This is a genomic window from Chloroflexus sp., from assembly GCF_034431535.1.
Taxonomy (GTDB): Bacteria; Chloroflexota; Chloroflexia; order Chloroflexales; family Chloroflexaceae; genus Chloroflexus.
Genome location: NZ_DAOUDC010000065.1, coordinates 56,712 through 114,382 on the forward strand (window position 1 = coordinate 56,712; position 57,671 = coordinate 114,382).

Genomic DNA, 57,671 nt, shown 5'->3' on the forward strand with positions numbered 1-57,671 from the left:
AAGTGCGTTGCTGCCAACGATCAACTCAAGATCGGCGAGATCGATCACGGCACCTTTTTCTTGAATGAGCGTATTTTCGGAAGCTCCGCGCACGATGGTTTGCGTCAGGGCGTACGATTGTTGCAGGGTCGTAGTAATGAGATTGATACTCGCGCGATCATTCAGATATACCTCCTGCATCCGAGCTGAGTTGATGATGTAGAGGGTAGTAACGGCTGGATCGGGCCTGTCGGTGTAAAACTCGACATGCGGGGCCGGGCCGAGCGATTGGAGTGTGCTGCGCTGGAGCGTGATAACCAGTTGGTAGGGGTGCGAACTGGTCTGGCCGGCGCTCGAGGGAGCGACGGCGACGAAGTACAATCCCGGTTGCCACACAATTGTCTCGATCCGTTCGTCGTGGGTGCTGGGGTTGATGCTGATAGAGGTAATCTGGCCGCCGATAGAGGTAATCTGGCCGCCGATGGAGGTGATTTGGCCGCCGATGGAGGTGATTTGGCCGCCGATAGAGGTAATCTGGCCGCCGATCTGGGTTACATCCTCCAAGCCGCGTTCGCCATTGTCAAACTCGAAGGTTTCGGTGGCGCCGCCGACGCCGGTCACTGGGTCAACCCCGCCGCCAAAGACCAGATCGTAGTCGGCGCCGAGGTTGGTGAGGTCAATGGTGATCAATGAACCGGGAGCGTCGATCGTGAATGCGAAGTAATCGATGTCGCTCGATGACGAAACCACGCCACTGATCGGCTGTCGCCAGCTATCGGTGCGGCCTACTGCGATTGGTTGAGCATTTCGCTCAGCGGGGGGGATGATTTTATTATTCGGCTCAATCTCATTGATGGGTGATAATTCGGTAATGCTCGTAGTGCTGGTGACATCGATTGGTTCAGCCTCAGCGGCAGTGGCCGGGGTCGGGCGTGGTGTCAATGCCAGTGGCGTCAATACGAGACTCACCAGCGTCAGCATGAGCAAGAGGCGGCGCATAGCGATACTCCTTCCGAATGAAGAACCACGATGTTCACGCCAGCAACGCCGCTGCAAGCGCCAGATCGCGTTGGGCATCGAGTTCGGTAAAGATGGCGATCGCTTCCGTGCGAGCAACCGCTGCTACGGCAAGGTCGTGGCGGGCCAGAGCTAGCCGGGCCTGTTGGTAGCGGACTTTCCCTAACTCGTAGCGATTGTCGAGTTGGGCCAAGGTGGAGCTACTGCGGGTGAAGAGATCCTCTGCAACATCAAGATCGCCGGATGCCAACGCGATCTCGCCGAGCACCCGATTGGCAATTGCCGAGTCGTCGGCTTGGCCAAGCTCTTCAGCAATAGCTAATGAACGATTGGCATCGGTACGGGCCTGTTCGCGATCGCCTAAGGCCAATGCCGCCAGTGCGGCTAACCGCAATACTTCGGGCAGGAAACTGCGGGCATTGATCGCTTCCAGATCAGCGATAGCAGCCTCAAAGAGGGCGAGCGCCTCAGCGGCGCGCCCTTGATTGAGCAGCACTTCACCGCGGTTGTAGCTGGTCACGGCCACGCCAAGCCGCGAACCAAGCCGGGCAAAGAGTTCACTGGCGCGCTGGTACAACGCGCCAGCCCGGTCGAGCTGGTTCCGTCCCACGAGCACGACGGCCAGATTGTTTGCTGTGCGGGCGGTGGCCAGTACATCGCCGATATTTTCCGAAATCGCCATAGATTGTTCAAAGACGGCGATCGTCTCGGCCCACCTCCCGGCTTGAGTGTAGACCCGGCCAAGGTCGTTGAGCACATCGCATAAGCCGGCCAGCATATTCGCCTGTTCATAGAGGGTGCGCGCTTGGTTGAGCGCCTCGATGGCTTGGGTGCGGTCGCCTTGATAGCCGGCAATGTTGCCGATAATCTTGAGGGCGCGGGCTTGATCGGTAGCATTATCAGTTTGCGCCGCCAAGGCATACCCGATCCGCGCCCATTCCATTGCGTGAGCGTAATCGCCGGTGCGGTACGCGATACCGGCGCCCAAAATGTAGCAGCGCGCAGTTTCCGCCGGTATGCCGCGATGGGTGCGGGCCATACCCTCGGTCAGCCGGTCGAAGGCGGCTTGATAGCGCGAACGCCGCTCTTCAACTGTGGCGAGCATGCGGTGCATGCGCAACCAGCGTTCACTGACCGGTTCGGCTCCTACCGGTAAACTGAGCTGCAGCGCCTCGTGGAAATGGTGTTCCGCTTGATCGTATTCGCCCAAGACCAGATGCAATTCACCGATCGCTTCGTGGATCGCGGCCACTTGATCGATCAACTGCGCTGGCGGTAAGACGGTGCTCAGGCGCGGCGCAATGTTGAGCGCGGTGGTATAGAGGGCGAGCGCGTCGCGGTTGGCGAAGCGCCGGCGAGCTTGCTCGGCGGCCTGCACGTGGTAGCGCAACGCGGGCAGCCACTCTTCGGCTTGCAGAAAGTGCCACGCTAGCACAGCATATTGCTCTTCGATCTGATTGGCGGCAATGGATTCAATCCGGTGAGCGACGCGGGCGTGCAACGCGCGGCGGCGGGCGTAGAGGATGCCTTCGTAGGCCACATCGCGCAGTAGCGCGTGGCGAAAGATGTAGGCCAGAATCCGCTCTTGCTGATCGGCTTGGATGAGTTCGCCTTCGATCAGGCGCTGGATGCTCTCGTCAAGCGCGGGCGGGTTCGAGTAGACGCCTTCCACCACCGGGCGCGGAAAGCGACGCCCAATCACCGAGGCGACTTGCACTAACTCTTGGCGCGGTTCGTCGAGCCGGTCGAGTCGGGCGATCAATAAGCCTTCGATGCTGCGCGGCAGCTCGATCTTTTCGATCGGTTGCGTGAGTTGCCATGCGCCGCTTGCCTCGCTGCGCACCAACAATCGGTCACGCACCAGCGCTCGCACCAATTCCTCGATAAAGAAGGGATTGCCTTGCGTCCGGTCAAGTAACGGTAAGATGTTGTTGGGCGGCGAACCGCCGAGGAGCGCCGTGAGCAAGGCTTGGCTGTCGCTGGGGGGCAATTCGCCTAACTCGATCCGGACAGTGTTGGGGAGTGTTTCCCACGGTGCGGGCGATGCCATTTCGGGCCGGTAGGTTAGCAACAATGCGAGCGCCCGTCTAGCGACGGCTTTGCTTAGGCGTTCGAGCACTTCGAGCGAGGGTGAGTCGGCCCAATGGCAATCTTCAAGTACCAACAAGACCGGCTCGCGGGTGGTGGTGGCGAGAAAGATTTCGACAATCAACTCTTGCAGCCGGTCGTGCCGTTGTTGGGGCGATAAACCGGAGGTGAGCAGCGTGTCGGCCAGCGGCAAACCGAGCGCATCAGCCAGCAGCGGCGTAAAACGGCTGGCATCCGGCACGAGCTGTTCGACGCGGGCAACCGTGTCAGCAGCTAATTGTGCCGGCGCGGCGCGCAGGTCTAGCCCGAGCGCATTCATCAGCGGCGCGCGAATCACGGCGTAGGCGGTGCGTTGCTCGTAACTTTGGCAATCGCCGAAGAGAATCGTAAACGATGGCACATCATTGGTCACATGATCGTGTTCGGTGGAAGCGATGACTAAGCGCTGGATCACCTCCTCGGCTAAACGCGATTTGCCGGCGCCGGCTTCGCCAACGATGGCAATTGTGGCTCCTTGCCCCTGTAATGCGGCCTGCGCCACTGCCAGCACCTGCGCTAATTCGGCATCGCGCCCGATCAGGGGGGCGATGGTCAGATGTTCCGGACTGTGACGAGTGGCGACCGCTGCGATCTGAACAACTTTGGCCGGTGTTACTGCTGCGCTCAATCCCTTGAGGTGGAGCGGCGCTCCCGGTTCAAGCACAAATTGGCCTTCGACCGCGGTCTGGGTGCTGGGCGAGAGGTAGATCGCTTCATCGGGAGCAGCCGCCATCAGGCGCGCCGCTAGATTAACCGCCGGCCCCATAACGGTGTATTCATAGCGGGTTGCGCCACCTACTCGTCCGGCAAAGACAGTGCCGGTATTGATGCCGATCTTCTGCGCCAGCGGCGGGACGGCTGCGTCCAATATAGCTGCGATCTCGGCGTTGGCGTCGTGTAACGCCTCGTGCAACTCGAGCGCGCAGCGCACGGCCCGCGTCGGGTCATCTTCGTGAGCAGTCGGCGCCCCGAACAACGCCATCAACTTGTCGCCATGAGTGTACATATCGACTTTGTTGATGATGCCGTCGTAGCGATGTACGACTGCCTGCGCGCGCCGGTAGTAGGCGTTGAAGACGGCGGCGGCTAGGTTGGGATCAGAATCGAGCACCGCAAGGTAGCGAGAAAAATCGTGGATATTAGCAAATAGCACTGTCACCGGGCGAAACTCTCCCAATTCGCCGGCAGCCGGGTCAAGAAAACGCCGGGGCAGGCGATGTACGAGGTAGGGTTGCAGGGCGGCCAATTGACGGGCCAAGCGGTTAAGGGTCGCCAGATCATCGGGGCCGTCGAGTGGCAGCGGCGGTGGTGGCGCGATAGTCGCCTGCGCTAATGCCAGCCCGATGAGACGGTAAAAGCCGTCGCGGCGCGCCTCAAGCTGCGTCTGTTCAAGGAGTTGGACGGTTTGGCCGGTAATCACCACCTCACCCGGAGCGGCGATCTCTTGCGCGAGTGCCACCCGGTTGACTTCCGGCCCGGTCACCACCAGTTCGATATGGCTCTGATCGCCGACTTCGGCGGCAAACACGCGCCCGGCATGCACCCCAACCCGTAGCCGCAACGTAAAGGTGCCGGCCCGGGTTTCGAGATTGGCGAATTCAGCCATGCGCGTTTGCATCGCCAAGGCCGCCGTACAGGCCGCAGTCGCGTGCTGATCGCCGAGCGTCGCAGCATCGAAAAAGACGGTCAGCGCATCGCCGCCAAACTTGAGCAGCGCCCCGCTCCGCGCTTGGACTTCGTGCAGCAGCGCGGCGAACAGCCGGTTGACGACCGCCGAAACTTCTTCGGCGCCTTGCCGGCCAAGCACCGAGAGTCGTTCGGAGAGGGCCGTGAAGCCGGACAGATCGGCAAAGAGGAGTGATCCATCCCAGAAAGCGCCGGTGGTGCGTCCGGGTTGCGGTTCGGCAAGTTGGCTCTGCACAATGCGGGCTGGAATAAATGCGGCATGGGCTGCTAACCGGGTGCGCAGATCACGCCCAAGGCGCGTGCGCACGGGGGCCGCGAGATCTCCGGTAGTGGTGAGTTCGGCGATCTGCTGATCGTCAAGATGAGTGATCAGATCACGCCATGCTGTCAGCGAACCGGTCATGACTACTTCCATGCTCGATCTCGACGATCGGTAAGGTGTTTGCATCTACATCTGTAAACGAGTCGACGCCAAAGATTGTTTCGCGGTTGCGGTTCCGGTCTTGTTGCGATGGATCGGGTGATGATACCCACAGGCGTCGTCATGCCGTCGTGAGGGTCAGCCAACGCCATGCCACACCTTGCCCTGATGCCCGCAGCTTTCCCCTTGCGTCCGCAGGGTCTCTCATCGTTGGTTCGCAATACCGCTTGGTTTCCGCTGCCGTGAATTGATCGCAGACTGCTTGCATGCTGCTGCGCTCTCATTGTGCAGCGAAAGTCGCAAAAAGAGAAGAGGGTAAACCGGCCTTGTGGATAAAAAATTTTTTAGTGACCTCTTGACAATATCTCGCGGGGGGTGTATACTCATCGTAATTGTTAAAAGTGTAATAATAACACTAATTGGAGAACGCCCCATGGTCGCCCAGCTCTACGAAACGACCGGCGCAACCGCTGCCGAATTGATAGCCGAGATTAACGACTTGCGCCGCCAGCGCAACGCCATCATTTTGGCTCATAACTACGAATACGGCGAGATTCAGGAGATCGCCGATTACGTTGGCGACTCGCTCGGTATGGCGCAGGCTGCGGCGCGCACCGCTGCCGATGTGATCGTGGTTTGCGGCGTCTACTTTATGGCTGAAACGGCGGCCATTCTCAATCCGCAGCGCACGGTGCTCATCCCCGATGCCAATGCCGGTTGTTCACTGGCCGATTCGATTACGGTCGAGCAGTTGCGGGCATGGAAGGCGGCTAATCCCGGCGCGGTCGTGGTGAGCTACGTCAACACCAGCGCTGCGGTCAAGGCCGAGAGCGACTATTGCTGTACGTCGGGCAATGCCGAGCGGGTGATCAATGCGATTCCGGCTGATCAGACGATCTTGTTTCTGCCCGATATGTTCCTCGGCAGTTATTTACGCCAAAAGACGGGTCGTCCGCTCAAGATTTGGGCCGGCGAATGCCATGTCCACGCGGCGATTCGCCCGGCAATGATCGAGCAGAAGCGGGCGGCGATGCCTGATGCCGAGTTTCTGATTCACCCGGAATGCGGCTGTGTGAGTAGCGCGATGGATGACCTAGCCCGCGGTGCGATTGATAGTCGCGGCACCTATATCCTTTCTACCGAGGGCATGATCGCGCATGCCAATCGCTCGCCGGCCAGCCGGTTTGTGGTCGCAACCGAAATTGGCGTCTTGCACCGCATGCGTAAGGCCCATCCGGACAAACAGTTTGTGCCGGTCGATGAGTCGATCAGTTGTCGCTATATGAAGCTGATTACGCTTGAGAAGGTGCGCGATAGTTTGCGCGATCTGCGCGAACCCGTCACCGTGCCGCCGGAGATTGCCGCGCGCGCGCGAGTCGCAATTGACCGGATGTTGGCGTTGTAGTCGTGGCTATGCACCGCATTGCCGCCGGAGGAATCACCATGCAATCTATCTCTGCCCCACGGAGTGCGTTACAATCGCTACCCCCAGCCCGCGAACGGCGCGTTGATGTCTTGGTCATTGGCGCCGGCGCGGCTGGCCTGACTGCCGCGTTGGCCGCCGCAGCGCGCGGCGCGCAGGTCTTGGTGTTGGCTCGTGGTTCGTTGCCGGAAAGCAATTCAGCGTGGGCGCAGGGCGGCATTGCCGCGGCGCTCGATCCGTCCGACTCGCCGGGGATTCACGTCGCCGATACGTTGACCGCCGGCGCCGGTTTGTGTGACGTGGCGGCGGTGTCGGTGCTGGCCCACGAAGCGCCGGCCTTGATGCGGGAATTGGCCGAACTCGGCGTCCCCTTTGAGCGTGATACCGATCGGTTTGCGTTGGGCTTGGAAGGCGGCCATTCGCGCCGGCGCATCGTTCACGTCGGCGATGCCACCGGTTGGGCGGTGACGCAGATGCTGATCGAGCGCGTAGGGGCGATGCCACGCATCACGGTATGCGAGCAGGCGCAGGCGGTTGATCTGCTCACCGCTGGCGAGCGGGTGGTGGGGGCGTTGGTGCGGTTGGCCGGCGGCACGTGGTTGCGGGTGTTGGCGGCGGCGACGGTGTTGGCCAGTGGCGGGGCCGGCGCGTTGTATGGCCTGACCAGTAACCAGCCTGCCGCCTTGGGGGAAGGGATCGCGATGGCGTATCGCGCCGGCGCAGAAGTGGCCGATCTGGAGTTTGTCCAGTTCCATCCAACCGTCTATCGCACCCGTGACGGGCAGGGATTTTTGATCACCGAAGCGGCCCGCGGCGAGGGTGGTTTGCTCTATACGCCAGCGGGCCGCCGCTTTATGCCGGCCTACGATCCGCGGGCTGAATTGGCCCCGCGCGATGTGGTGACGCGCGGGATTGTCGCGGCGATGCAGGCGGAAGGATGCGATCATGTGCTGCTCGATCTGACCCATCTGCCGCCTGACCTGATCGAGCATCACTTCCCCACTATCTGCGCGCGCTTGCGGGCCGATGGAATCGATCCGGTGCATGATCCGATCCCAGTGGCGCCGGTGGCCCACTACCTGATGGGGGGTGTGCGCACTGATCTGAACGGCGCGACCAATCTGCCCGGCCTGTTTGCCGCTGGTGAAGTGGCTTGCACCGGCGTACATGGCGCGAACCGGCTGGCGAGTAATTCACTGCTGGAGTGTATCGTCTTTGGCCGCCGGGCCGGCGAAGCGGCGGCTTCCTATCGTGGTCGCGCCGTGCCGCTGCCCGATCCGTTGCCGATCGTGTCCGTGGCGGCAGTGCCGCCGGCTGATTGGCGCACCGCGCTGGCGACGATCATGCGCGCGGCGGGGCCGCTGCGTCACGGTGATGGCCTGCGTGCTGCCCTGACTGAACTGGCGGCATGGCCGATTAGCGCCGACCCTGCCGATGCTGATGGATTAACAGCGGTCAATGCCGCCCTGACGGCGCGGTTGATCGTCGCGGCGGCCATGCTGCGCACCGAGAGTCGCGGCGGCCATTTTCGCCTCGATTACCCGCAGAGCGATGAGGCGTGGCGCAAGCATACTATCTTGTGCCGCGATACATCGCCGGTGTTTGTGACCGCCATTGCGCCGGCGCCAGCGTTGGCCGTCGACTAAGCGGGGCGTGTTCTCCGCATGACACTGAACGGAGCTTGTATGGAACTCCCGTTGCACGTCATCGATACCATTGTTGCCAATGCCCTTGCCGAAGACATCGGCAGCGGCGATCTGACCACGCTGGCTGCGATTCCGGCGACCGCGCCTATGACCGCTCACGTTGTCACCCGGGAGGCTGGCGTAATCGCCGGCTTGCCGGTGGTCGTCGCCGTTTTCCGCCAGCTCGATCCAACCGTAAAGGTGCTGCTGCACACTACCGATGGCGCCGCAGTCGCTGCCGGCGCCATCCTTGCCACCGTGACCGGCCCGGCCCGCAGCATCCTCAGCGGCGAACGGGTGGCGCTCAATCTGTTGCAACGCCTCAGCGGGATCGCAACGCTGACGGCCCAGTATGTAGCAGCGGTGGCCGGCACGCGGGCCCAGATTCTCGATACCCGCAAGACCACACCCGGTTTGCGCGCGCTCGAAAAGTATGCCGTGCGGATGGGGGGTGGGCGCAATCATCGGTTTGGCCTGTATGACGGTGTGATGCTCAAAGACAACCATCTGGCCATGCTCACCGCACAGGGGATTGATCTGGCCGCGGCGATTGCCCGCGTGCGCGCGCAACTGGGGCCGATGGTGCGGATCGAGATTGAAGTTGAGCGTGTTGCTGATGCGATCACTGCTGCCGAAGCCGGCGCTGATCTGATCTTGCTCGACAACATGCCGCTCGATCAGCTCCGCGCAGCGGTGCAGGCGGTAGCCGGTCGCGCGCAGACCGAAGCCAGCGGCGGTGTGAATCTGCAAACGGTGCGGGCGATTGCCGAAACCGGGGTTGACTACATCTCAGTTGGGGCGTTGACCCATTCGGTGCGCGCGCTCGATATTGGGCTCGATTGCGTAGCGTAATCGCGGCTTACTCGTCATCGGCGAGATGCTCAACCCGCAATTGCCAGAGCAACCCGCCCAACGCCGGGCCAAACCGGTCAATCAAGCGCTGGCGCGTGCGGCCCTCTTTGTAGCGCTGATGGGCAAAGCGCTGGATCTGCTGCTCTTCATCGCCGACGCGCAACGTTTGCATCAGTTTGAAAGAGACATCGTTGAGGCCAAAGGTAGCGGCCACATCCACCAAGCGGGCAATCGACTCGTAAGGTGGTTCGAGCAAGATGGTAGCGTGCGTGTAGATGCCTTGCTCGCGGGCGGACGCAATCAACTTACGGGCCTGTTCACGGCTGCTAGCTGAGTCGAAGACGCTGGTCGCGGCCAGCGCAAACGTGATTGCCTCGCAGCCGGCTTGCACTAACTGCCGGATCCGCTCCTCACGCAGGTGATCAAGGGCGACGGCAGCTTGCCATTTAATATTGCAGTGTGCGCCGATCAACTGATCGAGGAACTCATCGAGCCACTGTTCATCGATAGTGAGCTCTGGTTCACAGAACAGAAGATGGCGAATGCCAACTTCTTCGACCAGAGCGCGAATCTCGTGGCAGATCTGGCGGGGCGGGCGCAGTTGCCATTGGTTATGCATCCGCCAACCAATTACCACCGGCGTCTGCACTTCACCACCCGGCGCGCGCAATGCATAATGTTCGAGCGAGAGCAAGTGACGGGCCGGGTATGGCAGTTCATCGCCGGTCTGTGCAGCCAGTGTGTTGGCGCCATGCAGCCAAGCTAACACGCTGGCGGTGGCTGCTAATGCCTCACTACCGCTGCGATGCACGAAGAGCGGCAAGATGTCGGGATAGGTTTGGTGGATGTGGGAGACTGCCTGCTCAATCGCGTGGCTATCTTCACCGGCGATGATGACACGCTGTGGTTGGAAGGTTTGCAGCCGGCGCTGAATATCTTCCCAACCGCCTAACGGATCGAGCGCGCGATCGTAGATGCGCACAATCGCGCGCCGCTGTTCGAGCACCGCCGCGATATATGCCATCGTGAGCGGCGGGAGATGATTATCATCTTTGCTTGGGAGCGCAATAATTGCGATCTTCACAATGACTCCAGCCGGTGTTGGGCAGTGGTTAGCAAGCTCCTACATCGCGATAAGCTGAGGGATGGCATTGGTTGCGTTATGAACGATGACCCACAATCTCCGTTAGCAAACTCCTACATCACGATAAGCTAAGGGATGGGTCGCTAGCGTACGCCGCAAGGCCTTAACCAATAACCAATGGTGCAGGGAGCCGTCGCAACGTCTCTCTTTTTTCTAGCGCTCTCCTTGCTGAGAAGTGTAGCATAGTTGTGGTCAGATGAATGTGACGACTTTGTCAGAAAGTGTCTTCACTGCGCGATAGCCCGATCACCAGTATTGGCGCCAAACGTGCGTTCGTGCTGTAACGGCAATGAGAACGAAAAGCGCGTTCCTTTGCCAACCTCGCTGTACGCGATCCAAATGTTACCGCCGTGCGCTTCAACAAACTGCTTGCAGATCGCCAATCCAAGGCCTAAATGCGGCCCTCGTGAGCTGCCGTTGCCTCCGCTGTAGAACGATCGGAATACCTTGTCAAATTGTTCGGGCGGGATGCCGATTCCGGTATCAGTGACGTGAATATGGATGTACGGTTGCTGCAATTCGGCGCTGACAGTAATCTTCCCGCCGGCAGAGGTCGCTTTCGCTGCGTTTTCGATCAGATTCACTAAGACTTGGCTAATCCGCTCTTCATCAGCCATGACATCAGGCAACTGATCGGGAACATCCCACCCCAATTCGATGTCAAGCTCTTTGACCTGTTGTTGCTGTTGCATGCACGTGGCAATAATTAGATCAATCACATTGGTGCGCACCAGATTCAGCTTGAGCTGGCCAGTTTCTGATCGGTTAAGGTCGATCAATTCGACGATCCGTTTGGCGAGCCGGCGGGCGCTCCTATCCACTTCTTGCAGAAATTCACGCTGGCGTTCACTGAGTTTCCCGACGCTATCGCTCTCTTTCAACACGATTTTGAGGTAGCCTTGCAGCGTGTTGAGCGGGTTGCGCAATTCGTGGGATACTTTGGCGATAAACTCGCGGCGCTGCTGTTCTTGCGCCTTCTGGCCGGTCACGTCATGCAACACGAGCACAGCAAGGCGCGTATCCGGCGAGGGGCTAACCAGCGTGCCGTGGATCTGATAATACCGTGCCTCATCACCCTCGCCATCATGCACTTCCCGGACGAGCGAATCGCCTGCCTGATGAAGATAGCTAGCGATGTTGGCCAATTGGGTGGCCAGCGTGCCATTGTTGGCCGCGCTTTGCGCTAAGTCCCGGCGCGCGATGGTGTTGTCGAGATAGACTGACCCCTGATCGTCGTAAACAATCAGGCCATCGGCCATGTCGTGCAACACCGTGCTAAGCATCGCCTGCTGCCGGCTCAACTGGACGTGCAGTTCGGCGTTACGGATAGCGATCATCGCCTGAATGCTGAACGACGTGAGATGGCGTTCTTCGGCGAGCGAAAACGCCTCTTCTTGGTGGCTGACCACGCTCAATCCGCCGCGCACTTGGCTAGGTTGTTCAGGATCGAACAGGGGAACGCTGAGCGCAGCGCGAAACCCATAGCGGGCCAGCACGGCCCATTCTGGTCGTTGCTCGATCTCGTGATGGTCGAGCAAGATGGTACGCTGGCTGGTAATGACGGCCTGCGCGAGGATGGCCGCCCAATCGGGGGCATGGCGATCGGCGTGCAGGATACGGTGTTCGAGATCGGTGAGCTGGATCAGGGTCAAGGCCGCATCATCGATCCGCTGTACTCCTAACATGTAGGCCAGCGAGTCAAGAATTTGGCGCAACACATCATCGAGACTTAGTGAGCTGCTGATCGCGCGCAAACTTTCGCCAAGCGCTTCCATCCGGCGCAACCGATCTCGTAAATCATTGTTAGACGCTTCAAGGCTGGCGACCTGTTGCTTCTGCTCACGGCGCAGGTTCTCGTAACGGGTGCGCCATTCGCGCGTAGCTAGGTTACGCTGGTTGCCAAACAAGATCAGCGTCGCGATGGTCACAGCACTGATGAGGAAGCTGCCAAATGCGGCGAGGTTGCTGAACATGCTAGAATCGGGCAGGGCCAGTAATGGGAGATCAAGCGCGAACACCAGCCCAACGAGCCCCGGGATCAGCGCCAACCACAATGAAGAGAAGCGATAGCGCCATGCGCGCAGCGCGCTGATACCCTGAATGAAGGCTAAGGCGGGAGTTAAGCCGGCGGTGGCAATGCACCAGCCAAGCGCAATGGTATCACTGATCCCGGCGACCAGCAACAGCCGCCCGGTCAACAGGGATATGCGACGGATCCAGAACAGCAAACCGATATTTACAACTGCATAGCCGATCAGAACCCAAAGTACCGGTGGCGGTAGGTCGAATTGGGTCAGCGCCCAACTCAACCCTAGTGCCGGCAACGGCAATAGGCGACGAATGATAGTTTGCAGTTTCTCGATATTAGACCGCATGATGGCCGGTGAGATGCTATGGTTCACGGTTCAAACTTGTAGCCAAGGTTGCGTACCGTAATCACATGGCGAGGATGATCCGGATCCTCTTCCACTTTGGTGCGTAAGCGCCGAATGTACACGGCGACGAGGTTGCTCTCGCCTTCGTAGTCGTAGCCCCAGACTTTACTCAAGATTTGGGTCACGTTCAAAATACGGCCAGCATTTTTCATCAAATAGTAAAGCAGGCGAAATTCAAGCGGGGTCAATTCTACGACGCGACCATCAGCAAAGATAACTTTGTGCTCGACCGGGTCAAGGGTAATATTGCCTTGGCTGAGGCGCGTTGACGTATTCAGCATATCGGCGTTGCGCCGGCGTAAGACGGCCTCAACTCGGGCTAATAACTCCGATGGCTCATACGGTTTGACCAAGTAGTCATCGCCACCGATTTGCAGCCCCGTCACCCGATCTTGCAGTTGTGATCGCGCCGACAGAAAGATAATGGGCACATCAGAATTGCGCCTGATCTGCCGGCAGACTTCAAAGCCATCGATCTTGGGCATCATGATGTCGAGCAGGATCAGATCGGGGTTGTGCTGCTCAATGACTTGCATAATACTGGTGGCGTCGTGCGCGCGGAGAACCCGGTAGCCAGCTTCCTCAAGCAGATACGAGGTTAATTTAGCGCTGGGAATATCATCATCAACCACCAAAATATTCATGGAACGCTCCCCGTTTGATTCTGATGCGCACACCAATAGGGCTTGCATATTACAGCTTATTCATTGTACCACTTGCCGATTGCTTTTGGTAGAGTGGTCACATTAAAAACTTGTGTCTGCTCTTGTACTGCCTCGGGGAGTGCGCCGCCTGTGTCTGATGCCCAACATGCTAGCTTGCGATGTGCTAGACCATAGCGCTGTGGAGCGCCTCTCCGTCGTTTGTGATCCCTCCACTTACGCCGTAGATCGATGTGAGCGTGCTCTGCTGAACCTCCGCTTCGTTGCCGCAGCGAGGACGTTTTGAGGACGCTTGATCGTTACCATGCAGATGGTCTCGTTCTGATCGGTAGAGGCGTTGTTGCGCTATCGGGTGCTTAGCTCAGAGGTGATCTCATCCCACAAGCTGATCCCCGGCTGTTGTTTGCTCGCAAGTGCATCGGGCAACACCATCAGCAACGTTGCACCTGTCTGAAAGCGATCCGCGCGCTCGATCCGGCTTGACCGGACTCCTTCCGGTCAACTTTGCGGAGCCGCGGTGAACAGGATGGCCTGCGGCTGCAACGTCCGGCAGCCATTTGCTGGCACCATTACGATAACTGCCCGGCTTTGCTGCCGGAGCGAAACCGCTGTGCTGGGTGCGATTGCGCCGCCAACAATGAATCGATCGGTATGGGTGCTCTGGGTGTAGTTTTGCTGGTGCGTTTCCTAGTCCGGTATGCTGTTCAATCCACACATTCGCGGAGGTCATCATGAATATAGTTGCGTTGGGCCGGTGCGCTCCTGCTGATAGTGATGCTGTTTGCGCGGCAGCACGTTCAACCTGTATACGCGGCAGGATATGTGGTCAATGCGCTGGCCGATACGATTGCCAACGACAGCGCCTGCACGCTGCGCGAAGCGATTCTAGCGGCGAACAATATCCCTGTTAACGCCAACTGCGGCGCCGAGAGCGCCAGTAATGACACTATCACCTTCAGCGTGAGCGGGACGATCACGCTTGGCGCGCCGCTACCGGCTATTGTGGCAGGGCAGGGAACGCTGACGATCGCCGGCGGCGGAAATATCACCATCAGCGGCAATAATGCGGTGCAGGTGATGATTGTGGACAGCGGTGCCGATCTCACTCTGCACAACCTGACCATCGCCAACGGCAAAATCGCCAGTGGAAACGGCGGAGGCGTTGCCAACTCAGGCTCGTTGACCGTGAACAGCGTCACCTTTTCGAATAATAGCGCGTCTATTGGCGGCGGCATCATCAATAATGGCATACTGACTATCAGTAACAGCACCTTCGGTGAATAACAGCACCTTTGTCGGCAATAGCTCCAGCAACGCCGGGTCTGGCGGCGGCATCCGGATCAACGGCGGCAGTGCGACGCTGCGGAATACGATTATTGCCAATAGCACGAGTGGCGGTGATTGCGTGGGCGTGCTGACCGGCGCCAACAACAATCTTATCGAAGCCAATGCCAACGCTTGCGGCCTGACCAACGGCGCGAATGGCAACATCATCCAGGATCCGCAACTTGGTACGCTGACTGGTTCGCCGGCCTACTTCCCGCTCACTGCGGGCAGTCCGGCGTTCAACGCAGGTGATAACGGCACCTGTGCCGCTACCGACCAGCGCGGCTTGTTCCGTCCGCAGAGTGGTCGATGTGATATCGGCGCGTTCGAGCTGAGTGTGATATTGGTGCCGTTGGTAACACGCTAAATGAGCACAACTACCATTGCACCGCCAACACGGTGACGGTGCATCCGGAGATCAGGCGAGGATCGCGGGGCGACGCCTTGCGTCGCCCCGCGCTGATGACTTACACCGACAGCGACCGCTCGCGCATCCGGCGCCGGGCCGGCAATACTGCCGGACGCACCGGTTGGCGGAACGGCAGCGTTAGCGGGAGGGCGGTCGGTTGTGGCCGGTAGCCCAACAAGCGCATAATAGTGGCCTGATCTTGCTGGGGCATGATCCGTGAGCTGAGCCGCCCGTCGCACTCTTCGACGATAAACCGGGCCGCTTCGGGGGTCAGGCAGTGATGCGCGCCGCCACGCCCCGAAATCATCTGCTGGTACGCGCCAATGCCGAAGATGGCTAGCACAAGGCCGCCCTCGGTGGCCGGCAGCCACAACGGCGCCTGTTCGGGCCGCGGATAGATGTCGTCGCTGTCGCAGGTGCGGCGACCGGCTAGCCGCACCGGACGCACCGGCTTGTCCCAATCGGTCAGCGGCAAGATCACAAACTCTTGCCCGCTGACGAACAGGGTGTCGGGCAACATGACCATCATAGAGCCATTGACCAGATACCAATCGGGTTGGCCGGCGTGCCCCGCCTTGACCGAGCCAACCTCGACCAGATAGGCGCTATGGGTGGCGACGGTATAGCGGCCAAACTCGCCGATCAGTTCCGGCGCCGGCACGTCATACTCAGCGCAAAAGTCGCGGATCGTCGCCATTAGCCGGCTGAGGAAACGCTGATAATCAAACGTGAAGGTCAACTGGTAGCCAGAGGTGGGCATGCCGCCGCCGAAGTTGAAGTAGCGCAGGGTCGGCACCCGCTGGCGCAACCGGCAGTAGTTCTCGATCGACGCGCGCAGGGTTGTGAGGAAGTGGGCTTCGTCTTCGATCTGGCTGCCGATCATGGCATGGTACAGCACCAGCGTATGGTGGCTATCGGCAATCAATTCCGCCGCCTGCTCGATCTCGGCGGTGGTCAAGCCAAAGCGGTCGTTGCCGGGATGGCGGCCATCGCGGTTGCCGGCGGCGCGCTCGCGCACACCAAACTGAATTCGCACCGGGGTGTTGATCAGATCGCGCAGCTCATCGAGATCATCGAGCACCGGGATCACCGTCTCGCACCCATCAAGGCGCAGATTGCGGATCGCATCGCGGTAGGCCGGCTCTTTCGAGCCATTGCAGCAGATCAGCCGGTCTGCCGACAGAATGCCTTGCCGCCAGAGACCATGGGCAATGATCAGGTCTGCCGTCGCCGAGGTTTCATAGTGCGCGCCGGCGGCCAGCGCCGTTTGCACCGCTTCGGCGGCGAAATTGGCTTTGGTGGCGTAAGCGTAGTGGAACGCGGCTGGGTATTCGGTCGCGGCGCGCGCTTGCTCGGCCCAGCCGATCATGCGTTGCACTTGGGCGGTAATTTGGGGCGTATAGACCACTTCAAGCGGTGCGCCATGCTGGCGCGCCAGCCGGTTTAAGTTGAGACGATCGCCGAAGTAGAGCTCACCGTCGTAGCGGCTCACGAAATCGGTCAGGCGGCCCTCACCGGCAAAGCCGGTCTGCTGTGCAATCAGGTCGGCAAAGGTTAGCGTCTTCAACTTACCACATTCCTCCGCAATACGAGGCGGGTATGACCCGCAGAGCGAAAACAAGGCAAAACGAGACCTGTCCCGCGTGTAACGGGCTAGATCACAGGCGTGCAATGGCTCGCGCCAACCGATCACGATCGGCGCTGGCGCAGCCATGGGATTCAGCGATTCAGCGTGAGGGAAAGAAAAAAGGCCCTGCACCTGATGCAGTGGCCGGGGAAGCGAGAACGCGCAGCGTCACTCGCGCGGCGAGCAGGCATGGCCTACCGGCGCACGGCTTGCAGGTGTGCAGTTTGGGAAGCGCTGAATCGCGCGTATGTTGTATGCGCCGTCCATACTGCCTCACACTAGCCCACCCGACGCTGTCTTCCACACGAGGCGACGTTCGTCGCCGTGACAGCGATTTCCGCTCGGCGTTCGGTGTTGCGTGTTACGTGTGCCGGGTGCCTTCCCAGAACGCGAAACCCGTAACCCGAACGTAACGGGGGGCGCGAATGACATGGTCGATTGGCTCGACCGGATGCGCATTATACAATCGATGGGGGTAGGAGTCAATAGGTGATCGGGGGAGTTGGGCGCGGAATTTCATGTCATTGCGCGCTGCCATAGATGGCGCAGCAATTTCTGGCTTGAGCGCGTGAGGGACGTGCCCGCTGTCATTGCGAGGGGGCGCAGCCCCGAAGCAATGACAAAGGGGGCAGCGCGCGTCAACGGATGGCGGCAAGGCTGACCCGTGCGCATCCGCACCCTCACCATAACAAGGGGGGTGTGCCACCGATGGCAAGCAAGGCTGACCGCACTTGACCATCTCGCCGCCTTCGGCTATCCTTCCACATGCTATGCGTCGGTTGTTACTGTTGGTGATCGTTATCCTCAGCGCATGCGCGGCCCCGCCCCTGCCGCCGGCCACCCCTATCTCGCTGCCGCCGGCAACACCGGCGGTAAGCGGGCAGATCACCGCTACCGCCACTGTGCAGGCGACGCCGGTGCCGAGCGCAACACCGGTTGTTCCTCCGTCCGCAGTTCCTACTGCAACCCCAACGCTTGCCGTCCATCCCCTCTTTGATCCGCAACGCCTGAGTTACGACCATAACTTCAGCGGCCCCGAAATTCAAGCCTTTCTCGAAGCGCGTAACAGTCCGCTCGCCACGATGCGGGTGGTCATTGGCGGACGCAGCCATTCCTTTACCGATGTGCTGGTCTCGCTCAGCCATCTCTACAGCGTTAGCCCGCGCTTGCTGCTGAGCTTAATGGAGTTGCAAAGTGGGGTGCTGAGTACATCTGCGCCGAGCGGCGAGCAATTGGCTTGGGTGGCTGGGTTTCGCGGCGAGAATGGCAACCGGCGCGGCGTGTTTAACCAGTTGCGCTGGCTGACCCGCGAGTTGCGCGCGGCGTTGCGCGATTACGCTTTGCTAGGCCCTCATGCACTGCCGCCGCTAACCTTCGCCGACGGATCGCAAGCGGCGGCCCCCACCGAACTAAGCCGCTATGTGCTGAGCCGCGCTCTTGCCCGAACGACAACGCCGGGCCGGCTTGACTCGTTGCTCTGGGCCGTTGCCCCTACCTATCAGCGTCTGTTTGATATCGATCCGCGCCTTGAACCGATCGACTGGCCGGCGCTGTCCGAACCGTTCCTCACCCGTCCTACCGAACGGAACATGCCGGTCACGTCGTTTTTCGATCATGACGCGCCATTTTTGCGTGAGAACGGTTCGGTGCATACCTTCTGGGGGCGGGCCGAAACCGATCGCTCGTTCGCTTACGATGGCCATACCGGTTGGGATTATGCTATGGGGCCGCCTGACCAGGTGCTGGCCGCTGCTCCGGGTCGGGTGGTCTTCGCCGGTTTTTCTGACGATGGCTGCCCCACGCCGGCGGGTGCGGTGATTATTGACCATGGCAACGGCTATCGCTCCCTTTATTGGCATCTGGCTCGCGTCAGCGTGACTGCGGGTGAAACGGTGGGGCGTGGTGCGGTGATTGGGATCGCCGGCGATACCGGTTGCGCGCGCGGCGCGCACCTCCATTTGCAGGTGCAATATCTGGGGCGCGATGTCGATCCGTATGGCTGGTGCGGCGCCGATCCCGATCCGTGGGCGGCTAATCCGGTCGGCCAGCGCAGTGTGTGGTTGTGGGCCGATATGCCCTCACCGTGCGCGTCGCCGCCTCCCGATGTGATAGTGGTTGACGATACTGATCCGGGTTTTCGCGTGAGCGGCGAATGGCAATCGCTCGCGATGGGATACGGCGGCGGCTCCCGGTTTGCCCCGTCGCAACTGGCTGCTAGCGTAGCGCGCCCATGGCGCTTTAGTGACTTCGCTGCGCCACGGGTTGCGATCTGGGAGCCGGCATTACCGGCTGCCGGCGCCTATCGGGTGCTGGCGTATGTTCCGTTTGCGCTCAACGGCTATGATGATGCCCGTGAGGCCCGCTTCTTGATCCGCCACCGCGATGGCGAAACAGTCGTGACGGTTGATCTGGAAGCCGAGCGTAACTGGTGGGCCGATCTAGGGGTGTATGTATTCGATCCGGCTACGACGCCGTTAGTGGTAACTGGCACCCTCGCCGGCGATCGGCGGCGGGGTATCTGGGCCGACGCGATCGCCTTCGTGCCGGTCGCCGAGCCTACGACGCGCTAAACAGCAGATCGCGCTGATTGAAGGCGTAGCGGGCCAAGCCAAGAAACGCCAGCAGCAACGAGCACTGGGCAAGCAGATTTGACCACGCCGCCATCTGCGCGAAAGCCCGGCTGATGCTCAACTGATACCCGTAAAAGGCCGGCACTAATGGCCCGCTCAGGATCGTCTGAATGGCGCGCAGCACATCAACCAGCAAGGGGTTGATCTCGGCGATCTGGTTGATGACTGGCCCGCCGATCACATTGCTCGAGAGGGCGATGGCGACCAAAGCGAGCACGAAGAGCCGCCAGCCGGTTCCCAGCACGAGCGGCGAGAGCAAGAGCGTGAGCGCCGCGACCAGTCCAACGTTCAGGATGAGCGGTAATGTTGCCAGCAGCCAGCCGGCCAGATCGAGATCGGTAGCGCGATTGATCACGGCCACAAAGAGGCAGAGCGTCCCATATATCGCCAGCACAACGGTGACGGCGGCGAAGAATAACCCGATCAGATACGCTCCCCGGCTGACGTTATGCGCCAAGACGATGTACCCCTGTGGCCGGTCGCCAAGGCTGATCATATAGCTGGTGGTGATAATCGCCATCGCCGGGCCAAAAAGACCGAGCACCGTAAATAGATAACCGGCGCTCATTGAGGTTCCGGTCGGACGCAACAAGACGACATAGCAGGCGACAGCGGCTGCCACCTCCAGTAACACGCGCCCCGATCGGAGATATTCTAACAATGTAAACCCGGCGAGCCGGATAGCTTGCTCTATCGATCGCATCATTGGTTGCCATCCCTCTGGCTAGGCGGATTGGTACTGCTGCGCTGTAACAGTCGCTTCAACATCGGGTCAATATCGTCAGTCGGCGGCGGGGGCAACGTTTCGCGCAACATCGTGCGGAGGGGCGTCGTGTTGCCACCCAGCAAATTGTCGACCGGCTCGCCGCGCACGGTACGCAGATAGATCTGCGCTAACCGGCTCATTTGCGGCTCGAGGGCGTGGATTGGTACATTGGCTTCGATCAAGGTCTGTAATACTTTGGCCTGCAACTCGGGCGTATGCGGACTGATCAGCACTGCCTGCTCGGTGCATTGCACTTCGCGCCCGATCATTTCCAGCCGCTGGCGCAACGGCAGATCGAGCGGCCCGGTTTGCACGATGATGCTGCCGGCGGATTGTCGCACCTCGGCGACGTTGAGTTCGAGCGCAATCTTGCCATCGGTCAAGATGCCGGCGCGGTCGCAGAGATATTCTACCTCGGCCAGCCGGTGCGTGCAGAGCAAAACGGTGTGGCCGCGCTGGCGCACGCCATTGAGCAAGGTCAGCAACTCTTGCTGGCCGTCGAGATCAAGCCCGCTGGTCGGTTCATCAATCAGCAACAGATCGAGATCGGTCAAGAGCGCTTGGGCAATGCCGAAACGCTGGAGCATGCCCTTGGAAAAGGTGCGCAAGTGGCGATCGGCAACTGCGGCGAGCCCAGTCAGTTCGAGCAGTTCGTCAATGCGTTGGCGCAACTGGGTGGCCGGCATTCCATCGAAGCGACCGAGGAAGGTGAGATATTCGCGCGGTGTGTAGTAGCTGTGATAGCGCTGGCGTTCGGGCACATAGCCGATCAGGCGGCGTTGCGCTTCTAGATTAGCGCTGCCGAGCACGCGGATGCGCCCGCTATCCGGGTGCAAGAAGCCAAGCAGCAGATGGATAAGCGTGGATTTGCCGGCTCCGTTTGGCCCTAACAGACCGTAGACTTCCCCAGCGACGACACGCAGATTGACGCCGCGCAATACCGAGACATGACCGTAACGTTTCGTAAGACCTTCGACGACGATGACATCGGTCATGATGCCGAACTCCGCTGCTGATGGCTGCAATGAACTATGTATCCTACATTATGCGTCAAAGTATGCAATGTTGCTGAACATGACGGCAGTATCAGTCTCTACGCTCGCTCGTCTCGTTGCGAGGATGGCTAGTTTGTTGAGAAGAGCGCCGGTTTCACCGTGCCCTTCCACTACCGCGCTGGGATGGGATCACGCCGCAGATGGCGGAAAACATTCAGGCGCTTTGTCCTAATCCCAGCACTGCCACGGCCAATACCGCCAGACTTCCGGCCCAAATAAGCGTCGTGCGGAGCGCCGCCGGAACGCTTGAGCGCGGTAACCGGCCTTCCAACCATTGGAGCGCAAGGGTTGTGATGGCGCTGCCGCCAATGATGATCAACAGTTCGGCCCACGGTGGCAGCAGTGCGTGCGGTACGCCTGCCATCCAAACGACGGTTATCAGCGCTGCCGCCACCGTATCGCGCGCGAAGGTCAAGGCTGCCGCCGGACGCGCCGGCAATCCTTCGGTGATCCCTTTCGGCCCTAGCGACGGTTCTGGCCCGAATGGCCCCCAGTTAATCGCCGCCGGCAGGCTGAACAGACCGGCCAGCCAGACGAGCAGGTGGCCGCTGATCGTCCAGCCGTTCAAACCGCCTGTGCTGCTCAGGCTGATGGCAGCGACACTCCATACGATGGCCCGTCCCGCCACGCCGATTTGGGCTTCGCGCACGGCGGCGCGCACAAGGTGAGGCGCGCCGGACGACAATGCCGGCCAGAGGGGGAGCCATGCCGCCGCTTCCAGCAATACCCACGCCCCTAACCAACCAAACGGCAGTGGCGCCGGATGCCACGGCCACGGCAAGCTAGCTAGACTACCGGCAACGAATCCCAGTGTGGCCAGCGCCAGCCAGCCAATCCATTCCTTGGTCAGGAGCAAGCTGCCATTGGCCGGCAATTGGCGGGTGGTGAGCAAGCGGTAGCCAATCCCAAGCCCAATAGCCAATACGCCTCCCGGATAGATGATTAGTGCTATCAATCCGGCTATGAGCATGGAAAGTTGTTGCTTCCTTTCTCTACTTAGCTAAACAGCGTACAGCGCGGCCAGACTACGCACTGCCGCTTCGATCGTTGGCAGCAGCACATTCGGGAAGAGGCCGATTGCCACCATGACGGCCAGCAAGATGCTGATGATGGCAACGCTGCTCAACGGTTCGCCGGCTGGCTGGAGCGGCGGCGGGCGATCGAGTTCGGTTTCGCCAAGCAGCGGTGGTTCCTCAGCCAAAGGGATGTCGCGCGAACCAATGAGATACTGCACGGCCAATTGCACTAGGGTCAGCGCCGCTAAGGCCATTGCCGTCAGCACGACCAGCGATTCGCCCCAATGGATCGCTGCGGCTGCTTGTAATACTAAGAGCGAGCTAGTTCCACCCGGAAACGGCAACCAACCGATCAAGGCTAACCCGCCGCCTAATACGCCAGCGCTGGCCACTGGCCGGCGCCAGAAGAGATCGTTCCGGGATTCTGCGGTTAGGCGCTCGTTGGGATGTTCGAGCAAGGCCAGACTGATCAGAACGGTGGTCACGGCTAACGCCAGATTGATCACGCCCACCAGCGCGCCGCTCAGACCGGCTAATGACAGCGAGGCGAATCCATAGAATATGATACCGCAATTGCTTGCGATCAGATAGGCAATGCGCTGGCGCAGCGTAATCGCGGTCAATGCCAGTGCGCCGGCCAAGACAGCGCTGACCGCCGCCCCGATGCGCAGCACATTGAGCGCTTGCCCGCCCTCGAAGAGCAACGTCGGAAAACTTTGCAGCGTCAGCAAAAACACGAGCAAGCTCGCCGGTGCCGGTAAAGCGATAATGAGGATGGCCGCCAGCGATCCAGCGTACGATATCAGATCGACGAGCCACGAGTGGAACGGGGTCAGCGCCATGCGCAACGCAAATCCGGCGGCCAGCAAGGCTAAGATAAACCGGGCTGGCGAAATGCGCCCCGGCAGTTCACCCGGACGAAAGATGTCGGTGAGGACGTAGGCAATGTAGAGCAAGATACCAGCAACGACCATCAAGACCAGATATTTCAGGGCGGTTGCCAGCGTTTGCCGGCTGACCAAGACCCCGGCCCCGGCGGGCAGATCGACGATGGCCAACACAGTGGTGAGGCCGATGGCCACCAGCACCAATGCGGTCACGAACGAGTCTTGCATCACCAGAATCGCGACCGTCTGGCCAACGGTGAGCAAGCCGATGGCGCTGAAGTTTTCGCCGTGCGGCACAATAAGCGCCGCAGTTAGTGTTGCAATGCCCACCCCTAAAAACAGAAAGAGGAAGATCTGGTTCAGCGGGCTGAGCAAGAATGTCACCCCTAAGACCCGCACCGGATCATCAACCCGGACTTGTAAGGCGAGCAGCAATTCAACGATCAGCGTCCCGATGCTCAGACCAATGGCAATACGGGGCAACCGGCGCAACAGAAAGGCGCTGAAGGCCATACTGAGCGGGAAAAAGATGAGGAGCAGGTACAGCATGGTTATCCGCGGTAGAGTTCGCTGATCGCGAGCGTTTTCAATCGCCCATAGACGATCCCAGCGAGGTAGGCGATAGCCAAGGCGAGCAAGATTTGGACAACGCTGAGCAACAGTAGCGGCATGATCTTTAAGCCGCTCGCCGCCGGCGCGCTAATGACCGCGCTGTACAATAAGTCAATCCCGCTGGTGCAGAGGAGCATGCCCAACCCAATTTTCAGTACATCGCTAGCTGTAGCCATCGTGAGCACGCCACTGAGCGCGAGCCAGTACCATGCGAAATCGAGGCTGGGACTGGGCGCAATCGGGTAGATGATTGGCAGAACGATACTGGCGACCAATGCAGCGATGCCCGACCAAAATGGAAAGACATAATCAACCAGCCGCAGCGTTTCGGCGGAGCGTTGGCGGGCCGCGGCACGCAAGGCTCGGCGGAGCTCGGCTTGCCCAAACTCATCGAGATCTTCGAGGCCATAATCGCGCGAGAACATCAGCGCCGTGACCGCGAGAATGAGCGTGGTGCAGACGCCGGTAATGAGTTTGATCAAGGCCAGCGAACTGAGCCCTGCTTGGCCGAGATCGGGTCGCACGAAGGGTTGTTCGTTCAGTAAACCGGCCAGAGCCCCATAGTTCAGCAGCAACAAGGCAACCGTCAGCCGCCAGTCGCGCAACAGCAAGATGCCGCCTGCTGAGATGCCGAGCAGTATAATCCAGATATCCAACGTCATAGTCCGTCATTCCTTGTCCGTCATTCTTTGCCAAGGCGACGTTCATTGCGCCATCAAGATGAGGATGGCCAGCAGCGCGATAATCACGCCAAAGAGATAGTAGCGTTGCTCGAAGATAATCATGCCGGTATGCAACAGGCTCGCTACCCGATCGATCCCGCGTCCAAGCACGATGAGCGCGGTGCGCGCATTGGCGGCCTCAGCCAGCCCGCGCAACCCATCACCCATCCCTTGCCATGTGGGGATGACAGTGGTGTCGGTGTTGCGCGGCGGGTCGAGCGGCTTAGCTCGTCGCGCCACTAGCCACCCGCCAAGGCCGCTGGCCAAGGCGAAGCCAATCAACGGCCACGCAATCGGATTGGCGGGCAGCACTGGCGGGGCAAAGGGCGACCAACTCAACCACAGCGGCCAAGCCAGCCACGGGATTAGGCCGGCCAATATCAGTGGCGCCAGCACCAAGCCCCCAAGCGTGCCTTCCGGCCAATGTTCGCGCGCCGTCGTCTGGCCATGATGCCAGCACCGGATCAATAGCGGTAATCCCGCTGCCAGACCGATCAGGGCAGCGGCGATGAGCGGCGCAATAGCCCAAACCAGCCGGGTGGCGAGCGCTTCGATCAGCCAGCGCCATCCCCAAAAGCTCCATCCAAGCGGGAGGCCGGTGGCAGTGGCGGTGGTGAGGAGCCAGAGTGCACCAATCAAGGGTAACGCCGTCTGCGCTGCCGATCCGTCAAGTGCATCGTTGCTCTGGCGTTGGATCATAGCTGCAACCACAATCCCGCCAGCAATGGCATGGAGCTGCAAGGCCAGTACGAGCGCCGATGCGGCTAAACCAGCCAGTGGATCATTGATCGCTGCCGCGCACACAACCACCCCAGCTTGGAGTGCGCCCTGCCACAACACCAACTCACGCCCATTCGCCGCGCGGAGCGCACCGACCGCAGTACCGAGCGCACCAATGGCACCAGCGGCAGCCAACAACTGTCCTGCTAGCGCCGGCAATGGCGGCAATTGCGGCATAACTCGCACAATGAAGCCCAACCCGATCGTTGGCAACACCAATCCCGCGATGAGCGCGCCAACCAGCGCTGGCGCATGGGCAAAGCTCAAGCGTGTGCCGGCGAACGGCGGCGCTCCGGCTAGGGCTAATGCACCGATCAACGCGAAGAGCACTGGCGCAGTCGCAGGTGTTGTATCAGGGGGCAGTAGCGCCATCATCGCAATAAGACCGCTTACGGCTACGACGGCGACTGCGCCGGCAATGAGGTGCGGGGGAAGTCGCCCCGGCACCGGCGTCACACCGCTAGCGAGCAACGCGCCGTGGGCAGCTAGCGCAGCTAACACCCAACTGAGCGGGGTCAACCCGCTGAGCGGCGGAATCGCCAAACTGAGCAGCGCAGCGGCAAGCGCTAATGTAAGCCAGCCAAACAGAACGCCAAAACCTTTCGTGCCTGGGGGAACCGCGAGCGCCAGCCCGAGCAGGCCGATGGTTCCGCCGAACAACAGCCCTCCGGCCAGTGCGCGTTCACTGAGTGCGACTGGCGCCGGCAAGACCACTGCAATCGCGCCGATACTGTACAGCGACGTCGTTACCGCTGGTTCAAGCGGGTCGATGATGACCCCCGCCAAGGCTAGCCCGCTGGCTAGCGTAGTGAGCAACGCTAAGCGCCGGGTAATGCCAGCGCGGCTGAGCAGAACGCAAGCGGCAGCAACCGCCAGTAAGCTTATCAATCCGGCAGTAACACCCATGAAGCGTCGCTATCCTCCCCATGATTGAAGAAGCGTTATTCGCGACCAATGATATAGGTCGCTGCCTGCCAGCATGCCGTGCATGGGTCGGTTGAGATGGCGATCAAGAGCGCATCGTCAACCGCGGCTCGTTGCAGGAGTGAACGCGCCAGCAAGCGATCAAGCTGCGGCGCAATTCCGATCTGCACCTCGGTGAGGCTCTGGCCGTCGCTGCGCACAGTATACCGCAGGGGGCCACGCGGCGCTTCGACCGTGGCGGTTGCTTCACCTGCCCGCAACTGGATCGGCTCTTGCGTGATGCCAATCGGGAGATTGTGCAACCAACGCGCCACTACGCGCAATGCTTCAATCGCTTCCAACAACAAGACGACCGCCCGGGCATACACATCCCCGCCCTCTTCCACCACGAACGCTGGGGCAAGGACGGTATACCCGGCGTATGGCGCATCGGTACGCAAATCGGTGGGTATGCCGCTGGCGCGCGCTAAGGGGCCAGCCAGCCCAAACTGTTTGGCGGCGGCAGTGTTCAAGACGCCGATATCAACCATGCGCGCCAAGAGCTTTCGGCGCGGGATTGTCTGCTCGGCCACCGCGATCATTACTGGCAATAGTTCGTTGATCGCTTGTTCGGCGCTGGCTAAGGCGGACTCATCCGGCTCTTCCGCTAATCCACCCGGTCGAATCACCGCAGCTTCATAGCGACCGCATAGATTGAGCAAGATCGAGCGGATTCGGGTTTCGAGCCGGCTCAGCCGCGCGGCATCACGTAGGCCCAAGGCGGTGGCTAGCGCGGCCAGCGTATTGATGTGTGATGACGCGCGCTCTAGTTCCGCCAAGATGGTGCGGATGGCTTGCGCCCGCAGCGGTGGGGTCACTTCGCTAAGCGCCTCAATGGCCAAGCTCAACGCTAAGGTGTGCGCAACGCTGCAATAGGGGCAGATCTGCGCAGCCGTGTGCATGGCGCTCTCAATCCCGCCCTGCGTGAGCCGGCGAGCGTACGCGCCGTCGCCGATCGTTGGCCGGTATTCGACATCGATAATATATTCGCCTTGTATTGTTAGCGTGACCTGCTCGCTATGCCACGCGCCTGCAACCGGTTGGAGCGCCAGTTGGTACTTCAATCCGCCTCTCCTCTCTGTCGCGGCGCATTATACCACGCTCCCTTCAACCAGTGCAGCGACGGCGATCCACCGCCGATCCACCCGCTGATCCACCCGCAGACTGTAGGATTGTACGACAGATCATGGTATGGTAGAGATGCGTCGAGCTGACCTCCGACGCCACGCTCAACACCTGAAGCATGTCAGCGCTAGCGGAAGTTCAGGTGTCTTTTGCGTCTGTTGAGCGAGGAGGAATTACGATGTTCTTCTGTTTGGATCACATCTATCACCCGTTAGCCGGAAATACGGCGATCACATATCAACGTGAAAGCGAAAATCCTGTGGAGTATCGTTTGGTAGTGGCAAATCAAATTCTTCATATTATCTTTGATAGCGGCAAGCGTTGGAGCGGCCACGTTGTACGCCCTTCCGATGGCATTGAAGCTTCATTTAGTAGCCGGAATTGCTTGGAATATGTGATTGAGGGCTTGATCGGGCGGCGGGTGTGGCCGCAGTATCGCCAGCAGGTGGTAGCGCTGCTTGACCAGTTTCAGGTTTGAGACGGGCGCCAACAGTTTGCTGTGAGATGATGTTGCCCGAGCGACAGCCTAGCCGGCTGTCGCTGCTGTTTTCGGGGTACCGTATCGCAAGGTTGGTTTCAGGCCGGTTCGCGTTCGTCGCCGAGCCGGATGCGCGGATCGAGCAGGGCGTAGATCAGATCGGCGGCGAGATTGGCAACGGCAAAGATGATGACGGTGATCATCGCAACCGCTTGCAGCAAGAGCAGATCGCGCCGGTCGATGGCGAAGGTCAGCAGCCGGCCAATGCCCGGATAATTGTAGACGTTCTCGACCACGATCAACCCGCTGATCAGCCAGCCGAGGCTGATGGCGATGACTGTGATGGTGGGTGATAGCGCGTTGCGCAAGACGTGCCGGCGGAGAATGGCGAGCGGCGATAATCCCTTGAGGGTTGCGGTGCGGACATACTCTTGGCTGAGTTCGGTGATGACGCCGGTGCGGGTGAGGCGCGCGATATAGGCGAGCAACACCAGCGTAGCAGTAATGGCTGGCAAGGCTAATTGGGGCGCGATCTCGATCAGGGTGGCGTCGGGCCGAATTGATGAGTTGGCCGGCAGCCAGCGCAACCGAAAGGCGAAGAGGTCGATCAGCAGTAAGCCGGTGACGAATTCGGGTAAGCCGGTGACAGAGAGCAGGCTGACGTTGATGACGGTGTCGTCCGGTTTGCCGGCCCGCCATCCTGCCCACACGCCAAGGCCGATGCCGAGTGGCAAGGCCAGTGCGAGCGTCGCGCCGGCCAGCAGCAGCGAATTGCCGAGCCGTTCGAGCACGAGAGGGCGAATGGGTTGGCGCGTGCTGTACGAGGTACCCCAATCACCGGTGACGAAGCCGCGCAGCCAGTCGATGTATTGGATGGGCAGCGGGCGATCGAGGCCGAGTTCGGCGCGCAGCGCGGCGAGCGCCGCTTCACCGGCTTCGCGGCCCAGCAGCACGCGAGCGACATCGCCGGGTAGTAGCCGGCAAATCACAAAGATGATCAGTGAGCTGATGAGCACCGTTACCCCCAGCAAGAGGACACGGCGCAGCAAGTAGCGCAATATCATATGATCTCACTTGTTGGTTCACAACTCCCCTTCCTATCTGTACATTAGTGTACCCCACTATACTGCCGTGGTGTTTGTGAGTCTGGTTGTGGCGATTACCCTCACACCCAACCTCTCTCCCACGCTGGTGGGAGAGGGCGCTGCGGTATTGCGCTCCATCTCAGACGTTGCTGAATGCCCCGCAGCGCTCCAATAAGATATCTTTGTGACTTTTGCGTCTTTTTGTGGCTATTCCTCTCCAGCCGTACCCGCCACACCCTAATCATCTAGCGCGGCCAGTAGCAGATCGCCTTCGGCGGCAGAGATGCGCCCTTCAGCGACCATCTGCAAGATCGAGGCCCGTTGTTGTTCGCGTTCCGCCTCGCTAAGCGGGGCCGGCGCCGGGCGCAGTTGGATGGTTTGGCCGGTTGCCGGCGGCGGTGGTGGTGGCGGCGCATGGTGCAGCGGGGTCGGCGCTACCGGCGGCGCAGGTGGCACGGGCGGCACGGGTGGTACAGGTGGCGGCGGTGGCGGTTGAATACGGTTGAGCGCGCGTTCAACTGCTTCCAGCGCGCCGCTCAGACCAGCCGCTGCCGCCTGCCGGGCCTGCTCTTTGATCCGCTCGATCCGGTCGGGGTCGAGCCGCCACTCACGCTGGTTGATCCGCACCCGCACCCGTTCGGGGCCGGCCTCTTCCTTCAATTGGCGTGCCCGCTCGGCGAAACGGTCGGCGGCGGCGCGCGCTCGCTCAGCAGCGTCGGGGTCACGGCCCGCTAGCGCATTGCGCAATTCGGCAGCTAGCTCGCGGCCCAGTTCGCTCAACTCGCGGCCCAGCTCGCGGCCCAGCTCACCCAACTCTTGCCCTAGTTGCGCACTAATGCTACTGAACGAACCCGGTTGAGCGGGGCCTTTGATGACCAAATCGCCTCCCACCACGAGACGCAGGCTGGCCGCGCCATTGCCGTAGCGCAGCTCGACCTCTTGGCCGGGGAACGATGGTTGCACGCCTGCCCCGCTAATTTCGCCGCCTACCACTGCTGTCAGCGCTAGATCGGGCGTTTCGGGCAGATGGATCGTGGCATCACCGCCCACTTGGGCCCGGATAACGCTGCCGGCGTTCAGATTGGCGCGCAACGACAGATCGCCACCCACTGCGTTGATGGTCAAATTGCCGCCAGCCTGCTTGATCGCGCAGTCACCGCCGACATTGCCAATCGCCAAATCGCCGGTCACACCGGCCAGCTTGCAGTCGCCGCCGATAGTGCCGATCTGCCCGCCGGCCAGCTTGCCAATCTCAACATCGCCAGCGACCGTCTCGATACGCAACTGATCAATCTGCGCCTCCTCGGTATCGACATCACCGCTTACCGACAGACAATGCAACGCGCGCGCCTGCCCGCTCACCGTCAGATCGCCGTTCACCCGCTCGATTCGCAGATGGGCGGCACCGGTGGCGGCAATCTCGACATCGCCGGTGATCGTGTCGGCCACCAATTGCTCGCTGAGCCCGCTGGCGATTATATCGCCAGCGAGGCGCTGCACCGCGATGCTTAGCACATTGCGCGCCGTCAAATCACCAGCCACGCCGGCAAGCTGGGCCACCGGCACGTCGGCCAGTGTGACATCGCCGTGAATGTCAGCCGCCGCCAATTCGGCCACTGCGGTCGCGGTGACATCGCCGGCCAAATAGCCGATTGCGGCGTGCTCGGTAATCTGGCGCAACGTCAGACCGCCGCTCAGCCGATCGACCTTCACCCGGCGCAAATTCATGACTCGCACATCGCCATCACACACTGAAATGCGCACTTCAGCGGCGGCGGGCACGGCCAATTGCAGATCGCCATCGCATGGGCCGATGACCACCCCCGTTTCGCCGCTCTGCATGGTTACCGGCTCATCCGCCTGCCATTCCATCACTAGCTCATCCCAGCCGCGAATCGTGAGATTACCCTCAACCGGTTGGAGCGTGATCGTGATTGGCCCCTCGACCGGAATCCGTTCTTTCATCGTCGTGCTCCTGAGCTACGCACTAGCTCGCTATTCGACCACAATCTCGATCCGTTCACCTTCTTCCAAATCCTGCCATTCGAGCAGCAAGCCGGTTGTGCCCCGCTCAACGCTGCGGATCAGCTCTTCAAGGGCGCTACCGCTCAGTTGGGGCGCCAGCCGCGCGCCAAGCCGCAACCCGACGTTAATCAGGCTGACCGGGATCGCCACCGAAGCTTTGAGACGCTGCGACGCCAGATCGGTTACGCGCACCCGCACCAAGCGGGCATGGCTGCGTTCGAGCGGGCGCGGGTCGGCGCTGAGGGCCTCGAGCAGGCGGGCGGCTTCGGCAGCCGAAAGCTGGCCCTGTTCGACCATCTGCAAAATCCGGTGGCGTTCTTCATTTGCGCTGTTCATCGCCAACTCCCTTCAGCAAGCGCAGCGCCTCTTCGACTGAAATCTCGCGGGCGGCGAGGCGGTCGAGAATCTGGCGGCGATCGACGCGCGGTTCGTGTTCGGGCGGGCCGCCGAGCAGAGCAACGATCTCGTCAAGGCGGGCGCGGGCGGTGTTGTAGGCAATATCGAGCTCGGCAGCGAGGCGCTGGATATTGCCGCGATTCTTGACCAGCAACTCCACAAACGCCAATTGTTCAGGCGAGAGCCGGCCAATCCAGCCGAGGCTAAAGCGGCCTTCGATCACGATCCCGCTGCTCGGCGACTCGAGCCGGGTCACAATCAACTCGCCGCCGGTAATGGGATCACGGGTAAGAAGTGGGTGCATAGGGGTCTCCTTGATCATCATGCGAATGTTACTGGATGGCTGCCTTCCCGCTTTGGATTGAGGGGCGGACAGAAATCGCTGTGCGATGCCTCACCGTTCGGCGCTGCGTTCCCCTCTCCCGCGCCAGTGGAAGCAGGGCTGGGGTGAGGGTGAACCTGCATCTTAGTGAGCGGGTCAGTAGTGAGACGGGTCGGACCGTGATCACGAGCTGTCTCGATCACTCAAACGCTTTTTGGGCATAGGTGAAGCGGCTGGTGCGGTGATCGACGGCGTAGCGCAACAGGCGCTGGCCGAGTCGGATCAAGAGCCAGCCGAGCCAGTGCGCCGGGCGACGGGCGAAGCGCTGGCGCGGGGATAGCCGGGCTTGGGCGGCCTCGGTGATCCGCTCGTTGATTGTGCGCGGCATCAGCGCTTCGTGATGGTAGAGATCGCGCATCATCGTCACACCTCCTAAATTCATCATTTGCTTGGTGATAATTTCCAATCTAATTGAAATATTATCATCTAGAATGGTGATTGTCAATAGCTTTCTGGTTAATTTTGGCATTCTATCAAGCGTTTCTTGATAAGTCGGGTTGTGGTATGATACCGGCTATGACTGCACGATCGACTCACCACAACCTATGGGCAGTGCGCGCCGGCGATCTAGCGCTGGCGCTGATCTGCCTGCTTGGCGCGATCGCGTTTCTCTACCCCTTTGCCATGGGGCGAGCCGAAACGGGGTTTGACCAAGCGCATGCCGCTACTGCGCCGATCTTCTTCGCTCTGCTGGGGCCGGCATTATTGGCGCTCCTGATTGCCGAACTGAGCGCCGGACGGCTCAATACCCGCATCCTCGCCGTCTTGGGGGTGCTAACCGGCGTGGTGGCGGTGCTGCGTTTGCCGGCAGGGCCGGCGGATTCGCCCACCTTCTTCTTCCTCATCATCCTCGCCGGCTACGTCTACGGTGCGCGCTTCGGCTTCCTGCTCGGCGCACTAGCGCTGCTGGTCTCGGCCCTGCTTACCGGCGGGGTCGGGCCGTGGTTGCCGTTTCAGATGTTTGTCACTGGTTGGATGGGGATGAGTGCCGGTCTGCTCGCGCCGCTGAGCCGGCGTCTGCGACCGGGAGGGTGGGGAGAGATCGGCCTGCTGGCCGGCTTCGGCTACCTGTGGGGGTTTCTGTTTGGCTCGCTCATGAACCTCTGGTTCTGGCCGTTTGCGCCTCCCGGCGAACTCGGCTGGACGCCGGGCAGCGGCTTGGTGGCGACGCTCCGCCAGTACGCTGTTTTCTACGCTGTAACCTCGCTGGCGTGGGATGCCGTGCGCGCTTTTGGCAACGCCGTCTTGATCGCGCTGCTGGGGCGGCTCGTGCTCAAAGAGCTGCGCCGGTTTCGCAACCGGTTTTGGTTTACGGTTGCCGAAGGTGTGGAGGCATAGCCGGTCAGGGTTGGTTTCACACCCCCATAGTCATAGTCATGGCGAGCCGAACGACAGCGAGGCGAAGCAATCTCCTCCGATCACGGGAAACGTCCGCTCAGGCATACCTTCCGCCAAAGAAGGAGATTGCTTCGGGGGCTGCGCCCCTCGCACTGAAAGACGGGCCTGTCGGTGCGCGCTGCCAGCGAGAGAGCTGGGGTGGGGGCAAGATATATTGACTGCCGACCGTACTGAGGATGATCCCCATTCCCCTTGCACCCTCTGCGGTAAAAAACCTTTGCGCCAAAAACACCCCACCTCTGCGTCACGCAGCGGTGGGGCGCAAGGAGGAGGGGAAATTTCACGTTACTTGGCCAGCGCGCCGCTCACGCTGCTGCCCGCCGGCGTCCCAGCCAGATCGGGGTACGCCACCATCCCGTGCTCGCCGATATCGAGACCAGCCTCTTCCTCTTCTCTGCTCACACGCAGGCCGATCGTCGCCTTGATGGCGAAGAACATCAGCGCCGCCGTCGCCACCGTCCAGAACCCAATCGCCACCACGCCGACGAATTGCGAGATGAGCAGGGTCAAGCCGCCGCCATACAACAGACCGGTGGTACCGGTGTTGCCGGGGATCGAGGCGAAGAGACCGACCGCCAGCGTGCCCCAGATGCCATTGACCAAGTGAACCGGCACAGCCCCGACCGGATCGTCGATCTTCAACTTCTCCAGCAGTTCTGCCGAGAAGACCACAACCGGGCCAGCGATGAAACCGATGATAATTGACGAGAGCGGATCGACGTAGGCGCAGCCGGCGGTAATCGCCACCAAGCCACCCAGCACGCCATTGAGGGTCTGGCCCAGATCAGGCTTACCGTAGCGCAGCCACGCGGTGAAGAGCGCGCCCAACGCACCAGCCGCCGCCGCCAGATTGGTCGTCACCGCCACCATCGCCACCGCATCGGCATCACCCTGCGACGCAATCGCCAACTGCGAACCGGGGTTGAAACCGAACCAGCCCAGCCAGAGGATAAAGGTGCCCAGCGCAGCCAGCGACATGTTGTGGCCGGGGATCGCGCGCGGCTTGCCATCGGGGCCGAAGCGGCCAAGGCGGGGGCCAAGGATCATCGCACCTACCAGCGAGGCCCAGCCGCCGACACTATGCACCACCGTGCTGCCGGCAAAGTCGGTAAAGCCCCAGTTGCCCTCGGTGCTGCCACTGTAAGTGTTCAGCCAGCCCGCGCCGCTCCAGACCCAGTGAACAACAATCGGATAGATGAAGAGCGAGATAATGAAGCTGTAGACCAAGTAAGCCGTGAACTTCGTGCGCTCAGCCATCGCACCGGCGACAATCGTGGCCGCCGTACCGGCGAAGACCACTTGGAAGAACCAGCTCGCCAGCACCGGTACCTCACCTTCGGCAGTGACATGCGAGAGGAAGAACTGATTGGTGCCGATAAAGCCGCCCGCCGAGGTGCCGTAAGCGATACCCCAGCCCACTGCCCAGAAGGCGATCGAGCACATCACGAAGTCCATCAAGTTTTTGAACAAGATGTTCGTCGTGTTCTTCGAGCGGGTGAGGCCGGCGGTCAACATCGCAAATCCGGCCTGCATAAAGAAGACCAGCGCTGCGGCAATGAGCAAGAAGAAGGTGTTCATTGCGACGGCCAACTCCGCAGTGGTGGGGCCTTCTTGGGCGAAGGTGCGCCCGCTGCCGACTAACCAGAGGCCAAGGCCAAACCCTAGACCGAGACCGATCTTTGTGCGCCATGCAAGCTTCATGAGAGCAGCTCCTTAACCATGAATGTTTTAGCGATTGCATGTAGCGCATGGATGAATCTAATCCATGCGTTTAGAAAAAATGCACAAACCATCTGCCTCTGCCTCATCGCAGGCCAAACAAGCTCCTTCGCGATTGCAAGCGGCGTAATGCCGTTGCTATGAACTTGTGAACATGGAACAATGCGCAGCAAATGATAATGATCCCCTGAACAGCGTCCTCATCCATACGCACACGGTTCATGCTGCAACGCCGCAGATGATGTCCGCGCACCGCGCGCTCACCCCCTTGCAATCATCGCCTCATGGCGCTCACCAACTTGTGCAATCATTGACATTGGTATGATAACAGGCCTCTTATAGCCTGCCAATAGATAGGATTTCCAATATTGATGTGGAAGGGATTGGATTGTTTGTACAAACCATCTGGGGTTGATACGGTTTTGCACAACGGTAAAAATTTGGTATAATCAATATTCAAAGATGGTACGGATCTGGTACGTGCGAGTGCTCCCCTGCTGAGTATCCCCTCGGTCAAGTTCGGACGCAACGCAGCCCCACGCACCGGCCACCTAAACCCTTCGTTGTTCTGCTAGAGGAGTAGCGAGCCATGAGCTTCGCAGACAAGACCCTGACCTGTCGGGATTGCGGGATGGATTTCGTGTTTACAGCGGGAGAGCAGCAGTTTTACGCTGCCAAAGGCTTTACCAACGAGCCGGTGCGTTGCCCGTCGTGCCGCAAGGCGCGCAAGTCGCAGGTGAGTGAAGCTCCTGAACGGAGCCGTGCCAGCCACGCGGCGCCGGTTGCCCGCGAGCGGGTGAATTATCGGGTGACGTGCGCTAGTTGCGGCCAAGAGACAACCGTTCCGTTCGTGCCCCGCGGTACCAAGCCGGTCTACTGCAGCTCGTGCTTTAACCGGATGCGCGGCGATTCGCGTGCAATGTATTAATCTGTAGCCACCTCACCCCTTGCCCCGCTCCCCAATGCCGAGAGCGGGGTTTTGTGATTCCTCTTGCTGGTGAAGACTGCGGCAACTTGGCTGCCGCGCGCTCCATAACGCCGCGTTCGCCATCCGGACGTGTCGTTCGCTTCCGCGTTCTCTGCATGTACAAGGGCGGACAAACATTGATTGCTATGCAATGCCTCAACCTCCCCCTGCACTCCCCTCTCCTGCGCTCGTTGCGGGGTGGACAGAACATCTGAACAAGCAAAACCGTTGATCGCTGTGCAATGCCTCAACGCTTAGCTTTGCACGCCCCTTTCCCGCGCCAGTGGGAGAGAGGTTGGGGGTGAGGGTAAAACAACGCATCCCAAAGCCATCAACTACATCTGCGCTCATGAGTTCTGTCTGTTCTCTGCCCGAGGGAACAAGGTTTATTTTATCCCTGCCCATTGTCTGATTTGGGATAGATTGCGGCAGCCGAGCGCCTGCCTGCGCAACATGACCTCTATGTTGGACAAAAGAAGTTCAAAGTATTGACAAAAGCTTTGTATTCGTGGTATATTACTTACCGGTCGGTAAGAATTGATGTGATTGGTCTTGTGAAATGGCAGAACTCAACCTCGCGCTCGATCCGCGCATCAGTGACAGTCCGACGGCGCTGCGCATTCTTGATGTGGCAGCCCAACTCTTTATGCAGCGCGGCTACCGGGCCGTTTCGATTAACGACATTATTCAAGCCGCTGGTGTGACGAAGCCGACCCTCTATTACTACTTCGGCGACAAAGAAGATCTCTTTGTGCAGATGGGTCTGCGCGTGCTTGAGACGATGTGCCAGCCATTAGCCGAGATCGCCGCTTCTGACCAGCCTTTGGTCGAGCGGTTGCAGGCGATGGCGACGCTGCTGATTACCGGCTACGAGGGCGATATGCGCATGATGCGCCACGAGATGATGGAGCATCTCGGCGAATCGGCCCGCGCTCGCCTGAGCGCCGCGTTCTACCAGCATCTGTTTGCTCCATTAACGTCTGTTATGAATGAGGCTCGTATTGCCGGGTTGGTGCGCGCCGATCTGGCCCCGGCGGTGCTGGCGATGCTCTTTCTTAGTCTGTGCGAGACCTTTCACGAATTGACGCCGGCCCATCCGATGTTGCGTTGGACCGGCGCCGTTTCACCGGCCCTTTTGGTTGATCTGTTTCTGCACGGCGCCGGCACGCAAGCCGCGCCCAAGTCTTCAACAGGGATGGCATAATTTATGAGCACCTTACCGCAGTCACGTCCTCGGATCAGATTTCCCCGCCTTTCGTTGCCAGTGTTGATCGCTGCCGGTTTGTTGATCGCGGTGATCGCAACCGTGGTCGTTCGTTTTGTTTCAACCTCTACCGTTGATCCGCTGGCTGGCGTGACGGTTGCCCCCGTTACCCGCGGCGATTTGCGCTTGACTGTCAATGCGACCGGTTCAGTTGAGCCGAATCAGACGGCTGAGCTGAGTTTGACCCTGCCCGGCCGGGTGCAAGAGGTATTGGTGACGGTTGGTCAGCCGGTGGCCGCCGGTGATCCGCTGCTCCGGCTCGATGATCGCCAGTTGCGTGCCGATGTAGCGGCTGCTGAGGCAGCGGTGGCGCTGGCCCAAGCCGATGTGCAAGCCCTGCGCGAGCGGGCTACTCCCGAACAGCGGGCCGAGGCCGCGGCGTTGGTGGCAGCGGCGCAGGCTGGGTTGGCCCAGACGCAGGCTAGTGTGACGCCGGCTGATGTGGCGGCGGCGCAGGCGGCGGTGGCAGAGGCGCGGGCGCGGTTGCAGAAGCTGCTGGAAGGCCCAGCGAGCGAGCAGCGGGTGCGGGCCGAGACGGCGCTTACGCAGGCCCAAGCTGAGCTTGATCGCCAGCGCGAGCTGTTGTCGGCGGCGAAGTCGGATGCGTTGGCCCGGGTTGAGGCGCAGGCCAATGTGGTGCGCAACGCGCAGAGCGCCTATAGCGATGCCTTCTGGAATTGGGAGCACGTCAAAGCCAATGGCACCGATCCGCGCACCGGCCGTTCGCTCAACGAGACCGAGCAGCGCGATTTCGAGCGCGCCTTCGAGCGGGCGAAGCTGGCCTTAGCCGATACGGAAGCGGCGCTGGCCCAGGCCCAGATCGCGTACCAGACCGCCGTGCAGAATGAGATCAGCGGGTTGGCCGCCGCCGAGGCGCGGGTCGCTAGCGCGCAGGCCGATCTCGACGCGCTGCTGGCTGGGCCGGCTGCCGATGCAGTCGCGGCGGCCCGCGCCCAACTGGCCCGCGCTGAAGCTGAACTGGCCCGCTTGACCGGCGCATCCCGCCAGAATGCGATTGCGGCTCAGCAGGCCCAGTTTGCAGCGGCTCAAGCGCGCTTGGCCCAACTCACCGCCGATCCGCGCGCCAGCGATATTGCCCGCGCCGAAGCGCGCCTCGCCCAAGCGCAGGCCCAGCTCGAAGCCGCCCGCATCCGGCTTGACGAAGCCACCCTGCGCGCGCCGTTCGCCGGCACGGTCGCCGCGATCAATGTCGCCCCCGGCGAATCGGTCAGCGGCCAAGCACCGATTGTGTTGATTGACGTGAGCCGCTACCTTGTTAAGGTGACAGTTGACGAAGTGGATATTGCCCGCGTCGCGATCGGCCAGCCGGTCGAGGTAAAAGTTGATGCCCTCAATGCACCGCCCTTCACCGGGCAGGTGGTTAATATCGAACCGTTGCCTGCCGGTACCAGCGCCGTTACCGCCTATCGCGTCACGGTGGCCTTCGACCCCGCCGGCCAGCCGGTGCGCCCCGGGATGACCACCGGCGCCGCGATTATTGCCGCAACGCGCAGCAATGTGGTGCAAATTCCTGCCACTGCGGTGCGCAACGTGGGCGCGAAGACGCTGGTTGAGGTGGTGACGACGGATGAGAATGGCCAGCGCAAGCTGACGGAACGCTCGGTGTTGGTCGGCTTGCGCGCTAACGGTATGGTCGAGATTAAGAGCGGTCTGGCCGAAGGCGAGCAGGTTGTCGTGCGCTAGTGACGATGGCTGGGTAGTTGACAGACAGAAACCGGATGGGTTGTGACGTGAGCGCGAATTCTCGTCACAACCCCGGCATACAGCAAACACTATCAGAAGGGAGACTTCTGTGACGACCGAATATGTGAGCCGCCCGATCGTTGAACTACGGAACATTCGCAAGACCTTTCCGACCGGTGATGGCGAGTTCCTTGCCCTCGACGACATTAGCTTGACAATTGCCGAAGGCGAGATGGTTGCGATTATGGGGCCATCGGGCAGCGGCAAGAGCACGCTGATGACGTTGATCGGGTTGCTCGACGGCCCGACCGCTGGCCAATACATCCTCGACGGGATCGATGCCTCATGCTTGACCCGGCACGAGCAAGCGCGCATTCGCAATCGCAAGTTGGGGTTCGTGTTCCAAAACTTCAACCTGTTGCCGCGCCTCACCGCGCAGCAGAATGTCGAATTGCCGCTCGTGTACGGGCGGATCGGCGCCCGCGAGCGGGCTGCGCGCGCACGAGCCGCGCTGGAAGCGGTCGGTTTGGGCCACAAGCTCGCCAGCCTGCCCAATACGCTATCGGGTGGGCAGAAGCAACGGGTAGCGATTGCCCGCGCGTTGGTGCATGATCCAGCGATCATTTTGGCCGACGAACCGACCGGCGCGCTCGACACGCGCACCGGGGCCGAGATTTTGGCTCTGTTCCGCGAATTGAACCGCGATCAGGGGCGCACGATCATCATCGTCACCCACGACCCCGAAATTGGCCGCCACATGGATCGAGTGATCGGTTTGCGCGACGGGCGGCTGGTTGACAACATTCTCAGCGAGTACTACGGCGTCGAGGTGTTGGAAGAGGTTGAGCGCACCCGCGGCCTTGAGCCGGTGCCGGTGCCCGTGATGCGCCGTCCGAACGGCGAAACGACCACACCATAACCGTAAACCGTAGCGGCAGAGCGCCGCTCTGCTGCTACGGTTCGCGAACCATTGCAACGTATCGATAGATAGAGGGAACCTATGTTCACCGAATTGATCGCCATGGCCTTTGATAGCCTGCGCGCCAATAAATTTCGCTCACTGCTCACCATGCTTGGTGTGATCATCGGCGCCGGCACACTGGTCGCGGTGCTCTCGCTCGGCAATGCGCTGCAAGGCCAAGTCTTCGAGCAGTTTGTCGATCTCGGCACCCGCCGGATCGCGGTTACGCCGGGTGATCCGCGGGCAAAGGGTGCGCGTGACGTGCCCGGCTACGGCTTGCTCTCGGTGCAAGATTATCAGGTGCTCGAGACGATGGTTGCCAACCGGCCCGATCTGTTCCGCGCCATTGCGCCGGAGATTACGGTCAGCACGCAGGCCCGTGCCGGCGCGGTCGCCCTGCAGACGCTGCTGGTCGGCACCAGCGCCGATTACCCGCAAGTGCAGCGCACGCCGATGTTGTATGGCCGCTTCCTCACCCCGGAGGACGAGGCGGAAGGCGCGCGGGTTGGCGTCTTGGGATGGCTGGTGGCGCGCGATCTGTTCGGCGCTGACAAAGCGGCGCTGCGCAATGTGATTGGGCAGACGATTGAAGTCAATGGCCAGCCGATTGAGATTGTCGGCATCATTAACGAAAACGGCGGCCCCTTCTCGACCGATGGCCGCATCTTTACCCCGGTCAGCACGATGCGCTTGCGCCTGATTGGTGATCTCGATCTGCCGGGACGGGGTTTGCGCATGAGCAGCGTTTTGCTCGGCTTGCAGAGCGAGCAGCAGCTTGATGAGGCGGTGGCCTTGATCGAGAGCACCCTGCGCGCGGCGCGCAATGTGCCGGAGGGTGTGATCAATGATTTCAACCTGCAAACGCCGACGCAGGCACTGAATGTGCTGGCTGGGATTAGCACCGCCATCACCGGGTTTATTGCGGTGGTCGCCGGCATTAGTCTGGTCGTTGGCGGGATTGGAATTATGAACATTATGCTGGTAGCGGTGACCGAACGCACCCGCGAGATCGGCGTGCGCAAGGCGCTGGGGGCCAGCGACGGCGATGTGCTCGGCCAGTTTGTGATGGAAGCGGTGGCGCTCAGTCTGGTGGGCAGCTTGATTGGTGTGATCGGTGCGATCGGCATTGTGTGGTTGATCGGTGCCGCCAGCGGGATCAACACCGGCATTTCGTGGATCGGGATTGCGCTGGCGTTGGGGTTTGCGTCGGCGATTGGGATTGGGTTCGGATATTACCCGGCCCGCCGGGCAGCATTGTTGCCGCCAATCGAGGCATTACGGTACGAATAACCAACCGTAGAGCCGCACCGCGGTGCGGCTCCAATCATCGTATTATCTATCACCCGCACCCATCGTCGCACGGCCGCGCGGCGCCAATCACCGGATGGCCATCCGCCCATACGGCCCGGCGCCGATAGGTCATCGTGATCAATGTTCCGGCGTCGTCACCAATTCGGTGCCAGCCACCCACCCCTCGCGGCCATCGGTGGTGCGGATGCGCCACCACGGATAGCCGTCTTTTTCTTGCGGGCCGGCCAGCAGGGTCAACTGCGTGCCGGGGGGCAACCCATCAAGTACGGTTGAGTCAAGGCCGGGAGCACTGCGCAGACGCAAGTTCTTGCCGCCAGCCTTTTGCACGTAGGCCACGCCACCTATCTGCAACCCGCCGGCAGCCGGCGCAGCCGCAGCAGGAGCCGGCGTGCTAGGGCCGATCTTGACTGCGCCGCCACTGCCGAGAGCGGTGGAAATGGCGCTCGCGATGCTGCCACTCTCGGCTGGAGCGCCCGCGCTTTTGCCGCCGGCCGCCGCAGCTCCTGCAGTGGTAGCTGCTGCCAGTTGCTCTTTCAATTGCTTCAGCTCAGCCTCCATCTGCGCCATGCGCGCCTCGGCGGCGGCTAACGCCTTGCGCGCCTTTTCGGCGGCAGCGGTATCTTGTTGCGCCGACTCGAGTTCCTCTTGCAGCCGCTTGATCTCTTGCGCCTGCCGCCCAATCTGATCGCTCATCGAGCGCATCGCTTGGCTGATGCCCTCGTTCGTATCCCCCTCGTTTTTCTTGCCGCCGAAATTGATCATGTCCCTCACTCCTTCTCAGCGACCTTGCCGACCCTCTCTACGGTTAGATGCATTATAGATGGTTCAGGCCGATTCGTCACCGGGGAAGATCGGCCCGAATCGCCTCAGCGCAACGTTCACCGCTCAACATGGCCGCGTTAATGCTGCTGGCTTCGGTCAATTCGCCAGCCAGATACAGGCTAGGCCGGCCAGTGCGGTTGTCGGGCAGGGTGGGATGGAGGCCGGGCGGTTGCGGGAATTGGGCGAAGGGGATGCGATCGACTCGCAAAATGCGGGCATTGGTCAGCGCAGTGGTCGCCGCTGTCTCGTTGACGAAGATGCGATGCAGATCGACCATCGTGCGGGCGACGACAGTACTGTCGTCAAGGTCGGGTACGCCAAGAATGGCCGCTGCATATAGATGCCAGCCAGCAGGCGCATACCCCGGCGCTACCGCGCTCATTGGGGCTAGCGTGTTGACAAAGGCGTTCTCGTCGGCGTTGAGCAGCAGCTTGTTGCCGCGGTAGAGCGGATGGCGAACGGCAAGCCAGACGCACGATGAACCGAGGCTGCCTTCCGGTACCGGTAATCCGCTCAGGCGGGCCGTTTCGGGGGCCGGCGTCGCCAACACCACGGCATCGGTGAATAATTCACTGCCATCGGCCAACTGCACGCCGCGCACCTTGCCGTCACTGCTGATCAACGCTGTTGCGCGAGTATTGAGTCGCACCTTGCCGGCAGCCACTAGCTCGGTGCTGAGCTGTTCGGCGATCGCGCCCATCCCGCAATTCGGCACCACCGTCTGACCATCGCTCATCATTTTGAAGTTGAAGCGGAAGCACTTAGCGCTGGTTTGTAGCGAACGACTGAGGAAGATGCCGCCGAAGAAGGGGCGGAAAAAGCGGTCGATCATCTGGTCGCTAAAACCGAGCGTCTTGAGTTCGGCGAGGGTGGTGCGGTCGGGGCCGGCAAGGATGTCGTCGATGGTTTGTTGGCGTATGCGTATGGCGAGTTGGAGCGTGCGCAGCTTGTCAGCCGGCGAGGCAATGCCGGTCAGGGCGGCGCCAATCAACGAGGCTGGATCGCGATCGCGCAGGGGGTCGGTCAACACCTCGCGCCGCCCACGCCATGCCACGATCGCGCCGGGATCGAAGGCGCGCAGGTCAAGCGCTGCCATATTGAGTTGGCGCTGCGCCGCCGGATACGCGGGAAAGAGCACCTGAAAGCCGCGATCGAGTACAAATCCGTCCACCCGATCCGAACGCACCCGTCCCCCTAGCCCATCACTTGCTTCGATCAATGTCACTTGATACCCGGCGCGGTGCAGGGTGCGGGCGCAGACCAAACCGGCCACCCCGCCGCCGATGACGAGAATGTGCATAGCGTCTTCCTTCTAGCCACGATATGCGATTGCCATGCTGATACTAGTACCCATCTCCTAGTGGGCGAGGGAATAGCCACGAAGTGACCCAAAAGGCACGAAAACGTTCAGATGATTGTTGATTTGTGTAGCGATTCCCGCACCCCACCCCAACCCTCTCCCGGTGGGGAAGGGAGGCATTGACCCTCGGCGAAGGTAACTCCCTCCGCGTTCTCTGCATTCTCTGCGGTTCACCAAATCGCTGCCCCGCTGGAAGAGGGAGGCTTCGGCATCGGTTGCCCCACCCCAACCCTCCCCCGCTAGGTGAGGGAGTCTCATTCCCCCCGGTGGAAGGCAACATGCTCCGCGTCCTCTGTAGCCAACCAAGAGACTGCGCGAACGTATCAAGACCTGTTTCCATTTCGAGTATACTATGATCCACGACAAGCCTGCTCGCAAGGGTAAAGGGGGCGACCGATGATCCACAACTTCAATCCCGGCCCGGCGGCGTTGCCGCCTGCGGTGATTGCGCGCGCGCAAGCGGAACTGGCCGATTACCACGACACGGGGATGTCGATTTTGGAAATGAGCCATCGCAGCAAGGAGTACGAGGCGATTAACGCCGCTGCCGAGGCTCACCTCAAGGCGCTGTTAGGGTTGGGTGACGATTACCGCGTGCTCTTTATGCAGGGCGGCGCATCAATGCAGTTTGCGCTAATCCCGCTCAACTTGTTGCCCGCCGGTGGTGTGGCCGAGTATATCGTCACCGGCTCGTGGGGCGAAAAGGCTTACGAAGAAGCGCAGCGGCTTGGCAATGCCCGCCTGCTGGCAAGCACAGCGGCTGATGGCTACCGCAGCTTGCCCGACGCAGAAGCATTAACGCCTGACCCGCAAGCAGCTTACCTGCACATCACCACCAACGAGACGATTCAGGGAGTGCAGTGGCCGGCTGACTTGCTCCATTTCGGCCCAGCTCCGCTGGTGGCTGATATGAGCAGCGACTTCCTCTCGCGCCCCTTCCCGGCTGATCGCTTTGCCTTAATGTATGCCGGCGCCCAGAAGAATCTTGGCCCCGCCGGTGTGACGGTGGTGGTCATCCGGCAAGACCTGATCGAGCGCGGGCGCAAGGATCTGCCGGTGATTATGCGCTACGCAACCTTTGCCAAGAACAACTCGCTCTACAACACGCCGCCGGTATTTGCGGTCTATATGGTCAATCTCGTGCTGGAGTGGATCAAGGAGCAGGGTGGCCTCGCGGCGATGGCCGAACGCAACGCGCGCAAGGCGGCGATAGTGTACGAGGCGATTGACGCCAGCAATGGCTTCTACGCCGGTCACGCGGCGCCAGCGGCGCGTTCACTGATGAATGTCACCTTCCGCTTGCCCTCTGCCGAACTCGAAAAGCAGTTCTTGAGCGAAGCGCAGGCCACCGGCATGGTTGGCTTGGCCGGGCACCGCTCGGTCGGTGGTATCCGTGCTTCGCTCTACAACGCGGTCTCGCCTGAGTCGGCGGCGGCGCTGGCGAACTTTATGCAGGAGTTTGCCAAGCGGTATGGATGAGCAACCCTACGCCGCCACCATTACCTTTGTGCCGGTCGCCGATCTGCAAGCGAGCGCGGTCTGTTATGGGGCTGCGCTCGGCTTGCCGCTCGTCCTCGATCAGGGCGGCATTCATATCTACCGGGTGGCGCGCGGCGGCTACCTTGGCCTGTGCCAGCAAACCGCGCCACCCATCGCCGACGATCGCCTGATCTTGACTGTCGTAACCGCCGATGTTGATGCGGTCTACCAGCGGCTGGTCGCTGCCGGCATTGCTACCGACGGCCCGCCGCGCGAAAATCCGCGCTACCGCATTTACCACTTCTTTGCCCGCGATCCAGATGGCTACCGGCTGGAAGTGCAGCGGTTTCTGCACCCGTTCGATGAAGCGTAAGGTAGAACCAGCCACCCTATGCGCGTTGTCATGCTCTCAAAGGCCGTGGTCGCCGGCGCGTACCAGCGCAAGCTGGAAGAGATCGCGCGGTTGGGGGTGGAGTTGACGGTTATCGCGCCGCCGGGATGGCGTGAGCCGCGAGTGGGGATGATCCCGCTCGAACGGCGCTTTACCGCTGGGTATACCCTCTTGACCTTGCCGATGGTTTGGAATGGCCATCACCACATTCACTTCTACCGTGGCCTGCGCCCGCTCATCCGGCGCCTGCGCCCGCAGGTGTTCCACATTGACGAAGAGAGCTTCAATCTCGCCACCGTTCTCGCCATGCGGGAAGGGCTGGTGGTAGGCGCGCGCTGCTGTTTCTACAACTGGGCCAATATCGATCGCCGTTACCCGCCGCCGTTTAGTTGGTTCGAGCGCTACAATCTGCGCCACGCCGCGCATGCCATTGCTGGCAATCAGGAAGCGGCGGCGATCATCCGCCGTCACGGCTATCGCGGCCCGATCAGCGTCATTCCCCAGTTTGGCGTCGATCCTGAGCTGTTTGCGCCGGCGGATGGGCCACGCCAGCGCGATGCCTTCATCATCGGCTATGTAGGTCGGCTGGTGCCGGAAAAGGGGGTGGCCGATCTGGTGGCGGCGCTAGCGGGCTTGCCGGCATATGCGCGGCTGCGACTGATCGGCGACGGAATCGAGCGTCCGCGCCTGTTGCAACTGGCGGCAGAACTGGGCCTCAGCGCGCGAGTCGAGGTCTTGCCGGCGGTGAGCAGCACGGCAGTGCCGGCAGCGATACGCGAACTGGATGTGCTCGTCTTGCCATCGCGCACCCAAACCAATTGGAAAGAGCAGTTTGGGCGAGTGCTGATCGAGGCGATGAGCTGCGGCGTGCCGGTGATCGGCTCGACCTGCGGCGAGATTCCGCAGGTGATCGGCGAAGCCGGTCTGGTCTTCCCGGAAGGCGATGTGACCGCATTGCGCGCGGCGCTTAGCCGCTTGATCGACCAGCCTGAGCTGCGCGCCGAGCTTGCCCGGCGCGGCCGAGCGCGCGTGCTGGCCGAGTTTACGCAAGCCGCGATTGCCCGCCGCTATGTTGCGGTCTATCAGGCGATGTTGGAAACGTGACCGGGGAAGGCGCAGCGCCTCTCCTCGTGAAAAGGCGGCTCTTTGCGCGTTCAACCATAACAAAGCGACAAACGGTTGCCCATTTCGACGGCGCACCACCCAACCACAGGAGGAATACCACCATGCCGGTCAAATCCGATCGCTGGATTCGGCGCATGGCGCTCGAACACAGCATGATCGAGCCATTCGTCGATCATCAGGTGCGGCAGGGCGTCATCTCGTATGGCTTGACCTCGTATGGCTACGACATGCGGGTCACTGACCACTTCAAGGTCTTTACCAACGTCTACAACGCGCTGGTCGATCCAAAGAACTTCGATCCGCGCTCGTTCGTTGACATTCGCGCCGAGTATGTCGATATTCCACCCAACTCGTTTGCGCTGGCTCAATCGTTGGAATATTTTCGCATCCCGCGTACGGTCAGTTGCATCGTGATCGGCAAATCATCGTATGCCCGCTGCGGGATCATCATTAACGTCACCCCGCTCGAACCAGAGTGGGAAGGGCATGTGACGATCGAGATCAGCAACACCACGCCGCTCCCGGCGCGCATCTACGCCAATGAGGGAATTGGGCAAGTGCTGTTTCTAGAGAGCGATGAGCCGTGCGAGGTATCGTACGCTGACAAAAAGGGGAAATATCAAGGCCAGACAGGGATCGTCTTGCCGCGGATCGATAAGTAGGGGCACAGCGGCGCTGTGCTGGGCTCCATCACCATCGGCAACACGATCGCCGGCGGCGCGTCTTGTGGTCGGGCACAGCGGCGCTGTGCCTGGGCCCTATACCTCCATCACCATCGGCAACACGATCGGCCGGCGGCGCGTCTCGCGGTAGAGGAATTCGCTTACCACATCGCGAATCTTGCGGTTGATATACGCTGCATCAACCGCACCGGCGCCGTTCTTATTTGTCAACGCGGTGCGCACTGTCTCTTTGGTTGCCTCGATCAAATCTTGGCTCTGGCGCATATAGACAAAACCGCGCGAGACCACATCTGGCCCGGCGACCAATTCGCCGGTAGCGCTGTCAATACTCACCACCACAATCAGCATGCCGTCTTTGGCTAGCAGTTGGCGATCACGAACCACCACATTACCGACATCGCCGACCGTTGTGCCATCGACGTAGATGTAGCCGACCGGCGCTTTGCCGGTGATCTTGCCATAGCCGGGAGAGAACTCCATAATCGAGCCGCCTTCGGCCAACAGCACCCGCTCACTGTCGGGCACCACTCCAATATTGGTCGCTAGCTTGCGATAGAGCATGAGATGCCGGTAATCACCGTGGAACGGCACAATAAAGCTGGGGCGCAGCAGGGCCAACACCAGCTTCAGCTCCTCTTGCGCAGCGTGGCCCGATACGTGGACGCGGGCTTCGGAGCCGTAGATTACATCGGCCCCGAGTTTAAACAGATTGTTAATCACCTTATTAACGCTGACCTCGTTGCCGGGGATGGGGGTAGCCGAGAGCACGACTGTATCGCCGGGTTTGATCTTGACGTGCGGGTAGTCGCGGTTGGCCATTCGGTTTAGGGCGGCCATCGGCTCGCCTTGGCTGCCGGTGCAGACGATCGCGATCTGGTCATCGGGATAAGCCGACATCTCGTGGGGGCGGATGATCGTACCCTCATCGGCGCGCAAATACCCGAGATCGAACGCAATCCGCGCATTGGTCTCCATACTGCGACCGGCCAGCATCACCTTGCGCCCGTAGGCTTCCGCCGAATCGATCACCTGCTGCACACGGCTGATGTTCGAGGCAAAGGTGGCAACGATGATCCGTCCGGGAGCGGTGGCAAAGATATTGTCGAACGCCTCGCCGACGGTGGCTTCGCTGGGCGTATAGCCCTTTGATTCAACCCGCACGCAGTCGGTCACCAGTACCAGCGGCTTACGGTTGCCTAGCTCGGCGATCTTCTCAAGATCGGTTGGGCGGCTATCAACCGGGGTATGATCCAGTTTCCAGTCGGTCAAATAGACCAACAAACCGGCGGGAGTCGTAATCGCGAAGCCGACGGCATCAGGGATCGAGTGGGCAATGTGAAACGCTTCTACGGTAAAGACACCCAATTGAAACGGCTCACGTTCGGTAATCTGAACCGTGGTTACCTTATCTTGCAGCCGGTGCTCTTTAAGCCGGTTGCTGAGCAAGCCAAGGGTAAGTTTCGTGCCATACACCGGCGGAAAGCCGAGATCGGCGATCAAATGCGGCACCGCGCCAATATGGTCTTCGTGACCGTGAGTAATGAGAATCGCTTTGATATGATCCGTCTTCTCGCGCAAATAGGTAATGTCAGGCAAAACGAGATCAACGCCGAGCATATCGGCATCGGGAAACATGACACCGCAGTCGAGAATGACGATATCGTCGCCATACTCAACCACCCACATGTTCCGGCCGACCTCCCCGGCGCCACCGAGTGGAATCACACGGAGACGTTGTTTGGCCATAGGTTTCTGTCAGGGCCGATGTACCAGCGACCCTTGCTCCTTTCTGATACGCACTATGTAACGTTGCTAACGGGCGCATCTGCGGTTGCGCCCAAACGAACGGTATAATGACAGGGTTTGGCACAACCCTGTTCAGACCACACCCACATGCGCCGTATCATACTGACGGCGCATGACCAACTGCTAACACGTCAGGCCGCGCTTGCGTGCGGGCCATTGCCTGTTCGATCTGCGCAACCAATTCGTCACGTTGATCAATATCTGGGCCGATGACCAACCGTTGCCGGCCATGGGCCTGCCGGTGAAGCCAGCGTAAGAGCGGGTTGGCAATCATTTCCGCTGGATCGCGCCGGCAAGCGATGACGATTGCTTCATCGGCAACCACGGGTGAGGGCCGGAGCGCAAGTAAGTCTTCCCACGGGCACCACAACCGCACACCCATGGCTTCGTAGGTGAGACCGTCGTCAGCGGGCGTAAAAATAGCATCCCATTCCGCGATCAGATTCCAGATCAACAGTGGTGTGGCGACAATCAGCACGAACAACAACAGTGCCGGCGCCGCTTGTTCGATCGCGGGTGGTTGCGCGAACACCCGTTGCAGATCAGACCAGAACGCTGCCGGATGGAGGCTAAGGCGCAGCGTACTGGCAAAACTCCACAGGGCGAAGACCCAGAGGAGCATTGTAACCGCTATCATCAATAGATTGTTGCGCCGGCCGGCCGGCGAGAGGCGATAGGATCGTGGCATTGATTTGGTCACACCACCGGCAATGGGCGGCCATGGTCAGAAGAGACGGAGCTGCTCGGGCGGCTCATCGGCTGGCGGCGTTGCTGGGGCTGCGGCGCTGCGTTGGCGTTCGGCGTCGGCTAAGATGGCGGGCAGGCGGCGAAAATCTTCTTCCAGCAACGGCCGGTTTTGGGGCTGGTGCAAGGCGGCGGCGGGGTGGATCATCGGCACAATTAATCTCCCGTTGACATAACGAGGTTGGCCATGGATGCGCGAAATCCGCTCGCCGGGCAGAAACAGGCCCATCGAAAAGCGGCCCAGCGTCACAATCACTGCCGGATCAATGGCCGCAATCTGACGCATTAAAAACAGTTTGGTACAAGTCTCGATCTCGTCCGGCTCTGGATCTCGATTTTGCGGTGGCCGGCACTTAACGACATTCGCGATATAGACTTCATCGCGACGCAACCCGGCTAGCGCCAGCAGGTCGGTCAAGAATTGACCGGACGGCCCGACAAAGGGGCGGCCCTGCCGGTCTTCGTGGTAGCCGGGGCCTTCGCCGATCAACATCACCCGCGCGTTGGCTGGGCCTTCGCCGGGCACGGCGCGGGTGCGCCCGCGATGAAGGTTACAAGCGGTGCAGCGTTGCACCTCTTGGGCAATCGTAAACAAGATATCACTGGCTGTCACACGCCCATCCTTGCATGTTTCAGCTTTACCTTCTTTATTATAGCATACCAATGACAATGACATTCGCCCTATCTTATGCTACACTAACCATAACAATGACCGATTCCAGCAGGAATGCTTCCGATGACCGGACGTTCGCCTTCGGCCCAGTTGCCGCCAGATGCCGAGTCGCCCCAATGGCAGCTCAACCGCGAGGCGTTGGCCGCGGCGCTCGATGCGCTGCTGGCTGCGCCGGCTCTCGCCGATCTGCGGGTTGGGGTGGCCGGACTGCGCCGGCGCTTGGCCGATTTGGCTGATCCGTTGCACCATGCCGGCGAGTACGCGGTTCGCTTTACACCAGAGGTGTTGCACGGCGAACTTGATCAGATCGCTGCGGCCCGCACGCTCGAACGCGCCCGCTATTATGTGGCCCGCTTGCGCCGCGCGCTCGAGGCGCAACGGTTTGCGCCAGCCAGCGATATCGATCTGCACCGCTGGAAGGAATATGACGACATTTTGACCGATAGCCTCTGGTTGATCGAGCGGCGCGACAATTCGGGAGTGCATCGAGCCGATTATTGGGGCAATTTCGTGCCCCAAATCCCCCGCCAGTTCATCCGTCGCTACACGCGCCCCGGCGAGTGGGTCCTCGATCCGTTTGCCGGTTCGGGGACGACCCTGATCGAAGCACGTCGTCTTGGCCGCCATGCGGTTGGGCTTGAGTTGCAGGTGACGATGGTCGAACACACCCGTGCGCTCTTGGCCGCCGAACAGCCTGCCCAGGAAACGGTAGTGGCGATTGAGCAGGGAGATAGTCTGACAACCGATTTTGTCGCGCTGCTTGCGCACTACGGTGCCGCCAGCGTCCAGTTGGTGTTGCTTCACCCGCCCTACCACGACATCATCCGCTTTAGCGACGATCCGCGCGATTTGTCGAATACGCCGAGCATTGACGAATTTCTGGCCCGCCTGACGCTGGTGGCCGAACGGGTGGCGGCGGTGCTCGACCGGGGCCGCTATTTGGTGTTGGTGATCGGCGATACCTACCGTCACGGCGAATGGCATCCGCTCGGCTTCCAAGCGATGGAGGCGATCCGGGCCTGCGGGTTTAGCCTCAAGAGCATTATCGTCAAAAACTTTACCGGCACCCTCGGTAAGCGCGGCAGCGCCGAACTCTGGCGCTACCGGGCCTTAGCCGGCGGTTTCTACGTCTTCAAGCACGAATATATCTTTTTGTTGCGCCGGCGGTGATGGTGTAAAGTTGGCTGCGGTTTGGCCGCCTTCCTGCCGTTGGGGGGCAAGGGTGGACAACGCAGATACGGTTGATAACCTTGCCGGAAAGGGGCGATCATTGTGTTCAGTTAAGTGCGTGTCTATGCCGGCAACCCAAGCGGCTCCCCCTCTCCCGCCGTGCGGTGGGAAAGGGGCCGGGGGTGAGGGACTAACCGCAACGGCGCAGGAGAGCCGGACGGCTGTTCGGCTCCGCAACAGCGCAGAGAACGCAAAGGGGCACGAAGGGTTGGTAAGGAGAACCATCGCCTACGCCCTCGGCGGCTAACACCGTTTCTCTCACCCAGATGAGAAACATAGCCACGAAAACCCACAAATGACGCAACATGGTTGTGTGCCTTTTGAGTTTCTTCGTGGCTATTCATATGAGGCCCCTTGAGATAGCGATCCAAGGAGAAGAACCCTATGCCAACCTTCAGCGTCATCATTCCCGTGCTCAACGAAGCCGATCACATCACAGCGTGCGTCAAAGCCGTGCGCCGGCTTGATCCCGCGGTCGAGGTGATAGTGGCCGATGGCGGCAGCCGCGATGAGACGCCAGCGCTGGCCCGCGCTGCCGGCGCGCGGGTGGTGCTGGCGCCGCGCGGTCGCGGCCCCCAACTCAACGCCGGTGCTGCTGTTGCTACCGGTGACATCTTTGTCTTTCTCCATGCCGACACACGCCTGCCGGACAACGCCTTCACATTGTTGCGGGCAATGTTCGCCGATCCGCAGATACACATCGCCAAGTTCCGGCTCTCATTCGACGATCCGAACTGGATTTTGGCCCTGGCGGCGCGTCTGATGTGGTTCGATTCGCTGCTCACCAGCTACGGTGATCAGTGCATGGTCATCCGGCGTGACTTCTTTACCGCACTTGGTGGCTTCCCCAATTGGCCGCTGTTTGAAGATGTCGACCTCTTTCGCCGTGCCCGTGCGCGGACCCGCGTGCATGTTGTACCGGCGCACGTCGTTACCTCGGCCCGGCGCTTTCGCGCCAACGGTATTATTCGCCAACTGCTCCACGATTTCTGGCTCTGGCTGCAATACCTTGCCGGGGTGTCGCCTTACGACATTGCCCGTCAGTATCGGTAACACTATGGAGTTCGGCAGTCCAACTGCCACATTCCATGCTCCCACAGCCGTGGTTAAAATCGCCCGCCAGTATCGGTTGAGGGGATGTGGTCGAGTAAAACCGTTGATCGCTGGGCAATGGCTCAAAACCCAGCGCTGCGCTCCCCTCTCCCGCGCCAGTGAGAGAGGGGTTGGGGGTGAGGGTGAATCGTCGTATCTCAAAGCTATCAACTATATTTGCGCTCAAGCGTTTTGTCTGCCCTTGAGTCACGATCACCCTACGGCGTGAGGTAGTTATCCTGCCGCATTCCACGGCGGCAACCTGTATTCCCGCGAGTCGGTGTACAATAAAGAGAGATATCTCACGCCTTGGAGCGCCAATTTATGACGTACACGTCCTTCGCATCGATTGACGAATTGCAAGCTGCCCTAGCCGAATATGCCTACATCGCCGATCGTGCTCTAACCACCGCTATTTTTCTGGCCCTCAAGCTCAACAAGCCGCTACTGCTCGAAGGCGAGGCTGGCGTCGGCAAGACCGAGATCGCCAAGACGCTCGCCCGTATGCAGGGGCGCGAGTTGATCCGGCTGCAATGCTACGAAGGCCTCGATGTGAATACTACCATTTATGAGTGGAACTATGCCCGCCAGATGTTGCAGATCCGCCTGCTCGAAGCTCAAGGCGCCGCCCAAAACACCGCCGCCCACCAGAGCATTTTCGGTCCGGAGTTTTTGATCAAGCGTCCGCTATTGCAGGCGATTGAGGCTCGTGGCGACCAGCCGCCGATCTTGCTGATCGATGAACTCGATCGTGCTGACGAGGAGTTTGAAGCCTTTCTGCTTGAGCTGCTCTCAGACTGGCAGATTTCGATCCCAGAAATCGGCACCATTCGCGCCGAGACACCGCCAACCGTTATTATTACCTCAAACCGTACCCGCGAAGTGCATGATGCGCTCAAGCGGCGCTGTCTGTTCTATTGGGTTGATTATCCAACGCTCGATAAAGAGATTCAGATCGTTAAGGCACGTGTGCCCGGCGCAAGCGAGCGGCTGGCCCGGCAAGTGGTGCTGGTTGTGCAAGAGTTGCGCCGGATGGATCTCTACAAGCTACCCGGCGTGGCCGAGACCCTCGATTGGGTGACGGCGCTGGTCGCGCTCGATCAGACCGAGTTGACGCCGCAGGCCGTCGAGGATACACTAGGCGCGATTTTGAAATATCAAGACGACATCGCGCAGGTGCGCGGGCAGCGGCTGAATGAATTGTTGAAACGGGCGAGCGTGGGTGTGCCATGAGCAGCGAGATTGATGTTGCGGCGACGTTAGCTACGTTGCGGGCCGAGGTGCGCACTCAACGAGCGGCGCTGCCGGCGGCTGAGCCAACCCCCGCCGAGCGCGAGTTGCAGCGGTTGGTGGAAGAACTCGAATATACCCGCGTGGTTAGTGCGCACTGGCCCCTAGAGGGGCGCAATCTGCTTGAGCAAGCGATTGCCTTGGTCAACAAGGTGGTGCGCCGCTACTTGCGTTGGTACATCAACCCGATTGTCGAGCAGCAGAATGCTTTTAACGACACTGCGACCCTCGCTATTCGCCTGCTAGTCGCCGAGAATGCCGCCTTGCGCGCCGAGATCGCCGAGCTGCGCGCGCAATTGCAACAATCGCCGCCATCATCATGAGCCGCATTCTGATCTGCGCCACCCAAGTGCCTTTCGTGCGTGGCGGCGCTGAATATCTGGTCGAGAGTCTGCGCGACGAACTTCGCCGCCGTGGCCATACCGTCGATGTGGTGGCCTTGCCGTTTCAGTGGCACCCGGTCGAACGGATCATCGACGGCGCGCTGGCGTGGCGGCTGCTCGATATCAGCCACGTCAACGGCGAAGCGGTCGATCTCGTGATCGCGACCAAGTTCCCGTCGTACCTCATCCGTCACCCGCGCAAGGTACTATGGCTCGTTCATCAGCACCGCCAAGCCTACGATTGGTACGGCACACCGCTCAGCGATTTCGACGGCTCACCCGCTCATCGTGCCGTGCGCGAACAGATCTTTCGTATCGATGGGCGCGCGCTGCGCGAATGCCAGGCCCGCTATACCATTTCGCGCAATGTCAGCCGCCGGCTAGAACGGTTTAATGGGCTGAGTAGTACGCCGCTCTACCCGCCGAGCCGCTATGCTGAGCGGTTGTGGGCCGGGCCATACCACGACTACATTCTCTCGCCTGCTCGCCTCGACCGTGCCAAGCGGATCGATCTGCTGTTGACGGCGTTAGCGCATACTACGACACCGGTGCGCGCCATTATCGCCGGCACCGGCCCTGACCGTGACCGTCTGCAACGGCTGGCCACCGAACTGAAGTTAGGCGAGCGGGTCAGTTTTCGCGGATTCGTCCCCGATGACGAACTGATCGATCTTTACGCCCATGCCCGTGCCGTGTACTACGCACCGGTTGATGAAGACTACGGCTTTGCGACGGTGGAGGCGTTCGGTGCTCGGCGCCCCGTCATCACAACTGATGATGCCGGCGGCGTGCTCGAATTTGTCCGCCACGGTGAGAACGGCCTCGTCTCGCCACCCGACCCGGCGGCGATTGCCGTGCATCTCGACCGACTGGCCGCCGATCCGGCTGAAGCGGCCCGCTTAGGGTGCGCGGGTCGCCCGCTGGTGACTACGATTACATGGGATCGGGTGATCGCAGCGTTGGTAGGCTCTGGCGAGTAACAGTTGTGTCACTCTTGCGTTGCCTATCGCCTTATGGTAATATCATGCCGCCAATAAGGCATGCGATTAGTGCAGAGTGCCACGGGCAGGTCGCATAGTTGGTCTAGTGCGCGGCACTGGAAATGCCGTACAGCGGTAACGCTGTCGTGGGTTCGAATCCCACCCTGCCCGCCACATATCTCACCACACTATCAAACCCATTCGCACCACTATATATCCGACCAAACCGAGTAGGTGCAGAACCACAATCAACCAAAATACGAACATGTATGAATCTTTCTTAACCTTGTGGCGCACCATCTCTTGCGCGATCAGCGCCCCCGACCAACCGCCGAGCAATTCCCACCGGTGCGGTGTCTTCTCGGGGATGCGCCGCATCCCGCGTCGCGCACGCCGCTTGTCTTCGATATAGAGCGTCAACGTCACTAAACTGGTTGCTAGATACCAGCCGATAATCCATACCGGCAATTCCACGGTGATTGTCGCTAATCCGAGCAGGGTAATGAACGCCGCGCACGCCAACAGCGCCGGCATCGTGTTAGCCAGATTAACTCGCGGCGGCGCGATGTGAAAATCCGTGACCTGTTGCGCCTGCCGCACGGCAGCCATCCCGCTAAAGCTGAGGATTGCTTCGCCGCCTGCGGCGGCTCGCAAGGACAAACGGAGCGCGGGTGACCAAAAACATCCCCCTCGCTCCCGCCGTCAGTTGGGAGTGGGGTCCGGCGGGTGAGGGCAGCCCGCGCCGCGGGCTGCGCAACGGTTTCCTGCTCTCAACGAGCTTAGCGCCAGTATGGAGTGCGTCAGTTGGACTGTCGTACTCCACAGCAGCTTGTTCGCTTTCCAAATGGGATTGTGAAACCTTCATCAATCGTATTGTATAATCAGGCAGCGCCGTGCGGGGCGCGCTGGTTTGCTCCGCGCCAAAGGAGTCTGAGACGAAGATGCCGAAGCGCACTGATCTCCATACTATTCTTATTATCGGCTCTGGCCCGATTGTGATCGGCCAAGCCTGCGAATTCGACTATTCCGGCACCCAAGCGTGCAAGGCGTTGCGTGAAGAGGGCTATCGGGTCGTGCTCGTCAATTCAAACCCGGCCACCATCATGACCGATCCCGGCCTCGCCGACGCCACCTACATCGAACCGCTGACCGTCCCTAGTCTCGAACGCATCATTGCCCGCGAGCGGCCCGACGCGATTTTGCCCACCGTTGGTGGCCAAACTGCGCTCAATTTGGCGGTGGCGCTGCATGAGGCTGGCATCCTCGCCAAATATGGCGTCGAGTTGATCGGCGCCTCGGTCGAGGCGGTGCGCATCGCCGAAGATCGCCAGCGGTTTAAGAATAAGATGATCGAGATCGGTTTGCAGGTGCCGCGTTCCGGCACCGCGACTACGCTCGATGAAGCTTTGGCGGTCGTGGCGCAGACCGGCTTCCCGGCCATCATTCGGCCCTCGTTTACCCTTGGCGGTGAGGGTGGCGGGATCGCGTACAACATGGAGGAGTTCCGCACCATTGTTGAACGTGGTCTCGATGCGTCACCGGTCAGGCAGATATTGATCGAAGAGAGTGTGCTGGGCTGGAAAGAGTTTGAGCTAGAGGTGATGCGAGACCGCAACGATAATGGCGTTATCATCTGCTCAATCGAGAATATTGACCCGATGGGTGTACATACCGGTGACAGCATTACCGTCGCTCCGGCGATGACCCTCACCGACCGCGAGTACGAGCGGATGCGCGATATGGGGTTGGCGGTGCTGCGTGCCGTCGGTGTCGAAACCGGCGGTTCCAATGTTCAGTTTGCCGTCTCGCCGACCGATGGCCGCATCTACGTGATCGAGATGAACCCGCGCGTGTCGCGTTCGTCAGCGCTGGCCTCTAAAGCGACCGGCTTTCCCATCGCCAAAATTGCCGCCAAGCTGGCCGTCGGCTATACCCTCGACGAGTTGCCCAACGATATTACCCGCGAGACGCCGGCTTCGTTCGAGCCGACCCTCGACTATGTGGTGGTGAAGATTCCGCGCTTTACCTTCGAGAAGTTTCCCCAATCCGATCAGACGCTCACCACCTCGATGAAGTCGGTGGGTGAGGTGATGGCGATTGGGCGCACCTTCCCCGAAGCTTTCCAAAAGGCGTGGCGTTCGCTTGAGCAGGGCCGGGCCGGGTGGGGGGCCGATGACCGCGACGCGATCGAGCCGGAGCGGCTGCGCGAGCGTTTGATTACGCCGCATCCCGACCGCATGTTTTATGTGCGCTACGCGCTGCAAAGCGGGATGTCGGTCGAGCAGATTAGCGCGCTCACCAAGATCGATCCGTGGTTTATTCGCCAGCTCGAACAGCTCGTCAATCTCGAAGGCCGCCTGCGCGCCTTTGATCTCAACACCATCCCGCCCGATCTGTTGCGTCAAGCCAAGCGCATGGGATTCAGCGACGCACAGCTTGCCCACCTGTTGCGCGTGCCTTCCGGTCCACAACGCTGGTCGGCGGAATTGGCCGTGCGCCAGCGCCGGCTCGCATTCGGCATTCGCCCCACCTTCCACCGGGTCGATACCTGTGCCGCTGAGTTTCCCGCCTTTA

General features: G+C 60.6%; 48 protein-coding genes and 1 tRNA gene (2 of these 49 cut by a window edge). 24 read left to right on the forward strand and 25 right to left on the reverse strand.

Annotation, left to right across the window (positions count from 1 at the left end):
- Together U9R61_RS15470 and U9R61_RS15475 are read right to left on the reverse strand one after the other, a co-directional pair.
- On the reverse strand, positions 1 to 978 hold the start of the coding sequence (locus tag U9R61_RS15470) for a peptidase (protein ID WP_322489710.1). It extends 2,415 nt beyond the left edge of the window; 978 of the gene's 3,393 nt are visible here — the first part of the coding sequence; it begins with the start codon at positions 976 to 978; its stop codon lies beyond the left edge, outside the window.
- Between the two features lie 34 nt (positions 979 to 1,012).
- Complete coding sequence (locus U9R61_RS15475; RefSeq protein ID WP_322489711.1) at positions 1,013 to 5,224, reverse strand: adenylate/guanylate cyclase domain-containing protein; 4,212 nt, start codon at positions 5,222 to 5,224, stop codon at positions 1,013 to 1,015.
- A 439-nt stretch (positions 5,225 to 5,663) separates the two neighbouring features.
- Between U9R61_RS15475 and nadA the strand changes: the two genes are divergently transcribed.
- Genes nadA through nadC form a run of 3 tightly spaced genes read left to right on the forward strand, consistent with a single transcriptional unit; the run spans position 5,664 to position 9,190 of the window.
- On the forward strand, positions 5,664 to 6,635 hold the full coding sequence (gene nadA, locus U9R61_RS15480; RefSeq protein ID WP_322489712.1) for a quinolinate synthase NadA: 972 nt from the start codon (positions 5,664 to 5,666) through the stop codon (positions 6,633 to 6,635).
- Positions 6,636 to 6,673: 38 nt separating this feature from the next.
- Positions 6,674 to 8,299, forward strand: coding sequence for an L-aspartate oxidase (nadB, locus tag U9R61_RS15485; protein ID WP_322489713.1), 1,626 nt, complete (start codon positions 6,674 to 6,676; stop codon positions 8,297 to 8,299).
- A 39-nt stretch (positions 8,300 to 8,338) separates the two neighbouring features.
- Positions 8,339 to 9,190 (forward strand): carboxylating nicotinate-nucleotide diphosphorylase, encoded by an 852-nt coding sequence (gene nadC, locus U9R61_RS15490; protein WP_322489714.1) that lies wholly within the window; start codon positions 8,339 to 8,341, stop codon positions 9,188 to 9,190.
- 7 nt (positions 9,191 to 9,197) lie between these two features.
- On the opposite strand, the gene U9R61_RS15495 is transcribed toward nadC, so the two are convergent.
- The 3 genes from U9R61_RS15495 to U9R61_RS15505 form a co-directional block, all read right to left on the reverse strand.
- Positions 9,198 to 10,274: a hypothetical protein gene (locus U9R61_RS15495; protein ID WP_322489715.1), complete on the reverse strand. Its 1,077-nt coding sequence runs from the start codon at positions 10,272 to 10,274 to the stop codon at positions 9,198 to 9,200.
- Between the two features lie 287 nt (positions 10,275 to 10,561).
- Positions 10,562 to 12,736: an ATP-binding protein gene (locus U9R61_RS15500; RefSeq protein WP_322489716.1), complete on the reverse strand. Its 2,175-nt coding sequence runs from the start codon at positions 12,734 to 12,736 to the stop codon at positions 10,562 to 10,564.
- On the reverse strand, positions 12,733 to 13,413 hold the full coding sequence (locus U9R61_RS15505; RefSeq protein WP_322489717.1) for a response regulator transcription factor: 681 nt from the start codon (positions 13,411 to 13,413) through the stop codon (positions 12,733 to 12,735). The genes U9R61_RS15500 and U9R61_RS15505 overlap by 4 nt, the downstream gene beginning before the upstream one ends.
- 840 nt (positions 13,414 to 14,253) lie before the next feature.
- Here U9R61_RS15505 and U9R61_RS15510 point away from each other — a divergent pair.
- Together U9R61_RS15510 and U9R61_RS15515 are read left to right on the forward strand one after the other, a co-directional pair.
- Positions 14,254 to 14,715 (forward strand): CSLREA domain-containing protein, encoded by a 462-nt coding sequence (locus U9R61_RS15510; protein ID WP_322489718.1) that lies wholly within the window; start codon positions 14,254 to 14,256, stop codon positions 14,713 to 14,715.
- Positions 14,708 to 15,124, forward strand: a complete 417-nt coding sequence (locus U9R61_RS15515) for a choice-of-anchor Q domain-containing protein (RefSeq protein ID WP_322489719.1) — start codon at positions 14,708 to 14,710, stop codon at positions 15,122 to 15,124. Before U9R61_RS15510 ends, U9R61_RS15515 begins: the two co-directional genes overlap by 8 nt.
- A 100-nt stretch (positions 15,125 to 15,224) precedes the next feature.
- On the opposite strand, the gene U9R61_RS15520 is transcribed toward U9R61_RS15515, so the two are convergent.
- Complete coding sequence (locus U9R61_RS15520; protein ID WP_322489720.1) at positions 15,225 to 16,733, reverse strand: arginine decarboxylase; 1,509 nt, start codon at positions 16,731 to 16,733, stop codon at positions 15,225 to 15,227.
- Between the two features lie 830 nt (positions 16,734 to 17,563).
- On the opposite strand from U9R61_RS15520, the gene U9R61_RS15525 reads away from it, so the two are divergent.
- Complete coding sequence (locus tag U9R61_RS15525; RefSeq protein WP_322489721.1) at positions 17,564 to 19,363, forward strand: peptidoglycan DD-metalloendopeptidase family protein; 1,800 nt, start codon at positions 17,564 to 17,566, stop codon at positions 19,361 to 19,363.
- Here the strand turns inward: U9R61_RS15525 and U9R61_RS15530 are convergent.
- The 7 genes from U9R61_RS15530 to U9R61_RS15560 all read right to left on the reverse strand — a co-directional run bounded on the left by U9R61_RS15530 (position 19,350) and on the right by U9R61_RS15560 (position 27,288).
- A complete protein-coding gene (locus U9R61_RS15530) occupies positions 19,350 to 20,129 on the reverse strand; it encodes a hypothetical protein (RefSeq protein WP_322489722.1) in 780 nt (259 codons plus the stop codon). The genes U9R61_RS15525 and U9R61_RS15530 overlap by 14 nt on opposite strands.
- The gene (locus U9R61_RS15535) at positions 20,126 to 21,184 is read right to left on the reverse strand and encodes an ABC transporter ATP-binding protein (protein WP_322489723.1); all 1,059 of its coding nucleotides are present in this window, start codon (positions 21,182 to 21,184) and stop codon (positions 20,126 to 20,128) included. The genes U9R61_RS15530 and U9R61_RS15535 overlap by 4 nt, the downstream gene beginning before the upstream one ends.
- 214 nt (positions 21,185 to 21,398) lie before the next feature.
- On the reverse strand, positions 21,399 to 22,214 hold the full coding sequence (locus U9R61_RS15540) for a hypothetical protein (RefSeq protein ID WP_322489724.1): 816 nt from the start codon (positions 22,212 to 22,214) through the stop codon (positions 21,399 to 21,401).
- Between the two features lie 30 nt (positions 22,215 to 22,244).
- Entirely contained in the window at positions 22,245 to 23,696 is a 1,452-nt protein-coding gene (locus U9R61_RS15545; RefSeq protein WP_322489725.1) for a proton-conducting transporter membrane subunit, read from the reverse strand.
- A 2-nt stretch (positions 23,697 to 23,698) separates the two neighbouring features.
- Positions 23,699 to 24,421 (reverse strand): hypothetical protein, encoded by a 723-nt coding sequence (locus tag U9R61_RS15550; RefSeq protein ID WP_322489726.1) that lies wholly within the window; start codon positions 24,419 to 24,421, stop codon positions 23,699 to 23,701.
- Between the two features lie 42 nt (positions 24,422 to 24,463).
- Entirely contained in the window at positions 24,464 to 26,167 is a 1,704-nt protein-coding gene (locus U9R61_RS15555; RefSeq protein WP_322489727.1) for a hypothetical protein, read from the reverse strand.
- Positions 26,168 to 26,202: 35 nt separating this feature from the next.
- A complete protein-coding gene (locus tag U9R61_RS15560) occupies positions 26,203 to 27,288 on the reverse strand; it encodes a hypothetical protein (protein ID WP_322489728.1) in 1,086 nt (361 codons plus the stop codon).
- A gap of 239 nt (positions 27,289 to 27,527) precedes the next feature.
- Here U9R61_RS15560 and U9R61_RS15565 point away from each other — a divergent pair, with 239 nt between their 5' ends.
- Entirely contained in the window at positions 27,528 to 27,827 is a 300-nt protein-coding gene (locus tag U9R61_RS15565; protein ID WP_322489729.1) for a hypothetical protein, read from the forward strand.
- Between the two features lie 98 nt (positions 27,828 to 27,925).
- Here the strand turns inward: U9R61_RS15565 and U9R61_RS15570 are convergent, their stop codons facing one another.
- From U9R61_RS15570 to U9R61_RS15590, 5 genes are all read right to left on the reverse strand, one after another.
- Entirely contained in the window at positions 27,926 to 28,891 is a 966-nt protein-coding gene (locus tag U9R61_RS15570; protein WP_322489730.1) for an ABC transporter permease, read from the reverse strand.
- 258 nt (positions 28,892 to 29,149) lie between these two features.
- Positions 29,150 to 30,877 (reverse strand): DUF4097 family beta strand repeat-containing protein, encoded by a 1,728-nt coding sequence (locus U9R61_RS15575; protein WP_322489731.1) that lies wholly within the window; start codon positions 30,875 to 30,877, stop codon positions 29,150 to 29,152.
- Between the two features lie 30 nt (positions 30,878 to 30,907).
- Positions 30,908 to 31,273, reverse strand: a complete 366-nt coding sequence (locus tag U9R61_RS15580) for an SHOCT-like domain-containing protein (RefSeq protein ID WP_322489732.1) — start codon at positions 31,271 to 31,273, stop codon at positions 30,908 to 30,910.
- Entirely contained in the window at positions 31,257 to 31,637 is a 381-nt protein-coding gene (locus tag U9R61_RS15585) for a DUF2089 domain-containing protein (protein ID WP_066784031.1), read from the reverse strand. Before U9R61_RS15585 ends, U9R61_RS15580 begins: the two co-directional genes overlap by 17 nt.
- A gap of 217 nt (positions 31,638 to 31,854) precedes the next feature.
- A complete protein-coding gene (locus tag U9R61_RS15590; RefSeq protein WP_322489733.1) occupies positions 31,855 to 32,076 on the reverse strand; it encodes a hypothetical protein in 222 nt (73 codons plus the stop codon).
- A gap of 155 nt (positions 32,077 to 32,231) precedes the next feature.
- On the opposite strand from U9R61_RS15590, the gene U9R61_RS15595 reads away from it, so the two are divergent.
- Complete coding sequence (locus U9R61_RS15595; RefSeq protein ID WP_322489734.1) at positions 32,232 to 33,053, forward strand: ECF transporter S component; 822 nt, start codon at positions 32,232 to 32,234, stop codon at positions 33,051 to 33,053.
- Positions 33,054 to 33,398: 345 nt separating this feature from the next.
- Here the strand turns inward: U9R61_RS15595 and U9R61_RS15600 are convergent, their stop codons facing one another.
- Positions 33,399 to 34,814: an ammonium transporter gene (locus U9R61_RS15600; RefSeq protein WP_322489735.1), complete on the reverse strand. Its 1,416-nt coding sequence runs from the start codon at positions 34,812 to 34,814 to the stop codon at positions 33,399 to 33,401.
- A gap of 607 nt (positions 34,815 to 35,421) precedes the next feature.
- Here U9R61_RS15600 and U9R61_RS15605 point away from each other — a divergent pair.
- The 5 genes from U9R61_RS15605 to U9R61_RS15625 all read left to right on the forward strand — a co-directional run bounded on the left by U9R61_RS15605 (position 35,422) and on the right by U9R61_RS15625 (position 41,018).
- Positions 35,422 to 35,760: a zinc-ribbon domain containing protein gene (locus U9R61_RS15605; RefSeq protein WP_322489736.1), complete on the forward strand. Its 339-nt coding sequence runs from the start codon at positions 35,422 to 35,424 to the stop codon at positions 35,758 to 35,760.
- A 598-nt stretch (positions 35,761 to 36,358) separates the two neighbouring features.
- On the forward strand, positions 36,359 to 37,003 hold the full coding sequence (locus U9R61_RS15610) for a TetR/AcrR family transcriptional regulator (protein ID WP_322489737.1): 645 nt from the start codon (positions 36,359 to 36,361) through the stop codon (positions 37,001 to 37,003).
- Between the two features lie 3 nt (positions 37,004 to 37,006).
- On the forward strand, positions 37,007 to 38,767 hold the full coding sequence (locus U9R61_RS15615) for an efflux RND transporter periplasmic adaptor subunit (protein WP_322489738.1): 1,761 nt from the start codon (positions 37,007 to 37,009) through the stop codon (positions 38,765 to 38,767).
- A 109-nt stretch (positions 38,768 to 38,876) separates the two neighbouring features.
- Positions 38,877 to 39,686 carry an ABC transporter ATP-binding protein gene (locus U9R61_RS15620; RefSeq protein ID WP_322489739.1) on the forward strand — a complete coding sequence of 270 codons (810 nt, stop codon included), beginning with the start codon at positions 38,877 to 38,879 and terminating at the stop codon, positions 39,684 to 39,686.
- 81 nt (positions 39,687 to 39,767) lie between these two features.
- Complete coding sequence (locus tag U9R61_RS15625; RefSeq protein WP_322489740.1) at positions 39,768 to 41,018, forward strand: ABC transporter permease; 1,251 nt, start codon at positions 39,768 to 39,770, stop codon at positions 41,016 to 41,018.
- Positions 41,019 to 41,156: 138 nt separating this feature from the next.
- Here U9R61_RS15625 and U9R61_RS15630 read toward each other — a convergent pair whose 3' ends face one another.
- Together U9R61_RS15630 and U9R61_RS15635 are read right to left on the reverse strand one after the other, a co-directional pair.
- The gene (locus U9R61_RS15630; RefSeq protein WP_322489741.1) at positions 41,157 to 41,801 is read right to left on the reverse strand and encodes an SH3 domain-containing protein; all 645 of its coding nucleotides are present in this window, start codon (positions 41,799 to 41,801) and stop codon (positions 41,157 to 41,159) included.
- Between the two features lie 76 nt (positions 41,802 to 41,877).
- Entirely contained in the window at positions 41,878 to 43,161 is a 1,284-nt protein-coding gene (locus U9R61_RS15635; protein ID WP_322489742.1) for an NAD(P)/FAD-dependent oxidoreductase, read from the reverse strand.
- 456 nt (positions 43,162 to 43,617) lie between these two features.
- On the opposite strand from U9R61_RS15635, the gene serC reads away from it, so the two are divergent.
- The 4 genes from serC (at position 43,618) to dcd (ending at position 46,878) form a co-directional block, all read left to right on the forward strand.
- A complete protein-coding gene (gene serC / locus U9R61_RS15640) occupies positions 43,618 to 44,700 on the forward strand; it encodes a 3-phosphoserine/phosphohydroxythreonine transaminase (protein ID WP_322489743.1) in 1,083 nt (360 codons plus the stop codon).
- Positions 44,693 to 45,073, forward strand: coding sequence for a VOC family protein (locus U9R61_RS15645; RefSeq protein WP_322489744.1), 381 nt, complete (start codon positions 44,693 to 44,695; stop codon positions 45,071 to 45,073). The genes serC and U9R61_RS15645 overlap by 8 nt, the downstream gene beginning before the upstream one ends.
- An 18-nt stretch (positions 45,074 to 45,091) precedes the next feature.
- Positions 45,092 to 46,195, forward strand: coding sequence for a glycosyltransferase family 4 protein (locus U9R61_RS15650; RefSeq protein WP_322489745.1), 1,104 nt, complete (start codon positions 45,092 to 45,094; stop codon positions 46,193 to 46,195).
- A 122-nt stretch (positions 46,196 to 46,317) separates the two neighbouring features.
- On the forward strand, positions 46,318 to 46,878 hold the full coding sequence (gene dcd, locus U9R61_RS15655) for a dCTP deaminase (protein WP_322489746.1): 561 nt from the start codon (positions 46,318 to 46,320) through the stop codon (positions 46,876 to 46,878).
- A gap of 96 nt (positions 46,879 to 46,974) precedes the next feature.
- Here the strand turns inward: dcd and U9R61_RS15660 are convergent, their stop codons facing one another.
- The 3 genes from U9R61_RS15660 to U9R61_RS15670 form a co-directional block, all read right to left on the reverse strand.
- Positions 46,975 to 48,645: a ribonuclease J gene (locus U9R61_RS15660; RefSeq protein ID WP_322489747.1), complete on the reverse strand. Its 1,671-nt coding sequence runs from the start codon at positions 48,643 to 48,645 to the stop codon at positions 46,975 to 46,977.
- A 157-nt stretch (positions 48,646 to 48,802) separates the two neighbouring features.
- A complete protein-coding gene (locus tag U9R61_RS15665) occupies positions 48,803 to 49,327 on the reverse strand; it encodes a hypothetical protein (RefSeq protein WP_322489748.1) in 525 nt (174 codons plus the stop codon).
- A 102-nt stretch (positions 49,328 to 49,429) separates the two neighbouring features.
- A complete protein-coding gene (locus tag U9R61_RS15670; protein ID WP_066783974.1) occupies positions 49,430 to 50,062 on the reverse strand; it encodes a uracil-DNA glycosylase in 633 nt (210 codons plus the stop codon).
- 123 nt (positions 50,063 to 50,185) lie between these two features.
- On the opposite strand from U9R61_RS15670, the gene U9R61_RS15675 reads away from it, so the two are divergent.
- The 6 genes from U9R61_RS15675 to U9R61_RS15700 all read left to right on the forward strand — a co-directional run bounded on the left by U9R61_RS15675 (position 50,186) and on the right by U9R61_RS15700 (position 55,271).
- Complete coding sequence (locus U9R61_RS15675; protein WP_322489749.1) at positions 50,186 to 51,292, forward strand: TRM11 family SAM-dependent methyltransferase; 1,107 nt, start codon at positions 50,186 to 50,188, stop codon at positions 51,290 to 51,292.
- Between the two features lie 444 nt (positions 51,293 to 51,736).
- Positions 51,737 to 52,405 carry a TIGR04283 family arsenosugar biosynthesis glycosyltransferase gene (locus U9R61_RS15680; protein ID WP_322489750.1) on the forward strand — a complete coding sequence of 223 codons (669 nt, stop codon included), beginning with the start codon at positions 51,737 to 51,739 and terminating at the stop codon, positions 52,403 to 52,405.
- A gap of 363 nt (positions 52,406 to 52,768) precedes the next feature.
- On the forward strand, positions 52,769 to 53,677 hold the full coding sequence (locus U9R61_RS15685) for a MoxR family ATPase (protein WP_322489751.1): 909 nt from the start codon (positions 52,769 to 52,771) through the stop codon (positions 53,675 to 53,677).
- A complete protein-coding gene (locus U9R61_RS15690; protein WP_322489752.1) occupies positions 53,674 to 54,057 on the forward strand; it encodes a hypothetical protein in 384 nt (127 codons plus the stop codon). The genes U9R61_RS15685 and U9R61_RS15690 overlap by 4 nt, the downstream gene beginning before the upstream one ends.
- Entirely contained in the window at positions 54,054 to 55,097 is a 1,044-nt protein-coding gene (locus tag U9R61_RS15695) for a glycosyltransferase family 4 protein (RefSeq protein WP_322489753.1), read from the forward strand. The genes U9R61_RS15690 and U9R61_RS15695 overlap by 4 nt, the downstream gene beginning before the upstream one ends.
- Before the next feature lie 83 nt (positions 55,098 to 55,180).
- Positions 55,181 to 55,271, forward strand: a tRNA-Ser gene (locus U9R61_RS15700).
- Between the two features lie 6 nt (positions 55,272 to 55,277).
- On the opposite strand, the gene U9R61_RS15705 is transcribed toward U9R61_RS15700, so the two are convergent.
- The gene (locus U9R61_RS15705; protein WP_322489754.1) at positions 55,278 to 55,757 is read right to left on the reverse strand and encodes a DUF1294 domain-containing protein; all 480 of its coding nucleotides are present in this window, start codon (positions 55,755 to 55,757) and stop codon (positions 55,278 to 55,280) included.
- Positions 55,758 to 56,038: 281 nt separating this feature from the next.
- Between U9R61_RS15705 and carB the strand changes: the two genes are divergently transcribed.
- On the forward strand, positions 56,039 to 57,671 hold the beginning of the coding sequence (gene carB, locus U9R61_RS15710) for a carbamoyl-phosphate synthase large subunit (RefSeq protein ID WP_322489755.1). It continues 1,658 nt past the right edge of the window; 1,633 of the gene's 3,291 nt are visible here — the first part of the coding sequence; the start codon lies at positions 56,039 to 56,041; its stop codon lies beyond the right edge, outside the window.

Excerpts from the sequence above, each read along its gene's own strand:
- U9R61_RS15685 (WP_322489751.1), top strand. The coding sequence starts at position 52,769 with ATGACGTACACGTCCTTCGCATCGATTGACGAATTGCAAGCTGCCCTA.
- U9R61_RS15575 (WP_322489731.1), bottom strand. The coding sequence starts at position 30,877 with ATGAAAGAACGGATTCCGGTCGAGGGGCCAATCACGATCACGCTCCAA.
- U9R61_RS15680 (WP_322489750.1), top strand. The coding sequence starts at position 51,737 with ATGCCAACCTTCAGCGTCATCATTCCCGTGCTCAACGAAGCCGATCAC.
- U9R61_RS15530 (WP_322489722.1), bottom strand. The coding sequence starts at position 20,129 with ATGATGCGATCGATAGAGCAAGCTATCCGGCTCGCCGGGTTTACATTG.
- nadB (WP_322489713.1), top strand. The coding sequence starts at position 6,674 with ATGCAATCTATCTCTGCCCCACGGAGTGCGTTACAATCGCTACCCCCA.
- U9R61_RS15540 (WP_322489724.1), bottom strand. The coding sequence starts at position 22,214 with ATGCTCATAGCCGGATTGATAGCACTAATCATCTATCCGGGAGGCGTA.
- dcd (WP_322489746.1), top strand. The coding sequence starts at position 46,318 with ATGCCGGTCAAATCCGATCGCTGGATTCGGCGCATGGCGCTCGAACAC.
- U9R61_RS15675 (WP_322489749.1), top strand. The coding sequence starts at position 50,186 with ATGACCGGACGTTCGCCTTCGGCCCAGTTGCCGCCAGATGCCGAGTCG.
- U9R61_RS15570 (WP_322489730.1), bottom strand. The coding sequence starts at position 28,891 with ATGATATTGCGCTACTTGCTGCGCCGTGTCCTCTTGCTGGGGGTAACG.
- serC (WP_322489743.1), top strand. The coding sequence starts at position 43,618 with ATGATCCACAACTTCAATCCCGGCCCGGCGGCGTTGCCGCCTGCGGTG.
- nadC (WP_322489714.1), top strand. The coding sequence starts at position 8,339 with ATGGAACTCCCGTTGCACGTCATCGATACCATTGTTGCCAATGCCCTT.
- U9R61_RS15610 (WP_322489737.1), top strand. The coding sequence starts at position 36,359 with ATGGCAGAACTCAACCTCGCGCTCGATCCGCGCATCAGTGACAGTCCG.
- U9R61_RS15650 (WP_322489745.1), top strand. The coding sequence starts at position 45,092 with ATGCGCGTTGTCATGCTCTCAAAGGCCGTGGTCGCCGGCGCGTACCAG.
- U9R61_RS15645 (WP_322489744.1), top strand. The coding sequence starts at position 44,693 with ATGGATGAGCAACCCTACGCCGCCACCATTACCTTTGTGCCGGTCGCC.
- U9R61_RS15625 (WP_322489740.1), top strand. The coding sequence starts at position 39,768 with ATGTTCACCGAATTGATCGCCATGGCCTTTGATAGCCTGCGCGCCAAT.
- U9R61_RS15600 (WP_322489735.1), bottom strand. The coding sequence starts at position 34,814 with ATGAAGCTTGCATGGCGCACAAAGATCGGTCTCGGTCTAGGGTTTGGC.
- U9R61_RS15690 (WP_322489752.1), top strand. The coding sequence starts at position 53,674 with ATGAGCAGCGAGATTGATGTTGCGGCGACGTTAGCTACGTTGCGGGCC.
- U9R61_RS15505 (WP_322489717.1), bottom strand. The coding sequence starts at position 13,413 with ATGAATATTTTGGTGGTTGATGATGATATTCCCAGCGCTAAATTAACC.
- nadA (WP_322489712.1), top strand. The coding sequence starts at position 5,664 with ATGGTCGCCCAGCTCTACGAAACGACCGGCGCAACCGCTGCCGAATTG.
- U9R61_RS15545 (WP_322489725.1), bottom strand. The coding sequence starts at position 23,696 with ATGCTGTACCTGCTCCTCATCTTTTTCCCGCTCAGTATGGCCTTCAGC.
- U9R61_RS15555 (WP_322489727.1), bottom strand. The coding sequence starts at position 26,167 with ATGGGTGTTACTGCCGGATTGATAAGCTTACTGGCGGTTGCTGCCGCT.
- U9R61_RS15475 (WP_322489711.1), bottom strand. The coding sequence starts at position 5,224 with ATGGAAGTAGTCATGACCGGTTCGCTGACAGCATGGCGTGATCTGATC.
- U9R61_RS15635 (WP_322489742.1), bottom strand. The coding sequence starts at position 43,161 with ATGCACATTCTCGTCATCGGCGGCGGGGTGGCCGGTTTGGTCTGCGCC.
- U9R61_RS15665 (WP_322489748.1), bottom strand. The coding sequence starts at position 49,327 with ATGCTCCTCTGGGTCTTCGCCCTGTGGAGTTTTGCCAGTACGCTGCGC.
- U9R61_RS15525 (WP_322489721.1), top strand. The coding sequence starts at position 17,564 with ATGCGTCGGTTGTTACTGTTGGTGATCGTTATCCTCAGCGCATGCGCG.
- U9R61_RS15695 (WP_322489753.1), top strand. The coding sequence starts at position 54,054 with ATGAGCCGCATTCTGATCTGCGCCACCCAAGTGCCTTTCGTGCGTGGC.
- U9R61_RS15590 (WP_322489733.1), bottom strand. The coding sequence starts at position 32,076 with ATGATGCGCGATCTCTACCATCACGAAGCGCTGATGCCGCGCACAATC.
- U9R61_RS15535 (WP_322489723.1), bottom strand. The coding sequence starts at position 21,184 with ATGACCGATGTCATCGTCGTCGAAGGTCTTACGAAACGTTACGGTCAT.
- U9R61_RS15630 (WP_322489741.1), bottom strand. The coding sequence starts at position 41,801 with ATGATCAATTTCGGCGGCAAGAAAAACGAGGGGGATACGAACGAGGGC.
- U9R61_RS15615 (WP_322489738.1), top strand. The coding sequence starts at position 37,007 with ATGAGCACCTTACCGCAGTCACGTCCTCGGATCAGATTTCCCCGCCTT.
- U9R61_RS15660 (WP_322489747.1), bottom strand. The coding sequence starts at position 48,645 with ATGGCCAAACAACGTCTCCGTGTGATTCCACTCGGTGGCGCCGGGGAG.
- U9R61_RS15595 (WP_322489734.1), top strand. The coding sequence starts at position 32,232 with ATGACTGCACGATCGACTCACCACAACCTATGGGCAGTGCGCGCCGGC.
- U9R61_RS15550 (WP_322489726.1), bottom strand. The coding sequence starts at position 24,421 with ATGACGTTGGATATCTGGATTATACTGCTCGGCATCTCAGCAGGCGGC.
- U9R61_RS15585 (WP_066784031.1), bottom strand. The coding sequence starts at position 31,637 with ATGCACCCACTTCTTACCCGTGATCCCATTACCGGCGGCGAGTTGATT.
- U9R61_RS15580 (WP_322489732.1), bottom strand. The coding sequence starts at position 31,273 with ATGAACAGCGCAAATGAAGAACGCCACCGGATTTTGCAGATGGTCGAA.
- U9R61_RS15565 (WP_322489729.1), top strand. The coding sequence starts at position 27,528 with ATGTTCTTCTGTTTGGATCACATCTATCACCCGTTAGCCGGAAATACG.
- U9R61_RS15605 (WP_322489736.1), top strand. The coding sequence starts at position 35,422 with ATGAGCTTCGCAGACAAGACCCTGACCTGTCGGGATTGCGGGATGGAT.